This window comes from Bacillus cereus group sp. BfR-BA-01330 (assembly GCF_022663885.1).
Classification (GTDB): Bacteria; Bacillota; Bacilli; order Bacillales; family Bacillaceae_G; genus Bacillus_A; species Bacillus_A cereus.
Map to the genome: position 1 here is coordinate 461,373 of NZ_JAKUGK010000004.1, position 57,671 is coordinate 519,043.

Consider the following 57,671-nt stretch of genomic DNA (forward strand, 5'->3'; position numbering starts at 1 on the left):
TCTTTATAAAAGGAGTGGTAAAATGTCTGGTGGCATCGAAGTATTTATTGTCCTGCTCTTTGCAATTGCTCTGTTTAGCATCCTAAACTTTTTAGCCATTTCCTTATCTGGACATAGTTTTAAAAAAAGAATCGTGGCAGGTTTCATATTTTTACTACTGACTCCCATTATCTTTTTGACTATCACAACATTTGCTTCTATATTCGATAAAGCAGGATTTGGCGCAGGTACGTTAGCCTTTATGATCGCAAGCGTATATATATTAAATGGAATAGTGCTTCTGCTTTCCTCTTTATTTATGCTCAAAAAAGACATAACATAGGCTATGGTACTAGCATGAATCTGACTTTACACTAGATTCATGCTTATTTAATTTCTCCTAAATTTTTATATGAAATTAAATAATTCTTTAAAAAAATTTAAACTTTATTTATTATAATATCCCTATCGTATTCGCACGTTTATTCAAATTTAAAAGAAAGGAGCACAAAATGAAAAAGGTTCTACTTACAATTCCTATACTAATCATTCTACTTAGTGGATGCAACAATAACGATATATACGGTTCTTGGGAAGTCGTTGACAATAAAAATGGTGAATGCCCTGTATATTATAAATTTGAAACAGTTGTCAAAAAAGAAAATAAAGAGGAAATTGTGCAAAATTTAGTAGAAATGCAAACAACAAAGAATAAAGACGATTTATATAAAGGCTCATTTGTCAAAAATTCTAATGTATATCACATTGATTATGGTAATTCATTTACATCGGACCAAACTTTAAAAGTTGCCGACGGTACACTAAATGTATACTTTTTGACAGCCGAAAAATTATGCACATATAAAAAGAAATGATTACATTTCAGAGGAGACGCAGAAAATATTTTCTGCGTTATTTCACTTTAGAAATCAGCCACAAAAATAGCCCTTGTTTTCGTATTCTTTTTCATTCAAAACATGAGAAATATACTTAATAAAAACTAGAGAATACCTTAAATTATATAAAATGAATCCTATAATAGACATTTCAATTAACACATCTACGCTATTTACATCGATACTTTTCAAAATAGGCTAATCCTTCCTCTAAATTTGTCAATCATTTTAATTTTCATAAAAAAATGATAAAATATAAACATGTGTTTTCAGAATAATTAAAAATGCAGAATGAAAGCACTGTTTTAGGAGGGGTTTTGATGACTTACACGTTAGCAACTAGAATGAAAGCATTCCAATCTTCTATATTTAGTGAATTAGGAGCCTATAAAAAAGAAAAAATTGCAGCAGGTCATAACATGATTGATTTGAGCATCGGAAATCCTGATATGCCGCCCGCTGATTTTGTAAGAGAAACAATGGTACATACAGCGAGTGAGAAAGAGAGCTACGGGTATACATTATCAGGTATTCAAGAATTTCACGAAGCTGTAACTGAATATTACAACAACACTCATAACGTGTTATTAAATGCGGATAAAGAAGTTTTATTATTAATGGGTTCACAAGACGGGCTCGTTCATTTACCTATGGTTTATGCAAATCCAGGTGATATTATATTAGTTCCTGATCCAGGATATACAGCTTATGAAACAGGTATTCAAATGGCTGGTGCAACATCTTACTACATGCCTTTAAAGAAAGAGAATGATTTCTTACCAGACTTAGAAGTCATCCCTGAAGAAATTGCCGATCAAGCGAAGATGATGATTTTAAACTTCCCAGGGAATCCCGTTCCAGCAATGGCTCATGAAGATTTCTTTAAAGAAGTAATCGCATTCGCGAAAAAGCATAATATTATCGTTGTCCATGATTTTGCTTATGCTGAATTTTATTTCGATGGTAATAAGCCAATTAGCTTCCTCTCTGTACCTGGTGCTAAAGAAGTTGGTGTAGAAATCAATTCTTTGTCAAAAAGTTATAGTTTAGCAGGTAGCCGTATTGGATATATGATTGGAAACGAAGAAATTGTTCGTGCACTTACTCAATTTAAATCTAATACCGATTACGGTGTATTTTTACCAATTCAAAAAGCGGCATCTGCAGCACTAAGAAATGGCGCTGCATTTTGTGAGAAAAACCGCAATATTTATCAAGAACGGAGAGATACTTTAGTCGATGGATTCCGAACATTTGGCTGGAATGTCGATAAGCCAGCTGGTAGTATGTTTGTCTGGGCAGAAATTCCACAAGGATGGACTTCTCTAGACTTCGCTTATGCATTAATGGATCGTGCGAATGTCGTTGTTACACCTGGTCATGCATTTGGACCTCACGGAGAAGGCTTCGTACGTATTGCACTCGTTCAAGATAAAGAAGTGTTGCAACAAGTTGTTGAAAACATTAGAAATAGCGGCATTTTCGTCCTTGAAAAAGTAAATGAATTAGTTAAAAATTAATTCCGGCTCCCCTGCTTAACTTTAGCAGGGGTATTATTAATTGGAGGTACTTTCATATGCATATTAAAGACACACTTCCCCATCGTTATCCATTTTTAATGATTGATAAAGTAACAAATGTAAAACAAGATGAATTCGTTACAGGATATAAACTCATTACAAATAACGAATGGTTTATAAATGATAGTCACAAACATATGCCTCATATGTTAATTGTAGAAGCACTTGCTCAGCTTAGTGCATTTGTACATACAAGTGATTCTGAAGGACTAGGATTCCTCTCCTCTTTAGATGGAGTTGAATTCCACGGAAAAGCATATCCCGGTGATAAACTTGATTTACATTATGAGCTAACGCGCAATCGCCGAGGTTTTGTTCTTGGTAAAGGTATTGCAACTGTAAACGACCAGCCTATTGTAACTATTGAAAAACTATTAATATATCAAGCAGATTAAAGTGTTCCTTATATCAGTTGGAAATATCTATTCTCAACCGATTAAGTAAATAGGAAAACATATTACGTAGTTAGGAGCAGGAAAATGGAACGTACTATCGGTATCGATGCTGGAGGCACATTAACGAAAATAGCTTATTTTAACAAAAAAAAGCTATTAACTTTTGAAAAATTTTATTCGCATGAACAACATAAAATAATAGATTGGATTAAAAACAACAATGGCATAAAACAAATATGTATTACGGGTGGTAAATCGAAACTATTACAGCAACTGCTTACAGGTTCATATAAAATAATAGAGCTAAGCGAATTTGAAGCTACTCTTGCAGGTGTCCAATTCATATTAAAAGAAGAACAACATACTATAAACAATTTTATTTTAACCAATATCGGTACAGGTACTTCTATCCATTATGTTTATAATGAACAATATATTCGCGCTGGTGGAACCGGAGTTGGCGGTGGGACTATTATGGGACTCTCAAAATTGTTAACAAATATAGATCATTTTGAAGATATAATACCTCTAACAAAAGTAGGATCTAGAAAAGAACTAGATATTACGGTTGGAGATATTTATGGTGGTATTCTTTCCCCTATCGATAATAACTTAACTGCTAGTAACTTCGGAAAAGCAGCCATTACAGAATCAAATAATAGTAGCTCCGATATACTAGCTACTGTACAAGGACTTGTCGGTGAAGTCGTTACTGCATTAAGCCTTCAATTCGCTGAAACAAAAAACATTGAACATATTATTTATATTGGTTCGACTTTATGTAATAACGTACAACTTCAACATATTATTAGTAGCTACACCGAATATCAAAATAAAACACCAATCTTTTTACAAGATGGTGGTAATAGCGGTGCAATTGGTGCATTACTTCATGCTACGAAATAAAAAGCTGACTTTTGTCAGCTTTTTAGAAATGGCACTTCAAATTCAATAATTGATTCCCCGTTCTCTCCAATTCGCTCCACGCTTATTCTATCAATCACACAATTTAACTTCCCATGAAAACTAGGAATCTCCTTCACTACTTCAGCAGCTAATTCGGCACTTTCTTTTCTTCCGACTGTTACATGCGGGATGTACGGAATGTCTTCTTTCAAAAATTGTAATAAAGGTCCTGTATATAGAATATTATGTAGTTCCTCTATTTGTTCTTTCCCCTTTTCAACTCGTAAAAACAAATATTCTCTTTCACTTGTAATTTGATTCGTAAATTCAATTTCTATATTCTGTATCGGTTTTGATACATTTATAATATGTAATTTCAGCTCATCATTTGAAATCGAACTTTCAAATGGGAATACAATTGTAATATGCGGTGAAATTAATCCAAATAAAGGATCATGTTTTTGCCTAATGTCCTCGATTTCGCTAATGAACATGTTGTTTAGAAAAAGTAAAATTGTACGCATTTTTATCCCCTCAACTTTTCCTCATTATAATATGTATCATATTCTATGACAGCCTGCCCTTCAACAACTTGTTTTGCTTACCTGTAAAAATAAAAAAACTTCTCAAATGAGAAGTTTTCATATAGCATGATTATTATTTTCCCGCCAAACTTTCCTAAACTTTATATAACAGGCAATTCTCCAAGGAAAAATATACGATACTGCAACAACGTAAAATAATAAACCAATCGTTTGTTGATCTAAATCAACGATAAATTGTCTTGAACCATATCTTAAAAAGACAAGTGCAATAAAAGTAATTAAAAAAGCTGCACTTTTTTTCGTATAAATATTCCCATCATCTCTTCGTTCATAATTTGTTAATACTATAAGCGGTACAGCAAAAAGTACACCAATGAATACCGCTATAATTACTTGTAATATAGCTGGATGTACGGGACCTAAAAACCATACAATACCTGGTGTTAAAAATAGTAATGGCCATAAAATACGTTTTCCCGATCCCTTTATTGGCTTATGCATGGAGCGATAACGACGCCAAAATATCAGTAGTGCAATGCATAAAAAGACGGTTATTAGTGAGGACGTGTCTCCCATATATTTTCCTTCTCCCTAAAAGAATAATCTATCACTATTTTAAACTGTTCGTTCAAATGATACTTTACGAATAAATATACTACTAGTTATGATATAAAGAATTGTTAATCCAATTGAAATAACAATAAAATAAGGGATATCTATTAAAGATACATCATTTGTAAATAACAATCCTTTTATCCCTACTTCTCCATACAGCACACTATTTGTTGAAAGGAAAAGCGACCCACCAATCATGAGACCAATCCATTGAAATCTTTGCTTAAAAATTACTACTACTTGAAAGAAACATGCTATCGTAACATAAAATAAAAATTGTAAAATAAACTGTTGTATTAATTGCTCTCCAAAGTTAACATTTACTAAGTTATATTTTATATCTTGTAAAAACAGTATTTGAAGGAATGAAAACAATGCGGATTGCAACACAATATAGCAAATCGCTCCGATAAAATATTGTATTCTCGTTATACCAAATGAAACTGCTAAACGAAATAAATCATCTTGAACAATGAAAACACTCCCTACTATAAAAATCATAATTGCAATTGAAGGATTATTGATAATTTCGGGTAAATAACCAACTTTCGCTTCATTTAAATGAGCAGCATATAAAGCTCCTTTTATTAATAAAGCTACAATCCAAAATATTAAAATTGCTTTATAATGAAAATTTATATGTAACCTCAATTGTTTCATTAACATCGTCATTCCACTTCACCACCAGTCATGTGAATAAATAGTTTTTGTAATGTAATTCTATCAATTACTAAACCTTCTTTTTCAAGAGAGTAACAATCTTCATTAGAAAGCCCTTCCCATATAACAGCAATACCTTTATTCCCATAAATTTCTTTATTTATAACTTTTTTATTAATCAAGAACTCCTCCACTTTACCTTTTTGCCCTGAAATAATATGACCTTGTTGCAATAAATCTTCCACTGTTGATTGAACAACAAGTGCACCTTCTTTTATGATAATTACTTCTTCAATAACATGGGTTACTTCTTCTACCAGATGTGTTGATAATATAATTGTTCTGGGATACTCCCCGTAATCTTCTAGTAGTAAACTATAAAATAACTCACGATGTGCTGCGTCTAATCCTGTAGTTGGTTCATCAAAAATAGTAATTGTCGCTCTGCTTGCTAACCCTTTAATAATTCCTACAACTGTTTGCATGCCATGAGATAGTTTATGGTATTTCTCTGTTATATTAAGCTGAAATTTACCCGCCAGTTCTTCAGCAAACTTCTGATCCCAATTTTTATAAAACATGTTACATATCTTAAAAATTTCTTTTACGCTATAACTTAAATGAGACTCTTCTTTTACTCTAACGAAACAAATATTTTGCATCGCTTTACTATTTTCAAAAACATCTTCACCAAATATTGATACACTTCCACTACTTGAAGTAATTTGTCCTGCTAGTAAATTTAATAAAGTCGTTTTCCCTGCTCCGTTCCTTCCAAGCAAACCATATATTTTATTCTCTTCCAATGAAATCGTTACTTCATTTACAGCTATTTTCTTTTTATACTTTTTCGTTACATCTTTCGTTTCAAGTGCAATCATCCCTCTTTCCCCTCCTTCGTAATTTTTTGAATCATATCCATCAATTCATCTTTTGATATTTCTAGTACTTTCGCTTCTTCCCACACTTTAGGTAAATATTCAGTCATAAAAGTATTTTGTCTTTTTTTTAGTACAACTTCTTTTGCCCCTTTTGCAACAAACATCCCGATCCCTCTCTTTTTATATAAAATCCCCTCATCCACTAATACATTCACCCCTTTAGCTGCGGTAGCCGGATTTATTTGTAACATCTTCGCAAATTGATTTGTCGATGGAACTTGTTCTTCTTCAAGCAATATGTCTTTTAAAATATCAGATTCAATCGTTTCTGCAATTTGTATGTATATTAATTTATTTTGTTCTAGAGTCGGCTTCACATTTTCACCACCTTAGGTTCATAGGTTCATTACTTATGTAATTAACCATATCACATAGAATTATTTTTTTCCATAAATTTCTTTTACAAAAAAGAGAGTCATTCAATTAAGAATGTCTCTCTTTCTAAAAATTCGAAGTTTCAACTCTTGTTCTCAAATTCTTTTCATTTATACCATTTTGACAAAAATTAAACTGTTGTCCCTCAATACATTTTGTACGATCTACTACTTGCCCTAAATGATAGCTTGTATGCTCAACCAAATGTAATAGACTTTGAAGATCAATATGCCTTTTTTCTTCCCAGACCTGTATATATGCTTTGCCCCACTCATCAAATATTTCTTCAACAGTTTTTAACAAAGCTTCAGAGCTTATTTGTTTCACTGGAAAATATTCTTCAATTCCATTTTCAAAAACTATATTTGGATCCTTATAACGCCTTGTATTTCTCTGTAAATGTTCACAAATATGTAGTACGATTCCACCAATTGAATTAACAGAGGTCTCTTGTTTCCACAAATCTTCTTCACTAACGAGCCTAATTGCCTGTACTAACTTAGGTAAATAATGATCCTGCATTCTATGATAAGAAATTTTGTATACTAACTCCATCTTCTCCCCTCCATTATTTCAACTGGTTCACTTGATATTTAGCGAATAAAGATTTCCGAAAATCTTTATCTTCCACAAGCATTTTAATTTTTTCTTCATTGCCGTTAAAGAACTTTATAACTTTATTTTTATCCCATATATCTTTTTCTTTTGGAAAATCATCGAATTCCCTATGCAAAATTGATAACATTTCTTCCCTCGTTATCTTAAAGTTTTTATTTTCTATTTGAAACTCATAAGCTTTTGCGTTTGGTACTAAAATTACTAGATAGGTAGCATTAAAGAGAAAATTCTTCTTCATCGTATCTTTCTCATCAAACCAATACGTCTCAATCATTTCTTCTGTAAGAGCTCCACTCTCTTTTGCACCATAGTTCACTTTTATATTTTCATTTTCTAAACTTATACTTTGAACTGTTCCACCACCGGGTAAATGATTAATAATTGCAACCACATCTGAATTATTACCAACGTATGTCCCAGTATATTTCTTAAAATCATCTGACCTAACATCATATATATCTTTTATTCTTTCCCCGTTAGAACAAGCCGTAATGAATAAAAAAATTGTTAGCATAACGATTATGTTATGATGCATATATTTCATTTAGCATCCCCCATTTTTATCGATATTTCGTTAATTACAATATTTACTTTCAAATCCCTTTTTAAATATACGCATTTTAATCAAAATTAAAAATTTTCATTTTTTATGTTTACAATTATCCATTAATTGTATATACTTACTAACGTAAGAAAAAAATTCTAAAAGGAGGTCGAAGGAAATGATGAAATTACAATTACATGCATTAACTTTAGCGTTAACTGCACCTGTGTTTTCTGGACAATTAAATATGAATTCGACCACCCTAATGGAGAATTGAAAATCGTACTTTATTTCATTTAATTCATAAATTCGCCACAGGAGGTCGTATACTTTCCTGTGGCTTTTTCACGCCCAGCCATAGGAGAACTGTATCTTCCTGTGGTTTTTTTGCGCGATTTTTTAGTCTCTTACATTATTTTTCTAAGAAAGGAGCAACATTCAATGACTATTAGCGTATTGTTTTTAAGTATTACGATTCAAAGAAATACAATTTCCAAAGATGAAATTCTTCATAATGAGCAAATTGAAAAAGCTATGAATGATGTTAAGGAGCGCCAAGCACTTTACTGTGATCACCTGTAATTCCTTTTTGAAAGGAGGAATTCATTTATGACTTTTCATATTTTCTTTTTTACGACTGTGCTTCAAAAACATACTTTATCTGAAACTGAAATCAATCGTAAACAACAGTTAAAACAACTGACTGATAAAATAACTGACATTAAAAGTTCATACTACACTCAAATGTATTAAAAATATATTTTAAAGGGGTCATATATTCATGAAATTTAAAGCATTCTTTTTAACAATCACCATTCAAAAACGTAAGCTTTCACAGAAAGAGATTTTACGTGAACAACACATCCAAAGCATTATGGACGAAGTAAAAGAGCGCCAATCTTCTTATTACACTCGTCTTTTCTAAATCACTTATAAAGGGGTAATTATTTTATGAAATTTAAAGTATTCTTTTTAACCATTACCATTCAAAAAAATAAATTTTCCGAGTCTGAAATGCTTCATGAGCGACAAATTAATCAGGCTATGGATTCTGTAAAAGAAAGACAAAGTCATTACTGTAGTCACCTATAATTTCTTATTACACTCGTTTTTTCTAAATCATTTATAAAGGGGCAATTATTTTATGAAATTTAAAGTATTCTTTTTAACCATTACCATTCAAAAAAATAAATTTTCTGAGTCTGAAATGCTTCATGAACGTCAAATTAATCAGGCTATGAATTCTGTAAAAGAAAGACAAAGTCATTACTGTAGTCATCTGTAATTCCAATTCAAAAGGAGGAATTCACATATGAAGTTTCACCTTTTCTTTTTAACGATTACGATTCAAAAAGAAACAATATCTCAAAATGAATTAAAACAAGAAAGACAATATAAACAAGTTATTGATGAAATTCGAGATCGTAGAAGCAAGTACTACACTCACCTTTAATCGTTTAACTATATAGAATTGAAAGGAGTCGATTATGATGTTGATAGCACGCTGTAAGGAAATAATTTGGATAGTTCAGAGGGATTCCACATAGTTTTATAGAGCTTATATCACACAAGTTTATCAATGAATTTGATGTATAAAAAATATATAATAAAATCAAATCAACCCACTTTTAATTATTTATAAACAAAAGATACACCACTTAAAAAGCGGTGTATCTTCCTCAGTTTTTACTATTTTCGGTTACTTCTCTTCGTCTTAAACAATCTCACTAAGTTCGAAACAACTGTTTTTGTTACTGCATAAACTGGTACTGCTAAAATCATTCCGATAATTCCCGCAAAGTTACCTACCCCTAAAATTAAAATAATAATTGTTAGTGGATGAATATTTAATTTCGAGCTCATAATACGTGGTGAAATAATATTACTTTCAAACTGTTGTACAATTGTTACGATAATAATTACGTATAAGGCTTGCATCGGAGATACGAACAGTCCTACAATAACAGCTGGTGCTGCCCCGATAAATGGACCTAAGTTAGGAATGATGTTTGTAAATGCTGCGATAATTCCTAAAACGAAAGCGTACGGTAAATCAATAATTAAATAACCGATAAAAGTAAACGCACCTACAAATATACAAACGAGCGCTTGCCCTTGAATATATGCAGATAATGTTTCGTTCGTTTCCTTAATGATACGAAGCCCCTCTTCACGGTAAGACTCTGGTAATAAACTTACCGCTTTTCCTGGAAAGGCATGTCCATCTTTAAACATGTAAAATAAAATGAACGGTACAGTAAATACAACTAATGCAACGTTCGTGATAATACCAAATAAAGCCGTTGCACTCGACGTAATTGTATTTGGTATATCTTTTAAGTATTCAATCGCATTTTTTTCAATTGTTTCAATGGAAACGTAGTTTTGTGTAGATAACCATTCAAACAACCTATGATGTGATAATTCTTGTATGTATACTTTTCCCTCTTTTATGTAGCCTGGCATATTTTTTACTAAGTCCATTAGCTGTTGTGAAATCGTAGGAACAACTACTCCAACGCCAACCGCAGTTAATGTTATGATAAAAAGATATAACAGCAATATCGCTAAATTTCTAGGTACTTTTTTATTCTCCAAAAAGATTAATACAGGATTAAATATGAAGTATAAAAAAAGCGCGATTAAGATTGGGAAAAATAATGTTGATATGAAGATACCAATCGGTTGAAATAAAAATGATATTTTTGTGCAAATAAATATGATTCCTACAACCATTAGCACTTCTAATGTCCAAAAGTGCACTTTTGATTTCAAAAAAATGGCCTCCTTTAAACTAGCACTTCTCTTCATTGTACCAAAATAAGTATGAATTTCACATAATATTTTCCTTTACAATATTCCAAAATACCAATAAATACACTACAATGAGATTACATACAAATTTGCAGGTAAAGGTGATAAAAATGACACAATGCATCATTTGCAGAAAAGATACGAAAGAACTTAGTGAACAATATGTCATTCCAGAAATATTATGTGGATATTATTTCACAAACTCAATTTGTGATACTTGTCATGAACAAATGACAACAAATATTGATCGTCCTTTAATTAGGCATAAATTGAGTCAATTTAAGATTGAACAAATGAAAAGACAAATTGATTCCCCACTCTATACGAATGAGCACGGTGAGGAACTTGCGGCTGCTGAGACTGATGTTGTCGAAGTAAGCGACGAAATTCTTTATTCTAATGCATTAATTATGAAACTATGTAAAAAGCACGATATTTCCTTACATAATGAAATTTGGAAAGAGGAACGTGTAACGAAAGTAGCGAGTTCTATTCAACGTGAATTACTATTAGATAACCGTAAATATAAAATGAGTATATTAAAAATGGCTTATACATTCGCTGTACAAGCAGTTGATGGCTACTTTGAAGATCAAGATGCAATTGATATTTCTACCATTCTCTCAAATGCAGATTTCGTGGAACTAAAAGAAAAAAGCATTGTACGTGATTTAAGCAAAAGTTCTTTATGGAATACGCTAAATACAAGTAGTGAAAATCATTACTTTATTTTACTTAGCGATAAAGACGGTCTGTTTTGCTTCATTCGCTTGTTTGACATCTTTGATGTTGTCATTCATTTATCAGAAAAAAGATTTGACCTTCCATCACCCATTGTCGGTGTAAATAATGTGAATACACAGAAATTTTATGTCCAAAGTTTAAAACAGTATATGGATGGGCTGTTCAAAGAAAAAGCACCTACTATATAATAGATACCAGAACATACGGTCTCCTTTCTTGATGAAAAGACACTGTGTTATAATGAGTATGAAAAGAACAATACAATCACATAAACCAATTATAAATTGTATATAAATAAAAAAGACTAGTGTGCGGCTACACACTAGTCCACGTAACTTAGCAGATTGGATTGTTCATTTATCCTATTTGTTTCTTACAAACAAAACAACCCACATTCTATAGGCATAGGTGGGTTGTTATTTTTTGAGCTTGTCTATTAAAACGACGACGAACGTTAACAATGCAACGAGAAACAGTCCACCCTGCAGTAGCAACGCTATTTCACTCACGTATTATCACCCCCCTCCTACTCGGAGAAGTGATAATTGAACAACCAACCGCACCTTAAGTTACCCTTTGATTTTACCATATTTTCTAATAATTTACGATGAAAACCCGCAAGCGAATAACTTGCGGATTTTTTATACCCTATTAACAGGCAGTAAACAAAATGAAGCAATAAATAAGTGAAACTTTATTTCTCACTATTTTTTTAATGCATATGCATCAGCAATCATTTCACCAACAATTTTATTTTCTTCTTTCTTCTTGTCTTTCAATAATGGGAATAACAATTCTGCCACTTCATACGCTTCTTCTAAATGCGGATATCCTGATAAAACAAACGTATCAATTCCTAACGATTCATATTCTTTTATCCTTTCTGCTACTGTATGCGGATCGCCTACAAGTGCAGTACCTGCCCCACCTCTTACAAGTCCGATTCCAGCCCATAAATTAGGGCTTATCTCTAACGACTCTCTCGTACCTTTATTTAAATGTGTCATCCGTTTTTGACCAACCGAATCATATCTTGCAAATGTCTTTTGAGCAAGCTCAATTGTTTCATTATCCACATATTGAATTAAATGTTCGGCCTCTTCCCATGCTTCTTCTTCTGTCTCTCTTACAATTACGTGTAATCTAATGCCAAATCGGACTGTACGCCCCTTCTCTTCTGCAAGTTTTCTTACTTCTTCTACTTTTTCTTTTACTTGCTCTGGCGGCTCTCCCCACGTTAAATATACATCACTATGTTCAGCTGCTACTTCTTTTCCAGCAGCTGATGATCCTCCGAAATATATAGGAGGATATGGCGTTTGAACTGGTGGGAATACAACTTTACTATCTGTAACTTGAATATGTTTTCCTTCTAAAGAGATCGTTTCACCTTGCAATGTCGATTTCCAAACTTTTAAAAATTCATCCGCTGCTTCATACCTTTCATCATGATCAAGATATAATCCATCTCCTTGTAGTTCAACTGGATCTCCTCCAGCTACTACATTAATAAGCAGTCTCCCATCTGAAATTCTATCAAATGTAGATGCCATCCTCGCTGCAACTGTAGGGGACATTAGTCCTGGTCTTACTGCTACTAAAAATTTTAGTTTTTCTGTTTCAGCAGCAAGAGCTGAAGCTAACACCCAAGGGTCTTCACATCCTTGACCAGTTGGAAGTAAAACACCCGTATATCCTAAATAATCAGCTGCCGCAGCAACTTGCTTATAATAACCATATTCAGCTGCTCTTCCTCGTTTTGTCGTTCCTAAATATCGACCATCTCCATAAGCCGGAATAAACCATAATAATTCCATGCCTTTACACACCCCTTATTTATTTTGAATCGTATACTAACACATTCTATATAAATTACCCCTAATAATTTATATGTTAATTCCCAGTCTCACCTTTAAAATTATCTCGCCATCTTAAAAACTTCGCTTCTAGTAAACGTACTAGAGAGTCAGAAAACTTCCCAACAAATGCAAAGATAATTATGCCGACAAATACGATATCTGTATTTGAAAATTGCCTTGCATCCATAATCATATAACCAATACCTTCTGTAGATCCCATAAGTTCTGCTACTACTAAACTCACCCATGCAACACCTAACGATAACCTTGCTCCTAGTAAAAGATTAGGCAATGCAGATGGTAAAATGAGTTTCGTAATTAGTTTTCTTTTGCTAAACTCTAACACTCTCGCAACATCAAATAACTTTGAATCCACACCTCTAATACCTAAAAATGCGTTTACGTATAAAGGAAAAAATGCACCATCTGCAATTAATAACACTTTCGATGTTTCACCAAAACCGAACCATAATACGAAAAGTGGCGCAACAGCTAGATGAGGTACAGTTCTTAACATTTGCACAGGTGGATCTAAATATTGCTCACTTCTCGTTGAAAATCCAACAATCGTTCCTAAAATGATTCCTAAGCCCCCACCAATAAAGAAACCAGCCGCAGCCCTGAATACACTAATACTTAAATGGCCGAATAACTCTCCTGTTTTAATAAGCTCTTGGAAAGCTAGAAAAATATCTAATGGTGTTGGTAAAACTGTTTTAGAAACAAGACCGAATACGCCAGCTAACTGCCAAATTATTAATATAATAACCGGTATAGTAATCGCCCTTACTAAAACTTTTACATTTAACTTTCGCACATTCTTAACTCTGTTTTTCTCAATCGTTATACTCGCTGGTTTAATAACAGCTTTCGTATTTTCCACTTTACAAAACCTCTTTTCACTTCGCTTTCAATGCTTTTTCTACGAAAGAATTATCTACAACTTTTTCCGCCTTAATTTCTTTCTTTATAGAACCGAGCTTATATTGAAAATCCGCTGTCTTTTGTTGTTCTGCTATTATTTCCTTCGTTACCGGAACTAAAATTGGTTTGTCGTGATTAAACACTTCTTTTACGATCTCCGCATCTATCTTTTTTACAGAAGTATATACTTTTATTGCTTCATCTAAGTTAGCATCTTGCCATACACGTGCTTTCTCATAAACTTTGAGGAATTTCTCAACTAATTCTGGATGTTCTTTCGCAAATTTTGTTCTCGTAATTAAAAATTCTGGTGAAGAGACATTTAATGTTTCACCGTCTGCAATCACCTTCGCACCTTTATTTAACGTATGTAATGATATGAAAGGGTCCCAAATCGCCCATGCATCTACTGATCCTGATTCGAATGCAGGCTGCGCTTCATCTGGTTGTAATTGAATGACATTTACCTCTTTTGCATCAATCCCTTCTTTATCAAGTGCTCGATACAATAAATTAAAGGCACTACTTCCTTTTGCTACTGCAATTTTTTTACCTTTTAACTCTTTTACACTCGCAATCTTGCTATCTTTTTGAACGAGAATTCCAGTTCCTTTTCTCGCATAACTTGTATTGGCGATTTCGGTAAATCCAATACCTGCTGCTTGCGCTGAAATGACTGGAGAATTCCCTACTTCACCAAAGTCTAATCGGTTTGATGCGATTGCTTCAAAATAAGGAGGTCCACTTTGGAACTCTGTCCATTTCACTTTAACTCCTTCTTTTTTAAACTCCTCTTCAAACCACCCCTTTTTCTTTGCTAGTAATAGCGGGCTTAACCCTTGCTGTATACCAATTTGTATTGTTACATCTTCTTTCTTACTACTTGCTGTACTTTTTTCACATCCTAATAAACATACTGATATAGCTAAAGCAAAAGAAAGAATTTTTAATTTTTTATACATATAAAATCACCCTTTTCCTATATACTTGTTTGAATCAACCCTCCATATTCAAACTGCTGTAATACTTTCGTTCGAAGTTGTTGGAACGATTGAGAAGTTTTATTTCGCGGATAAGGCAAATTATTTTCAATCACTTTATGTATTTTCCCTGGTTTTGCACTCATAATGATGATTCGGTTTGAAAGATATATCGCTTCGTCTATATCATGTGTAACGAATATCATTGTTGTTTTCTTCTGCTCCCAAATATTTAGCAATACTTCTTGTAAATGACTTCGAGTAAAAGCATCCAGCGCTCCAAAAGGTTCATCAAGTAATAATACATTTGGATCTCTTAATAACGCTCTCGCTATCGCAACACGTTGTGACATCCCGCCTGAAATTTCTTTCGGATACGATTTTTCAAAGCCATCTAACCGAACGATTTCAACCCATTCTCTCACCTTATCTTTCACATACTTATCTTTTAACGACAAATCTGCCGCTATATTTTCTTCAACTGTTAACCATGGAAAAAGCCTATGTTCTTGAAAAATAAAACCTTGTTTCTTGCTCGTTTTTAAGATAGGCTCCCCGTCAATAACAACTTCACCTTCAAAATCATTATCTAGACCTGCAACAATTTTTAGTAATGTACTTTTTCCGCACCCACTCGGACCAATTACTGTAACAAAATCCCCTTCCTCTAATTGAAAATTAATATTCTCTAGCACTTGAACCGTACCAGTTTGTTTCAAAAAATATTTTGATACCCCATCAATTGAAACAGTCATTTCTTCCCCTCCTTAAAATGATTCATATAAATGAACAGATTCAGTATTTGTGCAATAAAAAAACCAAAGGCATTTTATCTGTTGATAAAATGCCTTTGGTTTCTCCAATCAGCAATACGTTATGGAATTAAGTACATATTATACAAATATTTCCGATAAGTCAACTAGGTTTTATTAAAACATACATATGATTTGTTTGAACATTTTACTTTTGTTTATTTAAACGATATCGTTTACTTACTATTTTTTCTGATCTTTAATCCACTGTAACCAATAAGAAAACTCACACGCTAAATGCATTTGATGGGATTTAATTAGACTATTAGGACAAAGGGCTGGGAACTCAACAACTAGACTTACTTCTATCCCTGTATCAGTATCTTTAAATTGATGTCGAACTCCACCAATAGTAGTACCATCTTTCATACGTGCAACACCTGTTGATTGGTATTGATAAGATTTATCTCTCGGTGTTTTCAATCCGGTTTCGTCACCAAAAACAATGAAAAATTGAACTGGAAACGGAGAATTACCAGTAGTTTCGATAACCTCTAATTCATTTTCCCCAAAGGGTCTTAGTACATAGTGATCAGGACAAGCAGATAAATTCACTTTGTTATTTTCACGTGATTGTTCAAGCATCAAACTATCAATTCCATGTATAGCTACTTCTGCTGTAATCCCGTCTAAATAAATACTAGTTTTTGAAAATTTTCGTCTATCGCCAGATAAAAGAGTACAGATACGCATACCTAATGCACTTAATCTAAGTTTTGATTTCAACTTTTCGTACATTTCATTGTATGTATATCGCAACTTTATTTCCGTTAGCTGTTTTATCATGACGTCTGTATCATTTATTTCAAGCTCTTTATGTCCTAATGTATATAATACTTTTTTTATCCGTTCTCTTTTCCATTTTATAAGTTGCTCTTGTGAGATATTATTTCCATCGATAATAATTTTCATAAACTTTCTCCTTCCTTTTGATTGTATCGTAGTGTAGTTAATACTAAATTAACCATTTCATGTTTTGTATCTAGATTCAACTTTACTTCTGAATGAGCAATACTGTTAAGACCGTATAAAATAAATCCAGAAGCTAATAATGAGTTATCAGTATAAAAAATCCCTGTTTTCACTCCCTCTTCAATTACTTGTCTAATGAACGGTTGCATACGTGCGAATAATTTCTGTTCCAGTTGAAAATGTTGTTCCGTCTGAAACGAACTCACATTTTTATAGGGTGCTAACTTTTCAATAAATGTCCAAAATATATCTAGTGAATCTTTCATCTTTTGCATGACAGACCGTTCATTTGAAACAAGTATTTCTTCAATTAACTCCATATTTTTCACAATACAGTCATTTAAAACTTCATCAACAAAATTCTCTTTAGACTTGAAGTAATAATAAAATAAGCCCGTTGCTACACCTGCATGATTCACAACATCTTTTATGCCAAATCCTTTCATACCATTTTTCATATATAGTTCAAAACCAATATCCATTAACTCTTGGCGTCTTACATCTGGTTCTTTTGATATTCTTTTCATACGTCATCTCCTACAATGTTTTCACCACGACTGAATCTAATTCAATCATAAACGACTGAACTTGATTCAGTCAATATTATTTCATAAATTTAAAATCGATTTAATAACTAAGCGACGAAATTTCTACAAAAAAAGAGTAATCTCAAGAGATATGCTACTAACCTTAGATTTATCAAAAAAGTTAGATCATATAACTTGAGACTACTCATTCCCATTCAAAATATTTATGTAATTAAATTTTATTTCCTCTGCACTCTGGCTGTCTCCAAAACTATTGGTGGCAGCTCTTTTGGAATGATTTCTTTTAATCCATAAAGAGCTTTCTTCACATAACCACCTTCGAAATTTCCTAATGGTTCTGGTAATTCATCCTCATCCAATATGAAGTATTCTCCATTTGGAAGTACCATAATATCGATGATTAAATCTTCAAAGGAAACCACTTCATCTTTTATTTGTGTGTTTTTTACGATATTAAAATAGGAACCTAAATACTTTCCTTTTATATCTCTCCATACGTATAAATTGTACGGACGATCTTTCCAGTAATATGCGATTGTATAACTCCCTTTTGGGATTGTTAACTTAGTATCATTTGCAGTCATTGTAAATGAATACTGCACCTCGTGAAATAAAACGATACTTTGTGATTGCTTTTCAAGTAATAAGCAATTGTGATCTACTATTGTTGAGTTATACCGGATTTTTCTTTCTATAATTTCAATTTTCGATGTAAGTAACTTATTCATTATTTTGTTTCCCCTTATGCTAGTTCTATCCTCAATTATATCCATTTATGTAGTAATAAAGAAGTGTATAGTTTTTTATATAATGATTTATACAAGTACATAATAAAAACTCCTTCTTATTTAGAAAGAGTTTTTCACTATCCATGTTTCATATTTTTTCACTTCTAACGGAAGCTCATTTGTTTTTATGCAACTAACAGTACTATTACTCATGTTTTAACTTTTCCTTAACCGCATCATAAAATTTTCGTTCTTCATCAACATTTAAGTAAACACGACTTACTGTTTTAGAAAAGCCGTATAACAACTGCGCTTTCACTGACTCTTTTAATGTTATTTCAAAAGTAGCAGGTTCTTTTATGAACTCCATAACAGTTGCATCCAATACCTGTCTCCCTTCTTTTGCCGTTAGCAATTCACCCTTGTAGAACGCAATATTATCAATTTGTGTAAATGGCACAACAATTTTCTTTCCTAATCCGATTTGAATGATTACTTGTTCTTCTGTTACGACAAGTGGATTTTTGCGCATCGCTTGTATTTCAGCTATAAAATAAATCATCGCGTATACATTTAAAATAAGTAAAATCCATGCTATTACTGGATTCCACTGATGTAGTAAATAATGAAAACCAATGCTTTCAATTGCTGTTGCATGAATAATCATGATATACACACCTATAGCACCAGTCTTTTTATGATATGAGTATACAGATTTACCTGTTGGTACTTTTTCACGCCACGATAAAAACGCATAATAGATTAACTTACACTCTGTTAGAATGACATCTATTAACTTACCTCTTTTCATAGTAGCGTCAAACGCTGCATCAATTGCATAAGAAAAGGAATAATTTTCTCTTCTATATTCTTTATATTTTTTTATTATTTTAGGAAGCACTCTAACAATTTTATAGAGAAGGAATAATTCTAGACCTACAAATGCAATTTCAGCCGCAACAATAATATAAGAGATGAATGAAAAAGCTTGTAAATAATCACTTGGAATAATAAATCTTGCAAAAATATAACCAGCTATTACAACAGGAACTATATATGTTAACGAGTATCTTTTTCGAATAATGAAGAAATACGTGATGATTGGAATGACAAACATGCAATCTAATAATGACCCAAGCACAACTTCTTTCGGCGCAACTGGTACAATTGGAAGGGCATACAATAAATAGTTTGATAGCATAATTAAAGAGACGAGTCCAATCCAAATACCTTTTCGCCTTCGTGATAGTGTAACCTTCATACGTTCACTCCTTTATTTAAAAACCTCATTTAAATGGTCTTTATAAAATGAAATGGCACGTTCAAATTCTTTTACTTCCTCTACTTTCACGACAGTTTCAAGTAATAATTTCATCGCTGATTCGTGATCGTTTACGTTATATTTTGCTAATGATAAAAATACTTTCATCGGAGCATTCTCTGGAAATTTTTTCACCCCAGCTTCTAATACTGTAATTGCCTTTTCATATTCCCCTATACAACGATATGTACTTCCTAAACCAATATAAGCACCGCAAAGCGATTCGCCATCAAGTCCATTTGCGATTGCCTGCTCATAATACGGAACTGCTTCTGTTTCTAGCCCCATTACATCATGTATCCACGCACATTGATACAGTACTTCTGCATCCTTTGTAAAGTTTGTTAATCCTATAAGCATCTCTTTAGACTGCGCATATTTCTTTTCATTTCTAAGTTTAATAGCTTGCTTTAATAAATGTTCCATAGAATCCACTCCTCACCAATTATTCTGTGTATAGCTCTTGATTGGTATACGCTTCACATTCGTGTAAAAGTAAAATTCCCACCAATTAAAGTTTCGCTTACTTATTACTATGCGGATTCATTCTCATCTAAAAACTTAATTTTAAAAAGCAGTGACACGATTACATAATACCTCTAAGCTTTTGACAATTTCTTTCGCTGTTTCATCTTTCCCATTACACAACTTCCCTTTACCATCCTGTCCAATTACATAATGCACAGCCCCGCGCGAATATAAAGAATGTGGTGAATTCGCAATCATTACATTCGCCCTTGCTTCTTTCATTCTATTTTTTGCTCTTTCAAACAGTTCTTCTTCATTTAAATCACTTTCAAGTTTAAAACCAACAAGTACTGTTTCTGGGTCCCATTCTTTTATTTGTTTTAATACCTTTGGAGCCTTTTGAAAGTGAATAATCGGTGCTATATCACTTGAAATTTTTCCGTTCATATTAAGAACATTACCATCTTGATCACAAATTTTCTCTACAATCCAATCTGATCCAGCCGCTGCCATAATGACTGCATCAACCTTTTCATGTGATATGATACTTTTCATTTTATCTTGTAAATCAACGATTCCTTCAAATGGATGTAATTCTAACCCTCTATGTACATCACTCGGTTTCTCCGCAAAATAACCGTGTAAATATATAACATGTGCCCCTTTAGCTAGAAGTTCTTCTGCGATTATCCTTCCGATTGTACCTTTGGCCATATTCGTATGCCCGCGTACTTGATCCCATTTTTCTAGACAACCACCGCTCGTAATTAATACCTTTTTCCCCTTCATTGTAACCATCCCTTACTAATTTTTCTTACGAAACCATTCTGTTCCAAAGTCAACTATATCACGCTGTTTCATTAGACGACACGTTGCATTCCCTATCTTCCCATTTTTTACAGTTCCTTTTCGCTCAAACTCCACACCAATTTCTACAAACTTCTCAGATTCGTAATCCATTTCAACAAACTCTTTCCACACTCTTTCACCGTTTTCTATAATAGGTGCTCCTACTTGTATTAACTCACATGCACCAGAACGCACCTCGGATAAATGAACAGACGTATTGGAATCATATCCAACACCAATTAATAATACGTACCCGTCTAAATCATATATTTTTCTTAATGGAGATTCTTCTCCAAAGCTCATTGATAACGAATGGTTCATTGTTATTCCTACTGCATGTTTTCCCCATGCAGCAAAACTTCCTAACGGATGATTACTACGTACTACATTCGGATATGTACGAAAACATTCAACTATTTCACCCATTCCCCTTGTTGGGGTTATACGTGAATCAAATGCTGGGACGTTATCTCGGATAATTTGCCACCAGTCTTCCGGTACAGGTGGTCTTGACCAATGTTTCGGATCGGACAAATCCGAAGATTGCGTTGGCATTATTATCGTTCCTTCTTCCGTAACAACTTTCATTAATGCTTCTACTACAGCAACGGCACCACCAGATATCCACCCGATAGAACTTAGTGATGAATGAACGATAATTGTCATTCCTTTTTCGACTCCTAATGCTTTTAAATCTTTTGTTATTGTTTCGATTGTATTTGGAAATTGTGTACTTGCTACTATTTCATTCATTTTCATATTGGTTCCCCCACTAGCCACGTAAATTTAAACTTTTATATAAATATATTATCATATTTTTCTTAATTTTTAACTTAATCATATTCATTACTACAAAAATATGTATATTATTATACTGAAGCCTCAAAACTCTATTAAAATCGTAGATAATGATGAGCGAGAGTTTTTTTGAAATGAAGAAAAATGTAAATCCTATTTTTTCAAACTATACTCCATATGCATATTTTATACTATTTTTCCATGTAACAATGAAGTCTTTCTATCCCTGGATATTTTTCTCCTAAACTTTTAACTTGAAAACCAATTCTTTTATAAAATTCTACCGCCCCATCGTCTGTCTCCGCTTCTATATAAGTCAATTGATATATCCTTACCACTTCTTTAATCATTTGCAGTGCAATTCCTTTTTGACGATAATCTGGAGCCACTGCTATATGACATATGCGTGCTTTAGTTTCTCCGATTATTTCAATACCTAGACAAGCTTTTTCTTCATATTTGTACAAAGTCCCTTTATTACTTTGATAAAATATTACTGCCTTCTTTAAGCTTATTTCATTTGGACCGACGGCATATTGTAGCACATTTAATATTGAATCTTTCTCAATTTGTTTAACACACTGTAAATTCATACTTTCATCCCTTTCTATGAAAAAAGACTAGCTCTTAATAAAAAGAGCTAATCTCATTACGCCGTTATTTTTTCTTCTTTTTTTACAACGACAGCCACATAACTATGAAGTATCATTCCAATAATAACGAGACTCATACCAATCCAAGATAATGATGATGGGATTGGTGCAGATAACCAGATCAACTCTCCTACTAGCGCAAATAAAACTTCACCAGACTGCGTCGCTTCCACTGTTGCTAATTTTTGCGGATCATCTTTCACAAGATCTGTTGCAAAGAAAAATAATACTGTCGCGATTAACCCAGAGCTAACTGCTACAATAAAACATTGAAAAACTTGGCTACTTGACGGTAATCCGCCTGTTGATACTTCGTAACCAGATAATAAAAACCAAAATGGTAAACTTGCTAATGTCATACCGAGTACTCGCTGAAATACATCTAATTCCCCTTTACAAACTTGCATCATTTTTCTATTTCCAAGAGGATACGCAAATGCTGCAATAAGTACAGGAACTACACATAAAACGGTTTCACGAATACCTAATGAAGAAGCATGTTCTACTTGCATGAGAACGACACCGAATAAAATAATGCCCGACATTACTAATTCCTTCATCGGAAGTTTTTTATGTAGTGGATCCACCGCAAAAAATGGTGTTAACAAAATCCCTGCAACGATTGTAATTTGCCATGTTGATGCAACGAGCCAACCTGGTCCGAACGCTCCAGCAAAACTAAGCGGTGCATAAAAGAGACCAAATCCAACGATACTCCACACTAACCATTCTTTCGGATTGTTTTTCATATATTGAAAGAGTTGCTTTAAGTTCCCTCTATACATAACAATAAGTAATAGCATTGGAACCATAAAATAATACCGTAATGATGCACTCCAAATCCAGCTTCCACCTTCTAAGTCCATTGCCCTGTTCAAAACAAAAGTAAAGGCAAAGAAAAATGATGCCAGTATTCCTATAACAATTGCTTTCATTGTAAAACCCCTTGTATTTAATTTTTTATCTCTATGACCTATATTTTAGTATACGCGATGAAAAATCTACATTCAAACTTACATTTCACTTTAGGATGATGAAGGAATTGTAGTAGATTTACATGGGAATAAAGTGCATTGGTATGAAATCGAGGCCATTACATATCAAAATTTTCAAGGGTCAAAATCTACTTTAATCTCGACCCACTATACTCACCATGAAAATATACGCATCCGCTATAAAAGATGGCTACCAACTATTGCACATTCAATTTACTGGTTTTCTATTGAGAAACCAAAAGATTATCATAAAAATTTAATGATAGCTTGGGAAGAAAAGCGAACGAATAAAAACAAACGCCTCCTTTAATTATTATTTAGGGGCGTTCGTTCATTCAAAAATTAAAGAATATGTAGTTTATATTCTCTGTATAATTTCCTCAATCGACTTATATGAGCTTGATGATACCGATTATGATCTGCTATATGCCATATTCCCCATCTTATTGTCGCAGTTTCGCCTTTTTCATACAAAACTTCCCGCGTTAAATCAGTTTCTGTTAGTTTCATACATTCTTCATAAAACAATTTTTGCACTGCTTCATAATCTTGCATTAACTCTTGCAATGTGTTTTTTCTTAAACTTGGTAATTCTCCTACTTCATTTAACATAGGACCATATTTATTTTCAAATGCTGGCGGAACATCTTCTCCCTTGAAACGATACACCCAATGTAAATCAACAACTGCTAAATGCTGAAGTAACTGCCCAATACTATTTTCATTATTTTCAGACCCTTTATAGGATAGTTCGTTCTCTTCAGTACCTTCGACTAACCTTTGCAATCTATTAAACGTATCAGCAACCGTCGCATACAAAATCGCTACTTGAGGGTCCATTTTTCTTTCTAAATGGAGATCTTTCATACAAAACTTCCTCTCTTAAAAGAACAACACCATATGTTCATCATCACTATACACACCATTCATTTTTATAGCCCTTTTTTCAATTCCGTATGTTTTAAATCCCATTGATTCATATAATCGTTTGGCTGGTTCGTTCGTTGACACAACCCCTAAATTCAATTGCTCTAGCTTCATCTCTTTTGCCCTTTCAATTGCTTTACGTATTAAATCACGTGCAAGACCACTTCTTCGATTTTCAGTATCTACATACATTGCAACGATATGTCCTTTATGCTTATATGCGTCTTTTTCTTCTGTTAATAAAGTAACAACCCCAACTAAACGATTTTCATTATTAAAAGCACCAAATGTAAAACTACTGTTGGATGAAAGATTACTAGCAACTCGTTCAAGAGGGTTTTCTTGACGTACTGCTTCTTCATAAGTCGTTATAAATGCTTCTGGATTTACTTGTAGTGCTTGTAAACGCAACTCCCAATATTTTTTTGCATCCGCTTTTGTAAGTAATCGAATCATTTTATTTTCCCCTTTTTAATTTACATAATATTTTTATAGGTTATTAATTTTTGATTCATACTCTTCTTTTAATATACTGTAACGATAGCGATGAATGAACTTTCCCTGTCTCAATCGATCATTTCTCATTAACCCTTCGCATACAAATCCGGCACTTTCATAACTCTTTTTAGCTTTTGTATTATCTTCATCTACACGTAACCAAATTTTCTCCAATTCAAACTGAGAAAAACCTATTTGTAACATGCTGTTTAGAGCTGCCATTCCAAATCCTTTACCCCAATAGTCTTTATTTCCAATCGCAATTCCTAGTTCAGCATTTTTATTTGTTTTATCAAAATTTTTAAGGTCTACCCATCCAATATGTATACCTGTCTCAGTAACCATTGCCCTTTGTTCATAACCATTTTTTCGGCTTATACAAGCTTCAACCCAGTTTCTCGTATCTCCACGAGTGAACGGAGGATATTGATCTGGTAAAACTAAATGCTTTGTTACATCTCTATCTAATGACCATTGATAGCGATCTTCTACATCATCTAGTGTCAATTCTCTTAATTGAACATATGGTACATTCATTTTTTTCTCCTCTCTTTATTTACCAATAGAAAATCCTTCGAACACTCTTCCACCATACTGTTCTAACGTCTTTTCTATAAAATGAATTAATTCATTTTTCCCTCCCGTTTTATAAAAATGATCAAAAGCGGCTACAAATTTGTTTGCATATTGCTCATCATATCTTTTTAGCACTCTAATAAACCATTTTGAACTCCCAAGCCACTTACCATTTACTCTTAATACATATTCATGTACTAAATCGGCTAATAAATTAGCGATAAACAATTCTTCTTCTCTTTTTGTTGCACCAATAAAGTCATCTAAAGTATCCGTAATAAAATATCGCTTCTGCTTAATCGTTTCTTCGGTCCATTTAGCTGGTCCTTTATGTAGTAAATCATTCGCTTCTTTTTTTAATTTCTCAACAATTTCCTGTTCCCCTTTTAAGGCAATCCCTTCTGAAACTAATTGTGGTAACGACGGCCTCCCTCGATCACAATCCATTTTGAAAAAGGTTTTATATGTTTCGAAATTATGAACAAACACCTCAACAGGCCATCCATTACTATAGAAAGATTCTCTATAGCAAGAAGTTAAACTTTGATCGACTATTACAATGTCAAGGTCAGATGTTTTCGTCGCTTCTCCTCGTGCAACGCTTCCGCCGAGTAAAGCTACATCACAATTCGGAAATTGTAATGTAATTATGTTTTGTGCTGCTTCAATTGGTTTCATAACCGATCCTCTTTTCTTATTTCACTTTCTTTTTTTCAGCTCTTTCTCTCGCTTTTTTTATATAGCTTTCTGCATCTGGTGTTTTACATGATGTTGCACCATGATCAACCTCTATTTTTCCAATTTCACTTGCAATTTCAATCGCTTGTCGCTCTAAGTCTTCATTACGAATTCCTATTGCGATTAAAGCACTATTCATCGCTTCTTTTTTTCTATTTTTTTCATTATGTATATTTTCTTTAATCTCTTCTAAGTACGGAGAGAAGAAATCATCATGTAACGTTTTATTTTTAATCGCTATATTTGCTAATAAAGACCAGCCAGCTCTTCCAATCCATTCATCATTAGACTTTATCCACTCTTCCATTCTTTCTATTGCAATTGGCGAAGTACATATAGATGTCATCAGAACATCCATTAAACAGTAATAATCAACATCCTGAATCCAACTATTAAGCTGTTCTGTCGTTATTTTTTTCGGGTCTAAAATATAAGTTGCTAATGTCATTGCGTCCATATTTTTCGTTTCCCACAATTCAACTGCTAAATCGTGATCTTTTTTTATCTTCTTTTTTAACAATTTTAAATTCGCAAAACTAACTCCAAATAACGGCTCTTTCGCTCCCTGGTTTTTATACGTTTTTCGATTTTGTTCTGTTCCATATTCCTCTAGTTGCTGCATTACTTCCTCAAGTAACATATACCCACCTCTTTATCTTTTATGTTAACTGTATATATGTATGTACGATATATTCTACATTACTTTTTGTTTTTCCTATATTTATTTTTAAAATACGGTATGTGAAATTTCTAAACATTGCACAGCTATACCATCAAAAAACTGTACATGTTAAACATACAGTTTTTTGATGGTATCAATTTTGCGTAGAATAAGATATAAACTACGAAAGAACTTTTAATAAGATGTGTATTTCCAACATGTTTAGAAAACGCTTCAAAATGGTTTACTATCTTACTTTTATACCTCCTTCATAAATTATGTTTACTACATTTGTTCTTAGCCAAAATACTTTCTACATTTTAATAACTCTCTCAATAAAAATTTCTTATATAAAAATCCCTACAAACACTGTAGGGATTTATGTCTAAATCATTTTGTTACACTCTATTTCATATGAAAATAGTTTTCTTATTCAGATGCATTCATAAGCACAATTCTCCAACCGTCTGGATCCTCTATTGTGGTTCCTTTCTCTATCCAATACGGGTTTTCAGGTTCTACCTCATGATAGCCCATATTACTTAATCGATTCACTATCTTTTCAATTTCATCTTTAATAGGCATATAAAAAACTAGTAAATTATCTTTTGTCGGTGCCGGACATGGACTTCCATTAACATGTGTAGTAAACTCCAAATGATACTCTTCATCTGGTAAGCCAAACATAACCCCATCATATCCTTCATGATTGTGAAATTCCCCTATACGTTTTAAACCTAATCCTGTTTCATAAAAACTTATCACTTCTTCAAATTTATCTGTTGGTCTTGCAATTCTAAATTGAACCCAATTCTTCATGCAAATCTCCTCCTTTTCATTTTCCAAAGCTTTATAGTAATTAGTATAGGTTACATATATTCCCTTTAACATCCCTCATTAGTGTGAACTTCCTAAGTTGAAAGACCTATTAGTTAATAAACAATAGGACTTTAGTATAAAATTCATATAAAATTAGTTATATAAATATAGAGATGAATTACAAGCTATTACGTATGAAATAGTTCTCCTTGCAGGGCCTTTATATACCGATCAGCAGATCTTTGTACAGCTTTATTCGCATCTTCCACCACACCATGAAATGCATTATATAGTCGACTAAATTGGATATCTTTTACCTTCTCTGCCATATCTCTAACTTTATTCGCTGGTAATGGAATGAGATTGGGATAACTATACATAAAACTTACCCATTTTCGATCCGAAACTACTTGTATAATATCACCTGATAACAAAATACCTTTCCCTTCATTACCGTCTTTCCAATGTATAACAGTTCCACCCTTAAAATGGCCTCCTAAGCGATGCAATGTAAGTTCTTCCGATAATATCAGATGCTCCCCAGACCAAAATTTAATTTGCTTACTCGGACGAACCACCCACTCTTTATCATCTTCATGAATATAAATAGGTACATTGAATGTTTCCGCCCATTTAACTTGTGTAGAGTAATAATGTGGATGAGAAAGTGCTATTGCTTGAATACCACCTAAATCATATATACGTTGTATCGTTTTATCATCTAAATAACTAATGCAATCCCACATAACATTTAGAGTTTTACTTTGTATTAAAAATGCTGTTTGTCCAATCGCAAATTTAGGTTTAGTAGTAATGCTATACAAACCGCTTTCTTCTTTTATTATTTCGTTTTTGTATAAATTGCTATTTTGCATCGTTTCTAATGTTGTCCATGACTGCCCAATTGGATTAACATATTGTCTTTCCTCATTACAAATTTTACAGCGAGAAGGTGCTTCTTCATTTTCGGGATACTGTACTCCACATGTAGTGCAAATATAATTATCCATATTCCCACTCCTTTTTTCATGTAATTGTTTCTTTACCAATATTTTAATAAAAAACAAAAATATTCGAATCAATAATTGGAACGAAAACGAAGTGATACGAAAGTATGATTTGGTGATTGAAAGTTTAAATTCATCCTATTTTTCAAAACTGCAATTGATATAAAATCTTGCATACTTTTGAGTAAACTTTTTTACACTTGTAAAAAAGTTTTTTTGCATTTCCCTACCTATAATTGCTAATATAGTAGAGTAGAACTTTTATAGAGAGAAGGAAAATTATGCACAATGGAATTCGAATGACAACTTTAGTAAAAAGGGCTATGTTAGTTTGTGCGGGGGTATTATTCACATACGAAGTAGCTTTTGGATCAGTACATACTGCTCTAGCTAGTACAGAGGATGAAGCAAAATCTGTTCAACTTGTAAGTGAGATTCAAACATCTCTTGCTCCGAAAGAAGCTCCAAAACATTATAACGGGCAAGTTAGAAAAGTCGCTTATTTAACATTTGATGACGGTCCTGGAAAATACACAGCTGAGCTTTTAGATATGTTAAAGAAAGAAAATGCAAAAGCAACATTCTTCCTAATTGGTTCAAACGTAAAAGCTTTCCCTGATCTTGTAAAACGCGAAGATGCTGAAGGTCACTACGTTGGGATGCACAGTATGACTCATAACTACAAGAAACTTTACACTGAAGGTCATTACGTAGATGAAATGAAGGAAGACCAAGGCTTAATCGCTGGTGTTTTAGGTAAATCACCAGTATTAACTCGTCCATCTTACGGCTCTATGCCAGGATTAAACGAAGCTCTTCGCAACAAAGTTGTAGAAAATGGCTTAAAAGTTTGGGATTGGACAATTGATTCTTTAGACTGGAAATATAACAAAATGCAAGTTGATGCTGCATCTGCTAAAATTGTAGAAAACGTGTTACATGGTGCTACAAATCCAACAGAAGTTATCCTTATGCATGATATTCATCCACAATCAGTAAAAGCAGTTCCTGGAATTATTAAAGGACTGAAAGAAAAAGGATATGAATTAGAAGCATATAATGAGAACGAACACTTCCCATTAAACTTCTGGCATGATAATCGTATGTAATGAAAAGACTTGATTTCCTTTAGCTGGGAATCAAGTCTTTTTATCATTTTGGGAATTACTCCTCGTATATTCGACTCAAACTCCCCCTTCTCTAATATCAATAAAAATTCAAAATCACATGTTATACTATAATTTAGTTTAAATAAGTAGGTGCCATATGATCGTATATACAGTACAAACCGAAGAAGCATGGAAACAATTTAAGAAACTTGGTTATTTAGAAGGTAATAAAGAATTCATCGATCCAGACGATGTATATTCATATGACTGGATGGTGCGCGTCGCTAAAACAAGATTGCCTCATTACGAAGGTAACTATCCTATTTGGGTCTGGGAAGCAAATAATTACCCAAATCGAAATCATAAAGCTTGGGGTAGAACAAATTCAAAAATGGTAATTTTAACACTAGATGTACCGAGAGAATGGGTACTATGGAGCTATTTTGACTATTGGTGCTGTGCTATGACTGATGGATCAACATATTTACATACAAAAAATAAGTGTACTTTAGATGAATGGTATACATATATGGATAAAGAATACGGGATAACATTTGATTTCGACTATTTATTATCTCATCCTGATTGGTGTCTAGGTAAAGAGGATTCGTTAGAAAAACAAGGTGTTATCGGCAAAATACCCCTTTCCTTCGTGAAAAAAGTAAGACGTTTTCGTGCTAAGACAGATAAGTCTATTAGTAAAATCCGAAGTGATAACTGGGATAATAGAAAAGAAAACCGCATTAAAAAGATGAATCGAAAATTAAGAAAGCGAAACGATAAACAAAAAAGAATACAAAAGCGACTTATACGAAATTAAAACATATATCAAAATACAGTAAGAAATTATGGATTGAATATACAAATTCAATCCTATTTTTTATATTATCAACACTTTAGCACATATTACTCTTAAGGAGTGATATGTATATGGATTTTCTTTCAGCCGAATATTTGTCCGCCCTACTTGCCATCATTGTAATTGATTTAGTGTTAGCCGGTGATAATGCCATTGTAATTGGATTAGCAGCAAGAAGATTACCGAAAGTTCAGCAAAAGAAAGTTATTATATGGGGAACTATCGGGGCAATCGCGATTAGAGCCCTCGCTACCTTAGTTGTTGTTTGGTTGTTAAAAATACCAGGGCTACTTCTAATTGGTGGTGTACTCCTTATATGGATTGCTTATAAATTAATTGCTGAAGGCAAAGATCATGATATTAAGGCCGAAGAAGGATTTTGGTCTGCTATTAAAACCATTATTATTGCTGATGCGTTAATGGGCATCGATAATGTACTCGCTGTTGCAGGAGCTGCCCATGGTAACTTTTCTTTAGTAATCATCGGATTATTAGTGTCTATTCCAGTAGTCGTATGGGGCAGTACATTGATTTTAAAATGGGTAGATCGTTTTCCTGTCATCATTACGATTGGAGCAGCCGTTTTAGCTTATACTGCCGCGAAAATGATTGTAGATGAGAAATGGTTCGCTGGATTTTTCGAAAGTAACCCTTTGGTTAAATGGGCATTTATCATTATTATCATCATCGGCGTAGTTTTCTTCGGAAAGGCTAAACAAAAAGCAACAGCTGGTTCTGTCTCATAATGATGGTATATTTACAAATAAAAGGCGCTATTCATATGAATAGCGCCTTTTATTATTTATTTAGCTTCCCCTTCCGGAGTCGTTTTTACCTTCGTTTTGTTTTTATCGCGGTTGTTATAGTTATACTTCGAACGATCTACTGGAGTGAATCCTTCCGGTGTGTAGAATCGTAATAAGTCACCATTCACGACTTGGTCAGAGTATTTTAGTGAGTTTTGAACCATTTGTTCATTTTTCTTTATTTCATCTGTAAATTCTACAGGTTTTCCAGTAGTTGTATCATAGTATTTGCCGTTTAGTGCAGTAACTGTTGGGCTTACGTAGTTACCGTTACGGAACGCAACGACTTGTTTATGATCTGGTGATAATAAATCAGAACCGAATTGAACATAATTCTTTGTATCTGTACCTAGTAAGTGTAATAGCGTTGGAAGAACGTCAATTTCACCACCGTATTGATGTTGTACGCCACCTTTCACTCCTGGTACACGAACGATTAATGGTACACGTTGTAACTGTGCATTTTCAAATGAGTTCATTTCTTTACCCATTACTTTTGACATTGCTGCGTTATGATTATCTGAAATACCGTAATGGTCTCCGTACATAACAATAATTGAGTTATCATATAAACCAGATTGTTTCAAGTAATCGATGAAGCCTTTTACAGATTCATCTAAATAGCGTGCTGTTTGGAAGTACGTATCTACTGATGAATCACCTGTTGTTGCTGGTTCAATCGTTGCTTCTGCCTTATCGATTGGATAAGGGAAATGGTTCGATAACGTAATAAACTTCGTATAGAACGGTTGTTTCAACGTTTGTAATAACGGAATAGATTCATTAAAGAACGGTTTATCTTTTAACCCGTAGTTTACTACGTCTTTTTCATTCATATCGTAGTATGACGCATCAAAGAATTTATTAAAACCAAATGATTTATAAATATCGTCACGGTTCCAAAATGTTTTGTAGTTACCGTGGAATACTGCTGATGTGTATCCTTGTTGTCCTAAAATAGCTGGTGCTGATTGATACGTATTATGAGATTTCGTTGTAAAGACAGAACCTTGCGGTAAACCAAACATTGAATTCTCTAACATAAACTCCGCATCAGATGTTTTCCCTTGTCCTGTTTGATGGAAGAAGTTATCAAAATAAAGTGTATTCGCATCTTTTGTAAATGAGTTTAAGAACGGTGTAACTTCTTGACCATTTAATTTGTAATCAATTAAGAAGTTTTGGAATGACTCTAAATGAATGTAAATTACGTTCATTCCCTTTCCTTTACCGAAATACTCAGGATTTGGACTTGCATAAGTTGATGTTAAATAATTTCGTACTTCTGTCATATTATCGCCATCAGCTAATGCTCGTTCTGTCGATGCTTTCGCACTTTGAATTCCATCATAAATTGTGTAGTTGTATGCACCTAAATATTTCACAATATAATTACGGTCAAACGTTCTTGTTAATAATTCAGGACGGTCAGACTCTGCAAGACCTAAGTTAACACTGAATAATAAAATACCTGCTACAAATACTAGAGATAATTTATGCTTCGCAACACGAATTGGTTTTGGATTTGCAAATTTTGTTGCGACTAACACAATTAATATAATCGTGTCTAAGAAGTATAATGGATCATAAAGATGTAGCAACGCAAGAATACTACCACCTAAATCTCCAAAGTTATTCGTTTGTGTTAATGTCGGGAACGTAATAAAGTCACTGAAAAAGCGATAGTATACTACGTTTGCGTATAAAAGAATCGACAATAACAAATTAATGATAATTAACCAAATATAAGATCGTTTCCCTTTTGCAAATAATGCAAGTCCTAAAAATAGAACTGCTGAACTAAGCGGGTTAAAAAACAGCAAGAATTTTTGAATTGTGTTTGAAATTCCTAAATTGAATTCCGTTACATAAGCTGCATATGTTTTGAGCCACAATAAAATAACGGCAAACAGAAAGAATCCAAAATGATTGCTTAACACACTTTTGCTCTTTAATAAGAACTGTTTCATTTCTCCACCTCTTTTGATCATCCAAGGCTTATTTTTTTATAAGTCTGTCTCTCTATTCAAATTTTCTTCTTCAAATAGATTATCTTTATTTAACTATATGAAGAATATTAGTAATTATAATTTGAAGCTAGTATTTATTCAACTATTTCTTTCTAGACATTTTGACCTTGGTTTCTATTTAACAAAATAAATTTGTAACATTTCCTGTTTTCTCCCAAGATTCATCCACTAATTATGACACCCCATACTATATACCTTTATAAACTCATTCGCAAACTATTCTATCTCCAAATTTGGTACATATTTCACATGACAAAATAATACGATTTGATTATATTACTCCACTTACATTTCCCTTCTTCAACTAACTCTTTAAATCTTAAAGTCATTACATCCCTTCATACATGAAAAAATTCTCCTGTTCATTAATATTATATTTGAATAATTATTCATTTGACCGACCAGCGATGTTACGTTTTCTCGACAAAAAAACTCGCTCTAAAAAGAGCGAGTTTTTTCATTATATATTATTGACCTTTGTACATTGCATCTACTTGTTTTTGAAGTTCCTCATTTTCTAAGAACTCATCATAAGTAGCCTCTTTATCGATTACACCGTTTGGTGTTACTTCGATAATGCGGTTTGCAATTGTTTGCACGAACTGATGGTCATGAGATGTGAATAAGATTGTACCTTTGAATGCAATTAAACCGTTGTTTAATGCTGTGATTGACTCAAGGTCTAAGTGGTTCGTTGGATCGTCAAGTGTGATTACGTTCGCACCACTTAACATCATTTTAGATAACATACAACGAACTTTTTCGCCTCCAGATAATACAGAAACGTTCTTTTTAACTTCTTCACCTGAGAATAACATACGGCCTAAGAAACCACGTAAGAAGCTTTCAGACTCATCTTGTGGAGAAAATTGACGTAACCATTCAACTAAGTTGTAATCACTATTCTCAAAGTACTTAGAGTTATCTCTTGGGAAGTAAGACTGAGAGGTTGTAACACCCCATTTGAATGAACCACTATCAGGCTCCATTTCACCCATAAGAATTTTAAATAATGTTGTCATCGCAATATCGTTACGGCCGATAAATGCAACTTTATCACCTTTATTTAAAGTGAAGTACACATTATCTAACACTTTTTCACCATCAATTGTTTTAGAAAGACCTTCAACAGTTAATAAGTCATTTCCTACTTCACGCTCAGGTGTGAAACCAACGAATGGGTAACGACGTGATGACGGTCTAATATCATCTAATGTAATTTTGTCTAATAATTTTTTACGAGAAGTTGCTTGTTTCGCTTTAGAAGCGTTTGAACTAAAGCGTGCAATGAAGTTTTGTAACTCTTTTACTTTCTCTTCTTTTTTCTTATTAGCATCTTGTGTTAATTTTAAAGCTAATTGGCTTGACTCATACCAGAAGTCATAGTTACCAACATAAAGTTGAATTTTACCGAAATCAAGGTCAGCCATGTGCGTACATACTTTATTTAAGAAGTGACGGTCATGGGATACTACGATAACTGTGTTTTCAAAGTTCATTAAGAAGTTTTCTAACCATTGGATCGCTTTTAAGTCCAAGTGGTTAGTAGGCTCATCTAATAATAGAATGTCAGGTTGACCGAATAAAGCTTGAGCAAGTAATACTTTTACTTTCTCTGCACCAGTTAATTCTGACAATTTCTTATCATGAAGATCTTCACCAATACCTAAACCTTTAAGAAGGATTGCAGCTTCTGACTCAGCTTCCCAACCGTTAAGCTCAGCGAACTCACCTTCAAGTTCAGCAGCACGCATACCATCTTCATCACTAAAGTCTTCTTTCATGTAAATAGCATTTTTCTCTTGCATTACTTTGTAAAGTTGCGTGTGACCCATAATTACTGTTTCTAATACTGGGAACTCTTCATATTCGAAGTGGTTCTGTTTTAATACTGCTAGACGCTCACCTGGCGTAATATGTATGTCACCTGTTGATGGTTCAATTTCTCCAGATAAAATCTTTAGAAATGTAGATTTACCAGCACCGTTTGCTCCGATTAAACCGTAGCAGTTACCTGGCGTGAATTTTATGTTAACATCTTCAAATAATTTGCGATCCGCGAAACGCAAACTAACGTTACTTACTGTAATCATTTGTGTCCTCCTACTAATACCGCTTATTTCAGCGTTTTCTCACCGATTGTCTTAAAAAATCGCATATTACGACTCAATTATTGTAGACTATAGCTATTATATAGTAGAAGCTGGATGAATAGCAACGGTTGATTGCTATTCCTTTCTTTCCAAACTCGAATAAAACCTTTGTTTTTAATTAGATTAAAGTTACATACACGTTTTAAAGAGGATTCATTTTGAAAAAACATTTATAATTGGAGCATTATGTTTATCAATTGAAATAACACAATAATTTGTATGCATTTCGCATTATAAATAGCAAACTAAAACGCTCAGAAAATATTCTGAGCGTTTTCATTTCCTTCTCCAACTAAAGCACCAGGTAGTGTAAAAAGCTATTTCACCATTTGTATTGTTAACTTATCTTTTAACATTGACCTATATGAGTCAATTTCATATTTTGTATTATTGATTTTTTCTTTTTTCATTTTTAACATATCGAATATTTCTAACTCTAAATTCCTTCTAGCTTCAAGAACTTTTATCGCTCCTTCTACCCCTGAATGGTTATGTTCTTTCCCATAGCCTTGGTTCGTGTAATAGTCGACAATTCCTGTGGACCATTCTGGATTTCTTTCTTTTAATGCCTTCCTAAATGAAAATTCAAGATCATCTTGTTCTACATAAAATAACATTGGATTTAAATTCTCTATGATTTTTGCAACTTTCATTACATAATTTATTATTTTTTCTTTTTGTTCACCGTATTTAATCATCCCAATTGTTAATGGATTTTGTATGAAACAACATTCAAAAATATAAACCTTATTATCTTCTAGAGCAATTTCAGCAAAGTCATTCCATTTGTCAGCAATTAATTCAACATTTTTATCGAATGGCAATTCATATATATCGTTTTTAAAAATATCATTACATAATTCGTCCGAAAACTGGTCACCAAACTCATTTTTTATCTTTCTGTATGGTAATAAATAATTGCTTCCTTTTTTTAAAACTCTTTTAAGAAGCACTTCTTTAAAATCTCCACTGTTAGATACTAATCTATCGAATTCAAATTTATTAAAACAAGATACACCATCATAGTCGGCGGGGTGATTCAAATTCCCCTCTAAAAATAGTTCAACTTCAATTTTATTTTGGCTTAGAATTTCATTTATTAGCTTTGCAGTGGTCGATTTTCCAAATCCAGGTAAACCTTCTACTATTATTAGTTTTGTATTCATATTTATAAATCCCTTCCTTCAAAGTATTTAACCAAGATTTAAAAAATTACTTACTCCACTGCAATCACTCCTTCAAAATACGATATTCAACATTTCCTTTGAAAAATCCTTCTTAAAGTAACCTGACCGTTAGTTTAAGAACATTTTTTTCACAATCTCTATCATTATTTTAACATAAATTTCCATTTACCTTTTAAAAAAAGATAGTCCACCATTATTTGAGTGAACTATCTAAAGTAAATTATATCTTTTAAATCAAATACTTTGTCAGTAATCCCCAATCGTTGCGCTGGTGTTTTTACTGTTTTCTTTTTCTCTTCCTTTGCAATTTAACTAGATAAAAGTACTTAAACAATGCAATAACAATTAAAAAAGGGATTCTAAATCATATGTGATTTACATCCCTAATTTGTGTGTTATTTTATATGTTCTCTCCCATAACTGAAACAGTTACTTTTAAAAGGGGATTCTTTTATTTTCTTTCACTTAATTTCTTTGCATAATTCTTCATTTTACTCGTTAAACCTATTAAAGCAGGTAACAATATTGGCATCACAATGATAGCTAATAGTAACAACGCAACGCCAACTACGGATGCTACTTGTATAAGCGTTAATACACCTGAAGGGACTAATGCAGCAAATGTACCACCTAAAATAAGTGCCGCTGATAATACGACTCCTCCGATATGACGAGAAGCAGTTACAATTTTCGTCGCTGGGTCCCCTTCTAACTCATTGTATCTCATCATTACAAAAATACTATAATCCACTCCTAAAGCGACAATCATTATGAAACTAAAGAATGGAACATTCCAGCTTAATGAATCTACATGTAAAATATGCGTACTAATTTGTTCACTTATCCCTAATGATGCAAAGTAAGCTAATAGTAACGATCCAATAATAAAGATGGTGTTTAATAATGAACGTGTAATCACAATTAATACAATCGCGATTCCAATTAACATAATTGTAGCTGTACGTAAGAAATCTTGCCCAGTTACTTCTTTTAAATCAACGTTTCTAGCTGTCGTTCCTCCGATTGCTGTTTTCGCATGATTTAATTCCGACCCCTTCAAAGTACCCTCTATTGTGTTATTGATTTCTTGAATAATTGGCATCGCTTCTTTTGAATACGGATTTACGTCTAAAATGATTGTCATTTTAGCAGTCTTTCTATCATGTGACATGTACGTATTCAAAGCTTTTTGGAAATCTTCTCCCTCCAAAACTTCTTTTGGAATATAGAATTTCTCAGAGCTTTTTGATTCGTTCAGTTCTCCTAAATATTTCTGAGCATCCCCTAGGCCATTACTTACCTTTTCAAGGCCTTCTGTACTTTTAGTTAGTCCGGATTGTAATTGACCCATCTGTTCTTGCAAGTCTTTCAGTCCGGTTAATAGCTGACCTTGCCCATCGTTTATTTTCGTTAATCCGGTTTGTAACTCAGATGACTTGTTCGCAATTTGTTTTGAACCTGAAGCACCTTCATTTAATCCATTTTTAAGATCAGCTGCTCCTTTTTGTAACTTAGTAACTCCATTGTTCATTTCTTTTAAGCCATTATCCACTTTCAATAACGATTGATTCGCTTCTTTAAATGATCCCATCGCCGCATTATGCTGCGCTTTCAATTTATTTAATTCATTTGAAAGCCCACCTAATTGCTTTTGAGCCTCTTTAGCAATTCCTATCGTCTGCAGAATGTTAGGATCATTTGCTAATTCTGGTTTCGTTTGAATGAAATTGGTCATTAACATTTCAATTTGTTCATAACCTTTCTTCGCACCGTCAATCGCTTGAGAAATACTTCCGAAGTATTGATCGTAAGAACTTAAACCTTTTTCTAACTGTGTATAGCCAGCATGAAGTTGTGAAGTTGCTTGAGATAATACACTTATATTTTCATTTACTGAAGTTAACCCACTCTCAATTTGCCGCGCACCTTGTGCTCCGTCATTTATGCCATTGGATAGTTGATTTAAAGCTGTTCCTAATGCTGATACACCACTTTTCGCTTCATTTGTTCCATCAATTAACTTTTGAACGTTCGCAAGACTATTTGAGTCCTTATTACCCATCTTATCTTTCGCAGTAGTTAATCCATCATTAATTTCCTTTATACCACCATTGGCATCTCCTAAACCTGTATTTAGTTCACCCGCTTGTTTATTTATATATAGTTCTTTAATCCTATCACCAGTTGGACGTGTCGGTGAATATACTTCTGAAACACCTTTTACTTTCAAAATCTTATCAGTTAGTTCATCTAAAGTTTGAAGCGAACTCGCCTCATCTAACTTGTTATTCGATTGAATGACTAACGTACTTGGTGAAGAAAAACCAGGTGGAAAATGTTCTTCTATTACGTTAATCCCCATTTTCGACTCATATTTATTGTCTACTTCAAATAAATCGTTGTAATTAAGTGTATTAGAATACTTTAATATGAAAGGAATTGATATCACGAATACAATAATTAAAGCTACAAATGGTCTCACTACTGAGTTTTTCGCAAAGAATCCCCATAGACGACTGTCTTCATGACCTTTAAATGTTTTAACGGGATAAAACATCCCTTTTCCTAAAAGCACCATAAAAAACGGATTTAACGTAGTTAATACTAGTAATAAAACTGCGACACCAATTGCTACCGCTGAAGTAGATTGATATAGTTTAAAACTCGCTAAAGCAAGAGATGCAAAACCAATTAGTACTGCTATCCCGCTATATAAAACGGTTTTCCCTGCCGATTTAAATGTTTCTTTCGTAGCCAAAAATGCGTTTTCTTGTTTACTTAATTCTTCTTTAAATCTCGTAAATAATAAAATGTTATAGTCTGTTCCAACCCCAAACAGGACAACAACGACAAACACTTGTGTAAAGTTAGAAAATGGAAAATTAAATTGATCTACTAAATGAGCAATAATCCCCATTGAAACTAAATATGATACCCCAACAGTAAGAAGAGAAACAATTGGAACAATAGGTGAACGGAATACAATGATTAATATTACAAGAATGAAAATGATTGAAATAACTTCAGTCTTTTTCACTCCCTCTTGAGAAGATGTAAGGAAATCTCCTGCTATTAAATCACTTCCTGTTAAGTACGTTGTTACCCCTTTCGTTTTCACTTTATTATGAAGGTTATTTGTAACTTTCGATATTTCACCATGCTTTTTATCTATCGATATTTGCGTTAAAATAGTCGTATTATCTTTAGAAACTAATTGTTTCTCTAATTCTTTATTATCTAAATGTGAAACAACTTCTTTAATTCCTAATTGTTCTTTTTCATTTTGCAAAGCGTTGATTGTTTTTATTATTTCCTCTTTTTGCTCAGTCGTTAAAGCTGTTTTACTGTCACTATTAAAAACAACTATAATGTCATACTTTTCTGTCCCGTCTTTATCCATTTCTTTTATCATTTTGTCAGCAATACTACTTTGTTCTGTATTAGGAATCGTAATGTGCCCTTTTTCTTTCACTAATTTATCCATATTAGGCATCGTTACGATCATTGTAATGGTAATAACTATCCATAATAGAAAAGATAAACTTCTCCAATTTTTCAGCTTGCTCATTTGCATCATCTCCCGCGATTAAAATTTACGTTAGTTACGGAATGAATATTCATTCCTATTATTCTATTACATTATTTTGTAAACTCTATTAAACTAGTCTTTCCGGAATGAATATTCATTCCTTTAGTTGCACAAATACCCTCTCCTACTCTCATTTTTTAATTCTATTTAGGAATGAATATTCATTCCTGTCCTTATAAAGCTATAGAATCAAATGATTCTAATAGCGTTCCAAGAGCTTTCTTCCAATTCTTTTACTAACTCTTTCGAGTATTCTAATTGCCCTGTTGCAATTACTTTCGTTAATTTTTCTAACGGTTGATATACAATAATAATTAAAGCAACTGGAGGCAATGGACGAAGCAAACCTTTTGCGATTCCATCTTCAATAATATTCATAAAGAAGCCTATAAAATCGTCAAATATTTTCTTACTCTGCTCATCAAGAAAATAACTATCACAGTGAGAATTTGTAAATAAAAAAGCATCCACATTGTTTCTCGCAAATTCAAATAAACGGTTATACGTATGACTAAACTGTTCACGAATATTTGCTTCAACAGGAAAATCCGTTTTTATCATTTCAGAAAGCTGTAACATACTTTTTGAAAATAATGAGTTAACAAGCGCCTCTTTATTTTCAAAATAGCGATAAATAGTACCCGCACCGACATTTGCTTTTTCAGCGATCATTGGAATTGTCGTACCATCGTAACCACGCTCTGCAAAAAGTTGCATCGCAGCATCAAAAATATCCTCTTGTTTGTTTTTAGCCATTTTTTCCACCTCTATTTTCAGGAATGAAAATTCATTCCGTTTTTAATTATAAATTACAGGGAATAAAAGTCAAGTGCGTGACAACGTATAGTTGCGATTCTATTCTCTTGTATGTGAATAAAATTATATCAGCGATTTTCAGGATATATCAACTTACCGACAAAAATTAATACAATGAGATGGAGCTATCCCAAAATTTTGTTCGAAACAACTCCATCTTATATGCAAATTAAAAGAAATCATAAATAAACGGCTTGCGCACTGGTACTACATTCTCAAATGCCCGTATTTCCTCTTCGCTTCCGCTAATTAATTCTAATTCATTTAGTTCTAATGGGCGTTTGTATCCAAGCAGTATTGTAGATAGTGCATTTATATCTAGCTTGATCCCTTTATCCATTGGTTCTTCTATAATTGCTATTTCATAATTTGCAAGTCTCACCGATACATTATTCCACGGTGCAAATGAATCTGTAATATGTAAAATGACTTCTTGTTGTACATTGTTCCAGTTTAACTCATACTGTTTTAAGAACTGCTCTACATCTACAATTCTTCCCATAAAATATGGTTTTATTTCTGTTTTCACACGTGGTTCTTGCAATGTATATAACAACTGTTCGTTTTCACTTACTGTCATTTCAAGCTCTTTAATCATAGAATCATGCTGGCAAATAAAATTCCATAGACCATTTCGTGCTTCATTATGCAGTGGAACAAATTCATCTACTGTCATTTTATAGTTTTCTATTTTATATAACATATAGCCGGCTGCACTTTTATTTTCATCGTAATAAATTGCTAATGTTAAATCCTCATAAACAGCTTGTAACCACCATTTTTCATTGCGAACTAGCATACCAGAAAAATGTTCTGCAAATGTTTCATAAAGCTTCTCGACCTCTTCTGGGTGATTTTCTTTATTGAAACGTTTCACAGTACCATTCACTTGTTTTTTCATAACTAAATCACTCTTTGTCAAATGACATACGAGAAGATTCGCACAAAGTTCCCAGCCGTATTTACGGTAAAATGTAACAGCAAATGGGTGTAACATAGAGACTGTAAAGCCATCTTTTTTCATTGTTTGAAGTGAATGTTGAAGTAGCTCTTTTACATACCCACTTCTTCTGTACTCTGGATACGTCGCTACTCCTGCAACGCCACCCATTTTAAATTTTTCTTTACCTATGTAAATATGAAACGGGATGAGGTGTAGTTTTGCAGCTAAGTCCTCACCTTCCATAATACCGTATACTTCATGACTTTCCTTCATCTTTGTAAGTTGCTGCTGTAATCGTTCCTCATCTACTTTATATTGAAAAGCGTATTCTGATAAACGTAATGCTTCTCTGAACTTATCTTCTTTTAATTGTATGACATTCATATAATTCTCCTCCATTCCCTGTTTGAATTGTATCATAATTCTTACTATTATAGTTCGGTAAGTGAAACTACAAGGACGTTTTAACAAAAAAAGCAGATACATCACGTATCTGCTTTCCATCCTTTTTATTTAGCTAATTTTTGAAGTTCGTCAAAGAATGTAGGATATGATACACCTACTGCTTCTGCATCTTCAATAATTGTTTTTCCTTCTGCCAGGCAACCAGCAATTGCAAGCATCATTCCGATACGGTGATCACCATAACTATTTACTGTATTGCCTTTTAGAGCTGATTTTCCGTAAATGATCATACCGTCATCAGTTGCTTCTATGCGAGCTCCTAGTTTCGTTAATTCAGCAACGACTGTATCAATACGGTTTGTTTCTTTTACTTTTAATTCGTGTGCATCTTTAATTACTGTAATTCCTTCTGCTTGCGTTGCCGCTAATGCGATTACAGGAATCTCATCGATTAATCTAGGGATAATATCTCCGCCAATTTCAATTCCTTTTAATGAAGATGTTTCGATTGTAATATTTGCAGCTGGTTCCGATGCCCCTTCGTTAATTGGCTCTACAGTGAACGTAGCACCCATTTTTTCTAAAACATCAATAATACCGGTACGGGTTGGATTCATCCCTACATTTTGTAATACTAGTTTACTATTTGGGATGATTGCACCTGCTACTAAGAAAAATGCTGCTGATGATACGTCACCTGGCACTTGAATGTCTGTTGCTGTTAATTTTTGTCCACCTGACAGCTTCACTGTTTTCCCTTCGCGAGTTACTTTAACACCAAATGCTTCAAGCATTCTTTCCGTATGGTCGCGGGAAATATGTGGTTCTGTAACAGCTGTTACACCTTCTGCACGAAGACCTGCAAGTAAAATAGCTGACTTTACTTGTGCACTTGCAACAGGAGAAATATATTCAATTGCTTTTAAATCTCCACCACGTATTGTTAACGGTGTAAATGTTCCTTCTTCTCGGCCGTCTATGTTTGCGCCCATTTGCTTTAATGGGTTTGTTACACGCTTCATCGGTCTTTTTGCGATAGATTCATCACCTTGTACGCAAGAGAAAAATGGTGTGTTAGCTAGTATACCTGACATTAATCGGATTGTTGTACCAGAATTACCAACATCTAATACAGCTTTCGGTTCTTGTAAACCTTCTAATCCTTTACCAACTACAGTAACCTCATCACCGTTTTGCGTAATTTCTACTCCCATTTCTTTAAAACATGAAATCGTACTTAAACAGTCTGCACCGGGCAAGAAACCTTTAATTGTTGTTTTCCCTTCTGCAATAGAACCGAACATAACAGCACGGTGTGAAATGGATTTATCACCTGGGATTGTAATATTGCCATTCAATCCGTTATTAACAGGTTGTATTGTTCTTTCTTTCACGTTTTTCACCTTCTCATTTAAATTGTTTCATAAGTTTGGTATTCTTCTTCTCCAAGCGCTAGCTTTGCTTTCATACGATCTTCTTCCCTTTGGAAGCTAATACGTAATACCCCAAGCAGTCCTTCACGCGCTTCTAATATTTGCAAGTTCGTAATACTAATTTCCTCGCGCGCTAAAATACTCGTAATATGAGCCAATGCCCCCACCTTATCTAATACATCGACGTATAAGTCGTGATAGGCAGGAATTGCCCCTCTCTTTCTTACTGGTAAAGAATCACGGTATTCTTTCGCATCTGCAAAATAGTTTTGAATCTCGCCTGCATCTCCGGTAGAAACTGTTTTATATAAATCTTCCATTTCAGAGATCCACTCTTTTAATAATACCATTAAATGCTCTCGATTTTGCTTTACAATATCACTCCACATTTTCGGACTACTAGATGCGATACGTGTAATGTCTTTAAACCCTCCAGCAGCTAGCTGATGAATGAGCGGATTATCTCCTGCATGTTTCTCTACTTGCTTCACTAAACCTGCTGCGATAAGGTGCGGGAAATGACTAACGATCCCTGTTACATAATCATGTTCTTCTGTATTTAAAACAAGGAAATGTGATCCCGTTCCTTTTAACCAATCTTTTAACTCTTCCACATGTTCATTTAGCACATGATGCATCGGTGTTAAAATGTAAAATGCATTTTCAAATAAATGCGCTTTTGCACTTTCAACTCCCGTTTTATGAGAACCTGCCATTGGATGTCCACCAATGAAAGATACTTCCTTTGAAAATAAAGTTTCTGCTTCATTCATAATCGTGCCTTTTGTACTACCAACATCAGTCACTATAACATCTTCTCGTAAACGGAATGACGCAAGTTTGTGTAATAGCTTCTTCGTTTCTTCAACTGGAGAAGCAAAAACAATTAAATGTGCCTCTTCACATGCATGCTGTAAATCAACTGCTATTTCATCTACTACATGTAATTCTTTTGCACGCTCTACTTGTTCTTGAAATATATCATAACCTGTTATCGTTACATCGTGCTCTTTCTTAATTGCTAATGCGAGAGAGCCTCCGATTAAACCAGTTCCAATTAATACTACCTTTTTACGCATTTTCCTCATCTCGAGACTTTCTTTTTTTATTTTCAAAGTGTTGTTGTAACACTGAAATCACCCCTTCATTTTGCTCTCTTGTTCCGACTGTAATACGGATACCATTCGGGAACGGACGAATAATAAATCCTGCTTGTGCACAAGCTTCATAAATCTCTCCAGCATTCTCAACTGGCAAGAAGATGAAATTTGTTTGCGATGGATAAAATGGAATATCATTTTCCCTACAAAAGCTCTCGTATTGTTGTAATCCTTCTGTATTCACACGAACTATTTCTTCAATAAACTCGTCATCACCAAAAGCAATCGTCGCTGCTTTTTGCGCTAATGAAGATACGTTAAATGGCAAACGAACGACATTTAATTTTTCGATTAACTCTTCCTGTCCAACCGCATATCCAACGCGGAAAGAAGCTAATCCGTACGCTTTAGAAAATGTTCTAAGTACAAGAATATTTTTATGTTTTTCTAAAAGCGGTAATGTCTCTGGGAAATCTTTTGCTGTTACGTATTCATAGTACGCTTCATCAATGACAATTAACGTATTTTCACTAATACCTTCAATGAATTGAGTCAATTTTCGGTCATTCACATATGTGCCTGTTGGATTGTTCGGGTTACAAATCCATACAATTTTTGTATCGTTATCTACTACTGAAGAAATTTCTTCTAAGTCGTATACACCGTTATTTAACGCAACTTCCTTCACTTCGCAACCTTCTATAACTGCATGATGACGGTACTGCGGGAATGTTGCACCTGCTGTTACAATGTTATCTCCCGCTCGTAATACGGCGCGGCTTATTATTTGAATGATTTCATCTAAACCACTACCACAAAGTACTTGTTCCATTTGCACATGCAACTTATCTGCAATTGTTTGACGGAGCGTTGTAGCACCTCCGTCAGGATATAAAGCATGTTCCAACCAAGAGTTTTGCAACTCTTCTAAAACTCTTGGTGAACAACCAAATGGATTTTCATTCGATGCTAATTTCACAAACGAATGATCTCCGTACACTTCTTTCATTTGTTCTGGTGATTTACCTGGTTTATATGGTTGTAATGATGATAGTTGATCTTTTACTTGCAAGTTAAACCCACCTTTTTATTAAAATTCTTTTGCGTAGTTATTGTGTTGCATAATGTTTTGTTTTAATAATTCCATACGATCTTTTCCGAATTGTTCGACTAGTGCATCTGCAAGTTCCCATGCCACAACAGATTCAGCTACTACACCCGCCGCTGGTACTGCGCAACTATCAGATCTTTCAATACTCGCTTGGAATGCTTCTTTCGTATCAATATCAACGCTTGCTAACGGTTTGTATAAAGTAGGAATTGGCTTCATCACGCCCCTTACGATAATTGGCATACCTGTTGTCATACCGCCTTCTAAACCACCGGCATTATTCGTTTTTCTCGTGTATCCTTTTTCTTCATCCCACAGAATTTCATCATGCACTTTGCTTCCTGGTTGTCGTGCCGCTTCAAAACCTACGCCGATTTCAGCACCTTTAAATGCATTTATACTCATAATTGCACCAGCAAGTTTTGCATCTAATTTACGATCGTAATGAACGTAACTACCAACTCCAATTGGCATACCTTCTGCAATGACTTCCACAATGCCACCGATTGAATCTCCACTACTTTTTGCGTTGTCAATCGCATTCATCATTTCTTGCTCTACTTCTTTATCTAAACATCGAACTGGTGAGTTTTCAGTAATTGTTTGAATTTCTTCAATCGATAAGTTTGAAATATGTTTTGCTTTTACTCCACCAATTTCAAGAACATGCCCTGCAATTTCCACGCCTAATTCGCTTAAAATTTGTTTTGCAACTGCACCAGCAGCTACACGAACTGTCGTTTCTCTTGCAGATGACCGCTCTAATACGTTTCTTATATCACGATGACCATATTTAATTGCTCCATTTAAATCTGCATGTCCGGGACGTGGTTTTGTAATTGTACGTTTCATGTCTTTACTTTCTTTTTCCGAAATTGGCTCTGCACCCATTACTTTCGTCCAATGTTTGAAATCATCATTTTTTACAATTAACGTAATCGGTGATCCAAGTGTCATCCCGTGACGAACACCACTTACAATTTCAACTGTATCTGTTTCAATTTGCATACGTCTTCCGCGTCCATGACCTTTTTGTCTTCTTAATAATTCTTTATTAATATGTTCCGCCGTAAGTGTCAAACCTGCTGGTACACCTTCTAAAATAACTGTTAACTGCGGTCCATGTGATTCTCCAGCTGTAATGTATCTCATTTCTCTTGCTCCTTTACTATTTTTTTGTACAAAAAAGTCCCTACTGAGCGCTCAGTAGGGACGATGTTTATCGCGGTACCACCCTAGTTGTAGACTTCTTTCGTCTACCTCTCTTCTTCTTTAACGATCGTTTGACCGTCTTACCCTCCAAAAGTTGTCGGGAAAGATGCTCCAAGGCTGTAATTCATGCTTACCTTTGTACTGATTCACACCGACCATCAGCTCTCTTTAACAGTGAGATAAGCACTACTGTTTCCTCTTCAACGCATATATGATATGGAATTAAGATAATTTATTTTTGAAACCTTTTAACTCATCCATGAATCTATGGAATTCTGGAATGTCCATTTGTTGTGCAGAATCTGATAATGCAACTGCTGGATCTGGATGAACTTCAGCCATTACTGCATCTGCGCCAATTGCAAGTGCCGCTTTCGCTGTTGGTAATAATAAATCTCTGCGTCCAGTTGAATGTGTTACATCAACGATAACTGGTAAATGTGTTTCTTTCTTTAAAATTGGTACTGCAGAAATGTCTAATGTGTTACGTGTTGCTCTTTCGTATGTGCGGATACCGCGCTCACAAAGAATAATTTGATCGTTACCTTGCGCAATGATGTATTCCGCTGCGTTAATGAACTCATCAATTGTTGCTGCTAATCCACGTTTTAATAATACTGGTTTGTTAACTTTACCTACAGCTCGTAATAAATCGAAGTTTTGCATGTTACGTGCGCCAACTTGAATTACATCAACGTAGTCTAATGCCATTTCAACATCGTTCGGATTTAAAATTTCACTAATAATTGCTAAGTCAAACTCGTCTGCTACTTGACGTAAAATTTGAAGTCCTTCTACTCCCAAACCTTGGAAATCATATGGAGAAGTTCTCGGTTTGAATGCACCACCGCGCATTAATTTTAAGCCTTGGTCTTTCATCGCTTGCCCTACTTGACGAACTTGTTCTAAACTTTCTACTGCACAAGGTCCCATGATGAACGTTTGTGTTCCGTTTCCAATCAATTCACCTTTTACATCAACGATTGTATTTTCTTGTTTCTTTTTACGTGATACTAGTAACGCTTTACGGTTATCATCTTCTTGTAACTCTAAGCTTGCTTTGAAAATCGTTTTGAAAATATGTTGAACTGTTGATGTTTCGAATGGTCCTTCGTTATGCTCTGCAATCATATCAAGTACTTCACGCTCACGTACTGGATCAAAGCGTTTCGTACCTTGTACTTGCTTTTGCTCTCCAATTTTTTGAACAATTTCACCACGTTTGTTTAAAAGGTGTAATAGTTGTAAGTTAATTTCATCTACCTGTTTACGTAATTGATCTAATTCATGATTTGCCATTTGGAAATCCTCCTCTAATGTTTTAAAAGTATAGTAAGAGAATAAAAAATTCTCTATTTTCTGAACTGACTAATTATACAAATTCATAGTGGAATCGATACCTCTTCTTATTTTAAACTGATAATTCTTACAAAGACATGAACTACTAGTTAAAAACCCACTTTTTTGTACAAAAAAGCCCTACTGATCCAATCAGTAGGGACGATATTTATCGCGGTACCACCCTAGTTGTAGACTTCTTTCGTCTACCTCTCTTCATTGTTAACGATCATCTGACCGTCTTTCCCTTCATAAAGACAATACTATCTTTACTACGAAAAAGATGCTCCAGGACTGTAATTCGCTCTTGTTTATGTACTGGTTTGCACCAACCACCAGCTCTCTGTTACAGGGAAACAACAACTACTGCTTTTCCTTTCAATGCATGACTATTTAATTTTCAAGTTGAACCACTAAAATACAAAAAGTCCCTACTGAATAAATCAGTAGGGACGATATTTATCGCGGTACCACCCTAGTTGTAGACTAACTTTCCGTCTACCTCTCTTCACTGTTAACGATCAATTGACCGCTTTTTCCTCATAAAGACAAACTATCTTTATTACGAAAAAGATGCTCCAAGACTGTAATTCATGATTATCCCTGTACTGGTTCACACCAACCACCAGCTCTCTGTTACAGTAAGACTAACCACTACTGTGATCTCTTCATTGCACTTTGTTTATTCAAATGTTTTTGAAATTGAATAAGTATGATTCGTATTATAGAACGCTTTTCAAAACACTGTCAACAACTTTTTATATATTTTTTAAAATTCCACTTTCGTCCTATAATTCTTTTTGTAAATCACCCATTACAATTCCTATGCGAATTATTTCATTTTCTAGTAAATGTAAAACATATTCCTCTACTTCATACTGAACTAATAATTCTTTTATTTTTATGATTTCTTTTTCAAATAAAACGGCTTCGTGACATGTTTGTAGTAAAATAAAAAACACATTTGCAAATATTTCTTTATGCGCTTTCATACTTTCTTTTTTATGAAGCATTTCAATCAATAACTGCTTCATTTCCTCACCTGCACATTTACCATGTACACTTGAAAATGCACGAGACATAATACATAATCCTTTTTCTAATATTTCATCCATGTATAAAATAATACGTAAAAGCATTACATATTCTCTTGCAGTTATCTCACCCATTTTTGGTCGTTCTCGCAAAAATACACTGAGCCAAGCTGTCCAAAATTTTTGTTGTTCTTTTACACTTAATGTTTTGACGTAATAGCATAAAAACTGCATAAACTTAATTTTATTTTCTTCATTTTCTAGTATGAGTAACGGGTATAACCAATCTGTTTTTTGCTCCCAATATAGTACACATTTAATAAATACAAAGCTAAGCCATTTCAAGAAAGCTTCTCTCGTATGCGGATGTAATACTTCCAAATGTTCTATCGCATACTTAATAAATCGCTTCATTTCTGTAAATAAAGGTAGATTTATTTGCGTGTAACATAAGCCGGCCCATGCATATTCCGTAATCTCATTTTGTTTTTTTAAATCTAAGTATGGTAACAAATATTTTCGGCACCATTGTTTTTCAATATGATATAGGAATGTAATATCTGCTATTAAACGAGCAAACATAAAGTTTGTTCGTTCCGAATTAACTCTTACTTGTTCTTCAAATAAAAATAAATATTCATATACATTACGATCGTATAAATGATCATATGATAACAACTTTAATAATACAGCCGTCATTTTTCCAACTGGATGCTGAATTGATTCATTATAAAAATCTTGTTTCCCAAGCTTAAAGTCTGTATCACTCTTCATAACTTGAGGAAACACTGAAAAAGCAAATCGTTTTACAACACGTATACTATTCTCTTCTAACTCTTCTAGTCGATTACTAATTTCATATAGAAAACTACTAATTAACCAATGAAAAGCAGTATTTCTAATAAATTTCTGCAATAGCGGAATAATTTTTTGGATTTGCTCATTCGTCAATCCCCGATTATTTCGCCATTCTCTAATACAAACAAACCATACTTCATTACTTATTTCTTGCACTCCTACTAATTGGTATGCAAATGAAATACTCCACTCTGTGTTTAATTTACATGCTTTTGATAACATCTCTAAAAAATGGCGTTGTTCAAAAACACCATCTTGCGAAAATTGCTGAACTTGCTTCATAATTTCAACATCTTTCAGCTGCAATAATCCGTCAGCAGTTACATTACAAGTAATGCTTTCTGCTGTATCCTCTTTCTTTTGTACACTGTATCGTTCAGAATGAAAATGAGGATGCTTTTGCTTCATTAACTCATACCCATTTGCCGTAGATGGGCTATTCGAATCACACTTGAATAATAAGTCTAATACGAGACATGCATCAAATACCCTCTCTTCTGTAAGATGCTTTATTACAGTTCGAGTGACTTCTTCTTTTGTTTTTTCTAAACAATGTGCATAATGCCTTTTTAAAAGTTGAAAAACTTCGTGTTTATAAGTGAAATCTAAAAGAAGTCCTTCATGTAACAACCATTTCATTTTGTCATCTACACGAACAAAAATATTTTTATTCATCGCATCAATTGCAATTCGCTTTTGAAGTACACTATTTGCTTCTATCATTTCTGTAATATAATAATCCGCTTTTTTCTCATTGTTTTCGCATAAATAAGTTAGACACTCTTTTACAATTCGTATTAAAAATGCAAGGTCATTTTGATGAAACTCTTTCTCTACATTTTCCTTATTTCTTTTTTTCAGTGCCGTTTGTCTTAACGACAACATTCTCAATTTTTCTAATCCAATCATCATAATTGGAACAGCATAATAAGCGATATATGGCCTCATCTTTTCGTTCCAAATTTGCTCCACATGAGAAAATGTAGATACTGGTAAGCGACTCGATTCCTCGAGTTCTATTGATTCTTGCGTATCATTTCCCCATTTCCTTACACGTTTCAACTTCAGTTTTCCGTCTAAAATAAAAGTTAGTAACAATAAGGCAATTTCTTTATGCTCAGGAAAAGAACATTTTTGCAGTAACTTAGAAATCTTTTCTATAGAGCTACTATCTTTTTCAGCTGTTTCTAATAAAAGGAGTGTCCACCTTGCAAACAACAACGGGTCCATCTTACTCTTCGTTTCGTTTAAGTAGTTACAAATTGTTCTCCATAATAACGGTGATATTTTAGAATAGTTTTTATAAATTAATTGAAATAATTCTTTCTGATGACTAAAAAGAAATTGTTCCACTAACCATTCTGCAAGTAATTCATCTACTTCATTATAGTTTGGCGTAAGCATAAACAAATTTTGTAATTTACCTTCTGCTTCTAACCATTCGACCCATTCATAATCATGAGCAAATTCCACAAAGTAACGTACTGTTTCAATTTTTTTAATTGATTGCTTTATGTATGATAATTGTTCCTGTTCTACTGACGGGGGAACCGTTACAATATCCCGAATACGCATTCTTTTCGTAATATAATTATCACCCATTAATTCAGCCCAGCGTTTTACCGCTTTTACAAGGGATTGATGATTATTCACCTTATTCGGATACACAATTGGTCTTATCCCTAAATGTTCCCAGTGGTATGTATTTTCTCCTTGTGCGACAAAAGCAAATCGTCTTGTACTTGGCGGTAAACCAGTTGCTAAATATTTCATTACTGGGTCATTATGACTATATCCAACGAATAAAACGGTGTAATTTGAGAATAGATCAACTAAAAACCTTCTCGCCCACCCTTCCGTTAAGTAAGCCCTTCCAAAATCACCATCTGTTAAAATTAAAGCCTCTTTCTCCTGTTCTACATTACCATGTATGTAAGCAAGACCTTTAAAAGCTCTCCCAGTCGGTAAAGCTGGAGCGTAATAAACATTGATATCTCTATTTATTTCTTTAATTGCAGTTGTAAAATGTTGATCAAAATTTGTTGTTACAATGCGGATATCTGTATCTAAAGGAAATAACCTTGGAATTGCATAATGCAATGGATTCGGTTTTGATTTCTCTATATGAACGAGATCTCTTGCGACTTGATGTACATCTTTTGTTTTCGCAATTTTGCCAAGATAATAATCATGTGGCTCTGTTATTTCACGTTTTTCGACATATAACGTTTTTGCAATTTCATCAACTAAATCATCAAAATTCGGTAAGTTTGATTTCCCTTTCATAGAAACTCCCGCTCCAACAAATAACACTAACTTTCCTTGCTCAAGGTGATCAATTAACTCATCTGGAATTTCTACTTCTGAAGTAATCCACATCTTGGATTCCCCCTTACCTAAAAATGTCATACACTCTCATTTTACTATAACATTTTTTCATTGTTTTTATAATATTTAGACTAAATTCCGAACATGAAAAAGTTTTATGTAAATAAATCCGTTACAATGTATGAACTCCAGAATTTATTGAAAAACTATGTATAAATCGGAGGTGTAAATTTTGAATGATTTCACAGTAGTGCTTATCAAGTTTATATCGTGCATTATCGCATTTAGCATTGGGCTTGCTTTATTTTTCCCTGCAACGTTTGTTCAAATTATTTCATTCAGTCTCTTTGTTACAATCGTATCCTACATGTTCGTTGATAAAATTATTTTAAATCGAATTGGCAATACTGGTGCCATTATGTCGGATTTCTTATTAACATATTTAAGCGTATGGATTTTCGGTAATATTTTATTAGACAACTATATGCAAATTGCATGGGGCAGTATCCTTTCTGCCATCGTCTTCACTTTATCTGAAGTAATCGTTCATCGCTTCTCTAACTCTCATACAAGGCACAACAATGATAACATTCGTATTAATCGCCGCTTTGCATATGGTACAGAGTTTGCTGAAGAACAAAATATATTGGATAAAGATAAGAAAAAGTAACGTTTTAATGCAGGAGCGCCCTTTTTAATTATGTGGTGCTCCTTTTTTGTATTTTTTCATTATGGTACGTGAAATTATATAAGTGATTATTTCAAAATACCGACTTACTAACAATATTTGACGCTATTTTTTCTAATAAAAAGCTGCCTCTTATTTAGAGGCAACCACTTTTAAGTCTTTTACTGCAACAACATCCGCAAACGCTCCCAATACTGCGTTATGATGTTTCATAATATCTTCAGCACGTAACACTTCTGTATTAAATGTACTATGCGCATCACTCACTAACGTTACTTTATACCCTTCACTACATGCTCTGCGCGTTGTCGTATCTACACAATACTCTGTTTGCATTCCCGAAAGAATAACGTGTTCAATTCCTTTCTCTTGTAACACTTCGCTTAAGTTTGTATTATGGAATGAATCTGGAGTCGTCTTTTCAACTATATTATCTCCTTCTTGCGGAGCGATGGCCGCATGGATTCGCCATCCATCCGTACCTTTTTCTAACGGATGGTCTTTAGGACCGTTATGTTGGATATAAATAACTGGAATATCATTTGAACGACATTCCCTAATAAGCTCTTGCAATGTTTGTAAAAACTTCCCCCCATTATGTACTGGCATTCCAGCTGTATACATACCCGCTTGCACATCAATTACGATTAATGCTTTTTTCATTTCACACATCCCCCTTTATTTGTATAAGCCATTATTATTGTTTATATTCCATCATCCAACAATCTTCTAATTTCCCCTCATGCAACTCATGTTCCTTTAAAATCTTTACTTTTTTAAATCCACTTTTTTCATAACACTTTATTGCTCGTTCATTATTTACTTTCGGATCCATTGCAATTGCTTCTGCTCCCATTTCACCCATAATATATGTAATTGCTGCCTGAACGAGTTTTGTTCCAATTCCCTTTCCCCAATAGGCTGGTTCACCGATAAATTGGTCCATACCCCATACATTTTGTGATTCTTTATAGCCATATAACGCTTTCCACTCTGAATCCACTGGGTACATTTGTATGTAACCAATCGGAATGGTATCAAATTCTATTAAACATCTTTTTTCATTACTGTTTGGACTATGTATAAAATGATCAAGCACCTTTTCTACAGATTGCGGATTATCTCGTCCTTCGTAATACCGCAGGACTGCTGGGTCCGTTAACCATTTAGAAATGATAGATGCATCATCTTCCATTACGTATCTAATCAATAAACCTTCTTTTTGAAAAAGCATATTATACCTCTATTATTTCTTTATATTTTTTCTTGCTGTTACATCTTTCATTGCACCTACTAATGCATATGGTAGTAATGTAATCGCAAAAAATGCTGTAAATACGTTAAGTTGCGGGATTGTATAGAGTGTGAACCATTCAGTGAAAAATTGAGAATTTAATATTCTATTAAAAAACTCTCCGCCTGGCCTAAAGTTTGGCGCCCACGCAGTGATTTCACACAAAATAAAGTGAAACTTTAATCAGTGGGGGTTTTGTTCATCCCCCACTGATTATTAGTTGAACCAATCGGGCTTTTACGGGCAGTTGATCCCCCCACCTAACTTCTTCGCTTTCGCTGAATTTTGAGGTGGGGGTCTTACTGCCCTTTAATGCGGGGTAAACAGTAACTGAACAATAAAAAATGCCCCTAGATAACGAAACCAAGTCCGTTTCCATATAGGTTGTGCATTTTTTAATATATCTCCCATCTTACCCCCTCCTTAAATATCCATCATATTAATTATACACTTTCCTCACTTTATTTGTTAAAATTTTCTATATAATTAATGCTGTTGGGGGGAAATACATTATGTCTAATCCTATACTTACATCCACTTTAATCATTCTTAGAGGAAACTCCGCAAGTGGTAAAACAACGATTGCAAAACAACTACAAGAACATTTCGGACAAGGAACACTTTTAGTATCACAGGATGTTGTACGTAGAGATATGCTTAGAGTACACGACACAATGGGTAATTTATCACATGATTTACTATTTGAAATTACGAAGTACGGAAAAGGAAAATGTGAATTTGTTATTTTAGAAGGTATATTGAACAGTCATAGGTATGGTGAGATGTTAAAAGAATTAATTCGTTATTTTGATGAAAATGCATTTGCATATTACTTTGATTTATCATTAGAGGAAACTATTAGACGACATAACACAAGGGACAAACGATATGAATTTGGTGAAGATTCCCTCCAAAAATGGTATAATCCGCACGATACAATTGAGGTTGCCAGAGAAACTATTTTTACAGATAACTTTACGCAAAAAGATATATTTGATGCGATTCTTAATGATGTTGCGATACAAAAACAAGACTAATATAATATGTTAGTCTTGTTATGTACTTTGTGTTTCCGTTTTTATAATTGAACAATCTTTACATAAATAATAGTATATATTCATTTCCCCAAACTGGAAATCAACTACTGAAATAAGTTCACGTTCCTCGATATCTTGTGTAATTGTAGCAACATACTTCATCTCTTTAGAACAAGTTGGACACGCCAAATGCTCTGGAAGATCCGCATATAATGGTGCCCCTAATAATCTACATACATATTCAGAACCGAACAAGTCAAAAGCTTCCCAGTAACTATCTTCATCTGTAGGTATATCTTCATTTTTCATATTTATAAGCTTTACCGTTGTTTTTGGTAATGAAACTGGTAACTTATCTTCCTCTTCCATTATCCATTCTTCTGTATTTTGCTGCTTTATGATTTGAACTGTTTTACCTCCATCACTTAACTGAAAATATTGCGGTTCCCACACCATCGCACAGTTCAAGCATGAAACGAATGGTAAAATATTTAGTTCATTACTTTTAAGTTCAGCAAGTCTCCCATCTTTTAAATCAAAACAGAGAATTTGATGCATCTTCTCACCGCATAACTTACATACTGGCAAATTACAATCTTGACCGCCAAAGTAATGATTATATGAACCTCTTCCTTCAATTACTCTATACCCTTTCCGCTCATTACAATGTGCGCCATATAATTCTATTGTCATATTCTATCCTCGCCTTTTATAAGAATGATTCACAAAATGATAATAATTAAGACTAAAAAACATCGTCTTCCTGAATAGTTTCCATAATAAATTCTTTTAAACTCGGAGATATTTCTTCCATTTCGTCATCCGCGTGATACCAAATATATATTTTATCATCCATTTTTCCATTATTTATTTTAAAGCACAATTTATCCCCTGAACCATCGTCACCAATTATGATAAGGTTTTCTGGCATATACTCATCTCTCATGTCAACATTTTGTCTAACTATATCATCCCAAGTTTTCGTTACATTTCTATTATCTTTAATCGGATATAGTATCCATTCCCCTATTTCAGCATTATTAACTAATTTAATAAGATCCCTATATTGATTTGGGAAAGCAGCACCTAACTTTTCTTCAGTTTCTTTTATTTGCAACTCTAATACACCTTGTTTCTTTGTTTCAATATATTCTCTTACTTCTTTCATGAAATACACCTATCCTTTGAACTTAATTACACTATTATGATTGAAAGTGTTTAGTAAACAATTTGATCCAATTTATACATTTCATTATACGTTAATCCTTCGTTTTCAACATACTACTCTACTCTTCTCTACTTCCTTATCTCATTCTTAATAGTTTTATTTTCTAAACATCATACAATTTTTATGTTTTGTTACAGGTTTAGTAATAAGCCCTTTAAAAATCCTATTATCCTTCTACTAAAAAAATAAAAGCCAGCCTCAATAAAGAGAACTGACTTCTATTTGGATCATTATAGTTACTATAAAATTTTCACTTTAACAGTTTGTCTTCCCCAATTCATAGCTTTACTTTTTGAACCCATTAAAACATCAATACGATTACCTTTAATTGCACTTCCAGTATCACCAGCGATCGCTTCTCCATAGCC

At 33.6% G+C, this 57,671-nt stretch carries 63 protein-coding genes, 2 pseudogenes and 3 other annotated features (1 of these 68 only partly in view); of the genes and pseudogenes, 17 read left to right on the forward strand and 48 right to left on the reverse strand.

Features of this window, described 5'->3' with window-relative positions:
- The first annotated feature begins 22 nt into the window (after positions 1-22).
- The 5 genes from MR112_RS14405 to coaW all read left to right on the forward strand — a co-directional run bounded on the left by MR112_RS14405 (position 23) and on the right by coaW (position 3,756).
- On the forward strand, positions 23-322 hold the full coding sequence (locus tag MR112_RS14405; protein ID WP_078187059.1) for a hypothetical protein: 300 nt from the start codon (positions 23-25) through the stop codon (positions 320-322).
- 169 nt (positions 323-491) lie between these two features.
- A complete protein-coding gene (locus tag MR112_RS14410; protein ID WP_063245536.1) occupies positions 492-854 on the forward strand; it encodes a hypothetical protein in 363 nt (120 codons plus the stop codon).
- 341 nt (positions 855-1,195) lie between these two features.
- Positions 1,196-2,395 (forward strand): LL-diaminopimelate aminotransferase, encoded by a 1,200-nt coding sequence (locus tag MR112_RS14415; protein WP_000222697.1) that lies wholly within the window; start codon positions 1,196-1,198, stop codon positions 2,393-2,395.
- Positions 2,396-2,451: 56 nt separating this feature from the next.
- Positions 2,452-2,850 (forward strand): 3-hydroxyacyl-ACP dehydratase FabZ family protein, encoded by a 399-nt coding sequence (locus MR112_RS14420; protein WP_000547649.1) that lies wholly within the window; start codon positions 2,452-2,454, stop codon positions 2,848-2,850.
- 84 nt (positions 2,851-2,934) lie between these two features.
- Positions 2,935-3,756 (forward strand): type II pantothenate kinase, encoded by an 822-nt coding sequence (gene coaW / locus MR112_RS14425; protein WP_000442501.1) that lies wholly within the window; start codon positions 2,935-2,937, stop codon positions 3,754-3,756.
- Positions 3,757-3,770: 14 nt separating this feature from the next.
- Here the strand turns inward: coaW and MR112_RS14430 are convergent, their stop codons facing one another.
- The 7 genes from MR112_RS14430 to MR112_RS14460 form a co-directional block, all read right to left on the reverse strand.
- Positions 3,771-4,280 carry a 2'-5' RNA ligase family protein gene (locus tag MR112_RS14430; RefSeq protein ID WP_001259199.1) on the reverse strand — a complete coding sequence of 170 codons (510 nt, stop codon included), beginning with the start codon at positions 4,278-4,280 and terminating at the stop codon, positions 3,771-3,773.
- A 117-nt stretch (positions 4,281-4,397) separates the two neighbouring features.
- Complete coding sequence (locus MR112_RS14435) at positions 4,398-4,877, reverse strand: CcdC family protein (RefSeq protein ID WP_000502963.1); 480 nt, start codon at positions 4,875-4,877, stop codon at positions 4,398-4,400.
- A 39-nt stretch (positions 4,878-4,916) separates the two neighbouring features.
- Positions 4,917-5,588 carry a DUF4052 domain-containing protein gene (locus MR112_RS14440; protein ID WP_000178200.1) on the reverse strand — a complete coding sequence of 224 codons (672 nt, stop codon included), beginning with the start codon at positions 5,586-5,588 and terminating at the stop codon, positions 4,917-4,919.
- Positions 5,585-6,457, reverse strand: a complete 873-nt coding sequence (locus tag MR112_RS14445; protein WP_000560923.1) for an ABC transporter ATP-binding protein — start codon at positions 6,455-6,457, stop codon at positions 5,585-5,587. Before MR112_RS14445 ends, MR112_RS14440 begins: the two co-directional genes overlap by 4 nt.
- A complete protein-coding gene (locus MR112_RS14450; RefSeq protein WP_000805185.1) occupies positions 6,454-6,834 on the reverse strand; it encodes a GntR family transcriptional regulator in 381 nt (126 codons plus the stop codon). Before MR112_RS14450 ends, MR112_RS14445 begins: the two co-directional genes overlap by 4 nt.
- Before the next feature lie 124 nt (positions 6,835-6,958).
- Positions 6,959-7,447 carry a DinB family protein gene (locus MR112_RS14455; protein WP_000424643.1) on the reverse strand — a complete coding sequence of 163 codons (489 nt, stop codon included), beginning with the start codon at positions 7,445-7,447 and terminating at the stop codon, positions 6,959-6,961.
- Between the two features lie 13 nt (positions 7,448-7,460).
- The gene (locus MR112_RS14460) at positions 7,461-8,054 is read right to left on the reverse strand and encodes a DUF4825 domain-containing protein (RefSeq protein ID WP_063245537.1); all 594 of its coding nucleotides are present in this window, start codon (positions 8,052-8,054) and stop codon (positions 7,461-7,463) included.
- Between the two features lie 441 nt (positions 8,055-8,495).
- Between MR112_RS14460 and MR112_RS14465 the strand changes: the two genes are divergently transcribed.
- From MR112_RS14465 to MR112_RS14490, 6 genes are read left to right on the forward strand one after another with little or no spacing between them, the layout of a single operon-like run.
- Positions 8,496-8,636, forward strand: coding sequence for a YrzI family small protein (locus MR112_RS14465; RefSeq protein WP_000156193.1), 141 nt, complete (start codon positions 8,496-8,498; stop codon positions 8,634-8,636).
- A gap of 27 nt (positions 8,637-8,663) precedes the next feature.
- Positions 8,664-8,807, forward strand: a complete 144-nt coding sequence (locus tag MR112_RS14470) for a YrzI family small protein (RefSeq protein ID WP_000142712.1) — start codon at positions 8,664-8,666, stop codon at positions 8,805-8,807.
- Positions 8,808-8,835: 28 nt separating this feature from the next.
- Complete coding sequence (locus MR112_RS14475; protein ID WP_000668965.1) at positions 8,836-8,979, forward strand: YrzI family small protein; 144 nt, start codon at positions 8,836-8,838, stop codon at positions 8,977-8,979.
- A gap of 26 nt (positions 8,980-9,005) precedes the next feature.
- Complete coding sequence (locus MR112_RS14480) at positions 9,006-9,146, forward strand: YrzI family small protein (protein ID WP_000669805.1); 141 nt, start codon at positions 9,006-9,008, stop codon at positions 9,144-9,146.
- Positions 9,147-9,198: 52 nt separating this feature from the next.
- The gene (locus tag MR112_RS14485; RefSeq protein ID WP_000669806.1) at positions 9,199-9,339 is read left to right on the forward strand and encodes a YrzI family small protein; all 141 of its coding nucleotides are present in this window, start codon (positions 9,199-9,201) and stop codon (positions 9,337-9,339) included.
- Positions 9,340-9,366: 27 nt separating this feature from the next.
- Positions 9,367-9,507 carry a YrzI family small protein gene (locus tag MR112_RS14490; RefSeq protein ID WP_000668497.1) on the forward strand — a complete coding sequence of 47 codons (141 nt, stop codon included), beginning with the start codon at positions 9,367-9,369 and terminating at the stop codon, positions 9,505-9,507.
- Between the two features lie 236 nt (positions 9,508-9,743).
- On the opposite strand, the gene MR112_RS14495 is transcribed toward MR112_RS14490, so the two are convergent.
- Positions 9,744-10,829, reverse strand: a complete 1,086-nt coding sequence (locus tag MR112_RS14495) for an AI-2E family transporter (protein WP_000837892.1) — start codon at positions 10,827-10,829, stop codon at positions 9,744-9,746.
- A gap of 149 nt (positions 10,830-10,978) precedes the next feature.
- On the opposite strand from MR112_RS14495, the gene MR112_RS14500 reads away from it, so the two are divergent.
- Positions 10,979-11,800, forward strand: a complete 822-nt coding sequence (locus MR112_RS14500) for an HNH endonuclease (protein WP_242245064.1) — start codon at positions 10,979-10,981, stop codon at positions 11,798-11,800.
- 228 nt (positions 11,801-12,028) lie between these two features.
- Here the strand turns inward: MR112_RS14500 and MR112_RS14505 are convergent, their stop codons facing one another.
- From MR112_RS14505 to MR112_RS14605, 21 genes and pseudogenes are all read right to left on the reverse strand, one after another.
- Positions 12,029-12,121, reverse strand: a complete 93-nt coding sequence (locus tag MR112_RS14505) for a putative holin-like toxin (protein WP_001289320.1) — start codon at positions 12,119-12,121, stop codon at positions 12,029-12,031.
- Between the two features lie 195 nt (positions 12,122-12,316).
- Positions 12,317-13,429, reverse strand: a complete 1,113-nt coding sequence (ssuD, locus tag MR112_RS14510; protein WP_078186511.1) for an FMNH2-dependent alkanesulfonate monooxygenase — start codon at positions 13,427-13,429, stop codon at positions 12,317-12,319.
- Between the two features lie 76 nt (positions 13,430-13,505).
- Complete coding sequence (locus tag MR112_RS14515; protein ID WP_048538286.1) at positions 13,506-14,354, reverse strand: ABC transporter permease; 849 nt, start codon at positions 14,352-14,354, stop codon at positions 13,506-13,508.
- A 16-nt stretch (positions 14,355-14,370) separates the two neighbouring features.
- Entirely contained in the window at positions 14,371-15,357 is a 987-nt protein-coding gene (locus MR112_RS14520; RefSeq protein WP_242245065.1) for an aliphatic sulfonate ABC transporter substrate-binding protein, read from the reverse strand.
- A 17-nt stretch (positions 15,358-15,374) separates the two neighbouring features.
- On the reverse strand, positions 15,375-16,130 hold the full coding sequence (locus MR112_RS14525) for an ABC transporter ATP-binding protein (RefSeq protein ID WP_000218576.1): 756 nt from the start codon (positions 16,128-16,130) through the stop codon (positions 15,375-15,377).
- A gap of 240 nt (positions 16,131-16,370) precedes the next feature.
- Positions 16,371-17,099: a hypothetical protein gene (locus MR112_RS14530; RefSeq protein ID WP_000691336.1), complete on the reverse strand. Its 729-nt coding sequence runs from the start codon at positions 17,097-17,099 to the stop codon at positions 16,371-16,373.
- Positions 17,096-17,686: a TetR/AcrR family transcriptional regulator gene (locus MR112_RS14535; RefSeq protein ID WP_063245541.1), complete on the reverse strand. Its 591-nt coding sequence runs from the start codon at positions 17,684-17,686 to the stop codon at positions 17,096-17,098. The genes MR112_RS14530 and MR112_RS14535 overlap by 4 nt, the downstream gene beginning before the upstream one ends.
- Before the next feature lie 239 nt (positions 17,687-17,925).
- On the reverse strand, positions 17,926-18,435 hold the full coding sequence (locus MR112_RS14540; protein ID WP_063245542.1) for a ribonuclease FAU-1 family protein: 510 nt from the start codon (positions 18,433-18,435) through the stop codon (positions 17,926-17,928).
- Positions 18,436-18,640: 205 nt separating this feature from the next.
- Entirely contained in the window at positions 18,641-19,696 is a 1,056-nt protein-coding gene (locus tag MR112_RS14545; protein WP_063245543.1) for a hypothetical protein, read from the reverse strand.
- A gap of 12 nt (positions 19,697-19,708) precedes the next feature.
- Positions 19,709-20,182: a tetratricopeptide repeat protein gene (locus MR112_RS14550; protein WP_000400636.1), complete on the reverse strand. Its 474-nt coding sequence runs from the start codon at positions 20,180-20,182 to the stop codon at positions 19,709-19,711.
- A 141-nt stretch (positions 20,183-20,323) separates the two neighbouring features.
- Positions 20,324-21,013 (reverse strand): phosphopantothenoylcysteine decarboxylase domain-containing protein, encoded by a 690-nt coding sequence (locus tag MR112_RS14555; protein WP_000676726.1) that lies wholly within the window; start codon positions 21,011-21,013, stop codon positions 20,324-20,326.
- A 15-nt stretch (positions 21,014-21,028) separates the two neighbouring features.
- Positions 21,029-21,832, reverse strand: coding sequence for an AAC(3) family N-acetyltransferase (locus tag MR112_RS14560; RefSeq protein WP_000783347.1), 804 nt, complete (start codon positions 21,830-21,832; stop codon positions 21,029-21,031).
- A 230-nt stretch (positions 21,833-22,062) separates the two neighbouring features.
- A complete protein-coding gene (locus MR112_RS14565; RefSeq protein ID WP_001053116.1) occupies positions 22,063-22,464 on the reverse strand; it encodes a GNAT family N-acetyltransferase in 402 nt (133 codons plus the stop codon).
- 56 nt (positions 22,465-22,520) lie between these two features.
- Positions 22,521-23,459: a DMT family transporter gene (locus MR112_RS14570; protein WP_000644594.1), complete on the reverse strand. Its 939-nt coding sequence runs from the start codon at positions 23,457-23,459 to the stop codon at positions 22,521-22,523.
- 402 nt (positions 23,460-23,861) lie between these two features.
- Positions 23,862-24,386, reverse strand: coding sequence for a DinB family protein (locus MR112_RS14575; RefSeq protein WP_000653845.1), 525 nt, complete (start codon positions 24,384-24,386; stop codon positions 23,862-23,864).
- A 15-nt stretch (positions 24,387-24,401) separates the two neighbouring features.
- Positions 24,402-24,902, reverse strand: a complete 501-nt coding sequence (locus tag MR112_RS14580; protein WP_000620314.1) for a GNAT family N-acetyltransferase — start codon at positions 24,900-24,902, stop codon at positions 24,402-24,404.
- 33 nt (positions 24,903-24,935) lie between these two features.
- On the reverse strand, positions 24,936-25,481 hold the full coding sequence (locus MR112_RS14585; RefSeq protein ID WP_227900838.1) for a GNAT family N-acetyltransferase: 546 nt from the start codon (positions 25,479-25,481) through the stop codon (positions 24,936-24,938).
- Positions 25,438-26,198 (reverse strand): annotated as a pseudogene (locus MR112_RS14590) (nucleotidyltransferase domain-containing protein). Before MR112_RS14590 ends, MR112_RS14585 begins: the two are co-directional and overlap by 44 nt.
- A gap of 16 nt (positions 26,199-26,214) precedes the next feature.
- A complete protein-coding gene (locus MR112_RS14595) occupies positions 26,215-26,898 on the reverse strand; it encodes a DNA alkylation repair protein (protein ID WP_242245066.1) in 684 nt (227 codons plus the stop codon).
- Between the two features lie 450 nt (positions 26,899-27,348).
- A complete protein-coding gene (locus MR112_RS14600) occupies positions 27,349-27,738 on the reverse strand; it encodes a VOC family protein (protein ID WP_000800667.1) in 390 nt (129 codons plus the stop codon).
- 188 nt (positions 27,739-27,926) lie between these two features.
- A complete protein-coding gene (locus MR112_RS14605; RefSeq protein ID WP_000371021.1) occupies positions 27,927-28,748 on the reverse strand; it encodes an MBL fold metallo-hydrolase in 822 nt (273 codons plus the stop codon).
- A 278-nt stretch (positions 28,749-29,026) separates the two neighbouring features.
- Here MR112_RS14605 and MR112_RS14610 point away from each other — a divergent pair, with 278 nt between their 5' ends.
- The 3 genes from MR112_RS14610 (at position 29,027) to MR112_RS14620 (ending at position 31,459) form a co-directional block, all read left to right on the forward strand.
- Positions 29,027-29,854, forward strand: coding sequence for a peptidoglycan-N-acetylglucosamine deacetylase (locus tag MR112_RS14610; RefSeq protein WP_000551452.1), 828 nt, complete (start codon positions 29,027-29,029; stop codon positions 29,852-29,854).
- A 157-nt stretch (positions 29,855-30,011) separates the two neighbouring features.
- Positions 30,012-30,674, forward strand: coding sequence for a DUF3841 domain-containing protein (locus MR112_RS14615; RefSeq protein WP_242245067.1), 663 nt, complete (start codon positions 30,012-30,014; stop codon positions 30,672-30,674).
- Positions 30,675-30,784: 110 nt separating this feature from the next.
- Positions 30,785-31,459, forward strand: a complete 675-nt coding sequence (locus tag MR112_RS14620; RefSeq protein ID WP_227900839.1) for a TerC family protein — start codon at positions 30,785-30,787, stop codon at positions 31,457-31,459.
- A gap of 56 nt (positions 31,460-31,515) precedes the next feature.
- Here MR112_RS14620 and ltaS read toward each other — a convergent pair whose 3' ends face one another.
- From ltaS to MR112_RS14680, 12 genes are all read right to left on the reverse strand, one after another.
- Positions 31,516-33,489 (reverse strand): lipoteichoic acid synthase, encoded by a 1,974-nt coding sequence (gene ltaS, locus MR112_RS14625; RefSeq protein ID WP_000808770.1) that lies wholly within the window; start codon positions 33,487-33,489, stop codon positions 31,516-31,518.
- 527 nt (positions 33,490-34,016) lie between these two features.
- Entirely contained in the window at positions 34,017-35,642 is a 1,626-nt protein-coding gene (locus MR112_RS14630; protein ID WP_000633864.1) for an ABC-F family ATP-binding cassette domain-containing protein, read from the reverse strand.
- Between the two features lie 377 nt (positions 35,643-36,019).
- Positions 36,020-36,868, reverse strand: a complete 849-nt coding sequence (locus tag MR112_RS14635) for a P-loop NTPase family protein (protein ID WP_001093195.1) — start codon at positions 36,866-36,868, stop codon at positions 36,020-36,022.
- Between the two features lie 472 nt (positions 36,869-37,340).
- Complete coding sequence (locus tag MR112_RS14640) at positions 37,341-40,457, reverse strand: MMPL family transporter (RefSeq protein ID WP_227900840.1); 3,117 nt, start codon at positions 40,455-40,457, stop codon at positions 37,341-37,343.
- 210 nt (positions 40,458-40,667) lie between these two features.
- Positions 40,668-41,234 (reverse strand): TetR/AcrR family transcriptional regulator, encoded by a 567-nt coding sequence (locus tag MR112_RS14645; protein WP_001107309.1) that lies wholly within the window; start codon positions 41,232-41,234, stop codon positions 40,668-40,670.
- A 229-nt stretch (positions 41,235-41,463) separates the two neighbouring features.
- Positions 41,464-42,621: a GNAT family N-acetyltransferase gene (locus MR112_RS14650; protein WP_001100928.1), complete on the reverse strand. Its 1,158-nt coding sequence runs from the start codon at positions 42,619-42,621 to the stop codon at positions 41,464-41,466.
- Positions 42,622-42,746: 125 nt separating this feature from the next.
- Entirely contained in the window at positions 42,747-44,036 is a 1,290-nt protein-coding gene (aroA, locus tag MR112_RS14655; protein ID WP_000664632.1) for a 3-phosphoshikimate 1-carboxyvinyltransferase, read from the reverse strand.
- Between the two features lie 17 nt (positions 44,037-44,053).
- A complete protein-coding gene (tyrA, locus tag MR112_RS14660) occupies positions 44,054-45,154 on the reverse strand; it encodes a prephenate dehydrogenase (RefSeq protein ID WP_001228136.1) in 1,101 nt (366 codons plus the stop codon).
- Positions 45,147-46,247, reverse strand: a complete 1,101-nt coding sequence (hisC, locus tag MR112_RS14665; RefSeq protein WP_242245068.1) for a histidinol-phosphate transaminase — start codon at positions 46,245-46,247, stop codon at positions 45,147-45,149. Before hisC ends, tyrA begins: the two co-directional genes overlap by 8 nt.
- A gap of 18 nt (positions 46,248-46,265) precedes the next feature.
- Positions 46,266-47,438: a chorismate synthase gene (aroC, locus tag MR112_RS14670; RefSeq protein WP_001269424.1), complete on the reverse strand. Its 1,173-nt coding sequence runs from the start codon at positions 47,436-47,438 to the stop codon at positions 46,266-46,268.
- Between the two features lie 53 nt (positions 47,439-47,491).
- Positions 47,492-47,711 (reverse strand) — a binding site (T-box leader).
- Between the two features lie 9 nt (positions 47,712-47,720).
- Positions 47,721-48,797, reverse strand: coding sequence for a bifunctional 3-deoxy-7-phosphoheptulonate synthase/chorismate mutase (locus MR112_RS14675; RefSeq protein ID WP_001273575.1), 1,077 nt, complete (start codon positions 48,795-48,797; stop codon positions 47,721-47,723).
- A gap of 194 nt (positions 48,798-48,991) precedes the next feature.
- Positions 48,992-49,227 (reverse strand) — a binding site (T-box leader).
- Positions 49,228-49,281: 54 nt separating this feature from the next.
- Positions 49,282-49,517, reverse strand: a binding site (T-box leader).
- A gap of 107 nt (positions 49,518-49,624) precedes the next feature.
- Complete coding sequence (locus MR112_RS14680; protein ID WP_242245070.1) at positions 49,625-53,107, reverse strand: DUF4020 domain-containing protein; 3,483 nt, start codon at positions 53,105-53,107, stop codon at positions 49,625-49,627.
- Between the two features lie 181 nt (positions 53,108-53,288).
- Between MR112_RS14680 and MR112_RS14685 the strand changes: the two genes are divergently transcribed.
- Positions 53,289-53,726 carry a YndM family protein gene (locus MR112_RS14685; protein ID WP_000997702.1) on the forward strand — a complete coding sequence of 146 codons (438 nt, stop codon included), beginning with the start codon at positions 53,289-53,291 and terminating at the stop codon, positions 53,724-53,726.
- A 150-nt stretch (positions 53,727-53,876) separates the two neighbouring features.
- Here MR112_RS14685 and MR112_RS14690 read toward each other — a convergent pair whose 3' ends face one another.
- The 4 genes and pseudogenes from MR112_RS14690 to MR112_RS14705 form a co-directional block, all read right to left on the reverse strand.
- Positions 53,877-54,407 carry a cysteine hydrolase family protein gene (locus MR112_RS14690; RefSeq protein ID WP_227900842.1) on the reverse strand — a complete coding sequence of 177 codons (531 nt, stop codon included), beginning with the start codon at positions 54,405-54,407 and terminating at the stop codon, positions 53,877-53,879.
- Between the two features lie 34 nt (positions 54,408-54,441).
- A complete protein-coding gene (locus MR112_RS14695) occupies positions 54,442-54,978 on the reverse strand; it encodes a GNAT family N-acetyltransferase (protein WP_000898772.1) in 537 nt (178 codons plus the stop codon).
- Positions 54,979-54,990: 12 nt separating this feature from the next.
- Positions 54,991-55,209: pseudogene (locus MR112_RS14700) on the reverse strand (YfzA family protein); the annotation flags it as partial.
- Between the two features lie 138 nt (positions 55,210-55,347).
- Complete coding sequence (locus tag MR112_RS14705) at positions 55,348-55,449, reverse strand: YfzA family protein (RefSeq protein WP_000502345.1); 102 nt, start codon at positions 55,447-55,449, stop codon at positions 55,348-55,350.
- A gap of 101 nt (positions 55,450-55,550) precedes the next feature.
- Between MR112_RS14705 and MR112_RS14710 the strand changes: the two genes are divergently transcribed.
- Positions 55,551-56,075: a kinase gene (locus tag MR112_RS14710; RefSeq protein ID WP_000070148.1), complete on the forward strand. Its 525-nt coding sequence runs from the start codon at positions 55,551-55,553 to the stop codon at positions 56,073-56,075.
- A gap of 18 nt (positions 56,076-56,093) precedes the next feature.
- Here the strand turns inward: MR112_RS14710 and MR112_RS14715 are convergent, their stop codons facing one another.
- From MR112_RS14715 to entB, 3 genes are all read right to left on the reverse strand, one after another.
- Positions 56,094-56,768 (reverse strand): hypothetical protein, encoded by a 675-nt coding sequence (locus tag MR112_RS14715; protein WP_000151352.1) that lies wholly within the window; start codon positions 56,766-56,768, stop codon positions 56,094-56,096.
- Positions 56,769-56,820: 52 nt separating this feature from the next.
- Complete coding sequence (locus tag MR112_RS14720) at positions 56,821-57,243, reverse strand: SMI1/KNR4 family protein (RefSeq protein WP_000665937.1); 423 nt, start codon at positions 57,241-57,243, stop codon at positions 56,821-56,823.
- A gap of 299 nt (positions 57,244-57,542) precedes the next feature.
- Positions 57,543-57,671, reverse strand: partial view of a cell wall-binding protein EntB gene (gene entB, locus MR112_RS14725; protein ID WP_242245073.1) — the 3' end only. It continues 1,329 nt past the right edge of the window; only the last 129 of its 1,458 coding nucleotides appear in the window; its start codon lies beyond the right edge, outside the window; it ends in the stop codon at positions 57,543-57,545.

What these genes read in the sequence shown, in the direction of transcription:
- MR112_RS14405 (WP_078187059.1), top strand. Translation starts at nt 23, where the DNA reads ATGTCTGGTGGCATCGAAGTATTTATTGTCCTGCTCTTTGCAATTGCT.
- MR112_RS14410 (WP_063245536.1), top strand. Translation starts at nt 492, where the DNA reads ATGAAAAAGGTTCTACTTACAATTCCTATACTAATCATTCTACTTAGT.
- MR112_RS14415 (WP_000222697.1), top strand. Translation starts at nt 1,196, where the DNA reads ATGACTTACACGTTAGCAACTAGAATGAAAGCATTCCAATCTTCTATA.
- MR112_RS14420 (WP_000547649.1), top strand. Translation starts at nt 2,452, where the DNA reads ATGCATATTAAAGACACACTTCCCCATCGTTATCCATTTTTAATGATT.
- coaW (WP_000442501.1), top strand. Translation starts at nt 2,935, where the DNA reads ATGGAACGTACTATCGGTATCGATGCTGGAGGCACATTAACGAAAATA.
- MR112_RS14430 (WP_001259199.1), bottom strand. Translation starts at nt 4,280, where the DNA reads ATGCGTACAATTTTACTTTTTCTAAACAACATGTTCATTAGCGAAATC.
- MR112_RS14435 (WP_000502963.1), bottom strand. Translation starts at nt 4,877, where the DNA reads ATGGGAGACACGTCCTCACTAATAACCGTCTTTTTATGCATTGCACTA.
- MR112_RS14440 (WP_000178200.1), bottom strand. Translation starts at nt 5,588, where the DNA reads ATGACGATGTTAATGAAACAATTGAGGTTACATATAAATTTTCATTAT.
- MR112_RS14445 (WP_000560923.1), bottom strand. Translation starts at nt 6,457, where the DNA reads ATGATTGCACTTGAAACGAAAGATGTAACGAAAAAGTATAAAAAGAAA.
- MR112_RS14455 (WP_000424643.1), bottom strand. Translation starts at nt 7,447, where the DNA reads ATGGAGTTAGTATACAAAATTTCTTATCATAGAATGCAGGATCATTAT.
- MR112_RS14460 (WP_063245537.1), bottom strand. Translation starts at nt 8,054, where the DNA reads ATGAAATATATGCATCATAACATAATCGTTATGCTAACAATTTTTTTA.
- MR112_RS14465 (WP_000156193.1), top strand. Translation starts at nt 8,496, where the DNA reads ATGACTATTAGCGTATTGTTTTTAAGTATTACGATTCAAAGAAATACA.
- MR112_RS14470 (WP_000142712.1), top strand. Translation starts at nt 8,664, where the DNA reads ATGACTTTTCATATTTTCTTTTTTACGACTGTGCTTCAAAAACATACT.
- MR112_RS14475 (WP_000668965.1), top strand. Translation starts at nt 8,836, where the DNA reads ATGAAATTTAAAGCATTCTTTTTAACAATCACCATTCAAAAACGTAAG.
- MR112_RS14480 (WP_000669805.1), top strand. Translation starts at nt 9,006, where the DNA reads ATGAAATTTAAAGTATTCTTTTTAACCATTACCATTCAAAAAAATAAA.
- MR112_RS14485 (WP_000669806.1), top strand. Translation starts at nt 9,199, where the DNA reads ATGAAATTTAAAGTATTCTTTTTAACCATTACCATTCAAAAAAATAAA.
- MR112_RS14490 (WP_000668497.1), top strand. Translation starts at nt 9,367, where the DNA reads ATGAAGTTTCACCTTTTCTTTTTAACGATTACGATTCAAAAAGAAACA.
- MR112_RS14500 (WP_242245064.1), top strand. Translation starts at nt 10,979, where the DNA reads ATGACACAATGCATCATTTGCAGAAAAGATACGAAAGAACTTAGTGAA.
- ssuD (WP_078186511.1), bottom strand. Translation starts at nt 13,429, where the DNA reads ATGGAATTATTATGGTTTATTCCGGCTTATGGAGATGGTCGATATTTA.
- MR112_RS14520 (WP_242245065.1), bottom strand. Translation starts at nt 15,357, where the DNA reads ATGTATAAAAAATTAAAAATTCTTTCTTTTGCTTTAGCTATATCAGTA.
- MR112_RS14525 (WP_000218576.1), bottom strand. Translation starts at nt 16,130, where the DNA reads ATGACTGTTTCAATTGATGGGGTATCAAAATATTTTTTGAAACAAACT.
- MR112_RS14530 (WP_000691336.1), bottom strand. Translation starts at nt 17,099, where the DNA reads ATGAAAATTATTATCGATGGAAATAATATCTCACAAGAGCAACTTATA.
- MR112_RS14535 (WP_063245541.1), bottom strand. Translation starts at nt 17,686, where the DNA reads ATGAAAAGAATATCAAAAGAACCAGATGTAAGACGCCAAGAGTTAATG.
- MR112_RS14540 (WP_063245542.1), bottom strand. Translation starts at nt 18,435, where the DNA reads ATGAATAAGTTACTTACATCGAAAATTGAAATTATAGAAAGAAAAATC.
- MR112_RS14545 (WP_063245543.1), bottom strand. Translation starts at nt 19,696, where the DNA reads ATGAAGGTTACACTATCACGAAGGCGAAAAGGTATTTGGATTGGACTC.
- MR112_RS14550 (WP_000400636.1), bottom strand. Translation starts at nt 20,182, where the DNA reads ATGGAACATTTATTAAAGCAAGCTATTAAACTTAGAAATGAAAAGAAA.
- MR112_RS14555 (WP_000676726.1), bottom strand. Translation starts at nt 21,013, where the DNA reads ATGAAGGGGAAAAAGGTATTAATTACGAGCGGTGGTTGTCTAGAAAAA.
- MR112_RS14560 (WP_000783347.1), bottom strand. Translation starts at nt 21,832, where the DNA reads ATGAAAATGAATGAAATAGTAGCAAGTACACAATTTCCAAATACAATC.
- MR112_RS14565 (WP_001053116.1), bottom strand. Translation starts at nt 22,464, where the DNA reads ATGAATTTACAGTGTGTTAAACAAATTGAGAAAGATTCAATATTAAAT.
- MR112_RS14570 (WP_000644594.1), bottom strand. Translation starts at nt 23,459, where the DNA reads ATGAAAGCAATTGTTATAGGAATACTGGCATCATTTTTCTTTGCCTTT.
- MR112_RS14575 (WP_000653845.1), bottom strand. Translation starts at nt 24,386, where the DNA reads ATGAAAGATCTCCATTTAGAAAGAAAAATGGACCCTCAAGTAGCGATT.
- MR112_RS14580 (WP_000620314.1), bottom strand. Translation starts at nt 24,902, where the DNA reads ATGATTCGATTACTTACAAAAGCGGATGCAAAAAAATATTGGGAGTTG.
- MR112_RS14585 (WP_227900838.1), bottom strand. Translation starts at nt 25,481, where the DNA reads ATGAATGTACCATATGTTCAATTAAGAGAATTGACACTAGATGATGTA.
- MR112_RS14595 (WP_242245066.1), bottom strand. Translation starts at nt 26,898, where the DNA reads ATGTTACTTGAGGAAGTAATGCAGCAACTAGAGGAATATGGAACAGAA.
- MR112_RS14600 (WP_000800667.1), bottom strand. Translation starts at nt 27,738, where the DNA reads ATGAAGAATTGGGTTCAATTTAGAATTGCAAGACCAACAGATAAATTT.
- MR112_RS14605 (WP_000371021.1), bottom strand. Translation starts at nt 28,748, where the DNA reads ATGGATAATTATATTTGCACTACATGTGGAGTACAGTATCCCGAAAAT.
- MR112_RS14610 (WP_000551452.1), top strand. Translation starts at nt 29,027, where the DNA reads ATGCACAATGGAATTCGAATGACAACTTTAGTAAAAAGGGCTATGTTA.
- MR112_RS14615 (WP_242245067.1), top strand. Translation starts at nt 30,012, where the DNA reads ATGATCGTATATACAGTACAAACCGAAGAAGCATGGAAACAATTTAAG.
- MR112_RS14620 (WP_227900839.1), top strand. Translation starts at nt 30,785, where the DNA reads ATGGATTTTCTTTCAGCCGAATATTTGTCCGCCCTACTTGCCATCATT.
- ltaS (WP_000808770.1), bottom strand. Translation starts at nt 33,489, where the DNA reads ATGAAACAGTTCTTATTAAAGAGCAAAAGTGTGTTAAGCAATCATTTT.
- MR112_RS14630 (WP_000633864.1), bottom strand. Translation starts at nt 35,642, where the DNA reads ATGATTACAGTAAGTAACGTTAGTTTGCGTTTCGCGGATCGCAAATTA.
- MR112_RS14635 (WP_001093195.1), bottom strand. Translation starts at nt 36,868, where the DNA reads ATGAATACAAAACTAATAATAGTAGAAGGTTTACCTGGATTTGGAAAA.
- MR112_RS14640 (WP_227900840.1), bottom strand. Translation starts at nt 40,457, where the DNA reads ATGAGCAAGCTGAAAAATTGGAGAAGTTTATCTTTTCTATTATGGATA.
- MR112_RS14645 (WP_001107309.1), bottom strand. Translation starts at nt 41,234, where the DNA reads ATGGCTAAAAACAAACAAGAGGATATTTTTGATGCTGCGATGCAACTT.
- MR112_RS14650 (WP_001100928.1), bottom strand. Translation starts at nt 42,621, where the DNA reads ATGAATGTCATACAATTAAAAGAAGATAAGTTCAGAGAAGCATTACGT.
- tyrA (WP_001228136.1), bottom strand. Translation starts at nt 45,154, where the DNA reads ATGCGTAAAAAGGTAGTATTAATTGGAACTGGTTTAATCGGAGGCTCT.
- aroC (WP_001269424.1), bottom strand. Translation starts at nt 47,438, where the DNA reads ATGAGATACATTACAGCTGGAGAATCACATGGACCGCAGTTAACAGTT.
- MR112_RS14675 (WP_001273575.1), bottom strand. Translation starts at nt 48,797, where the DNA reads ATGGCAAATCATGAATTAGATCAATTACGTAAACAGGTAGATGAAATT.
- MR112_RS14680 (WP_242245070.1), bottom strand. Translation starts at nt 53,107, where the DNA reads ATGTGGATTACTTCAGAAGTAGAAATTCCAGATGAGTTAATTGATCAC.
- MR112_RS14690 (WP_227900842.1), bottom strand. Translation starts at nt 54,407, where the DNA reads ATGAAAAAAGCATTAATCGTAATTGATGTGCAAGCGGGTATGTATACA.
- MR112_RS14695 (WP_000898772.1), bottom strand. Translation starts at nt 54,978, where the DNA reads ATGCTTTTTCAAAAAGAAGGTTTATTGATTAGATACGTAATGGAAGAT.
- MR112_RS14705 (WP_000502345.1), bottom strand. Translation starts at nt 55,449, where the DNA reads ATGGGAGATATATTAAAAAATGCACAACCTATATGGAAACGGACTTGG.
- MR112_RS14710 (WP_000070148.1), top strand. Translation starts at nt 55,551, where the DNA reads ATGTCTAATCCTATACTTACATCCACTTTAATCATTCTTAGAGGAAAC.
- MR112_RS14715 (WP_000151352.1), bottom strand. Translation starts at nt 56,768, where the DNA reads ATGACAATAGAATTATATGGCGCACATTGTAATGAGCGGAAAGGGTAT.
- MR112_RS14720 (WP_000665937.1), bottom strand. Translation starts at nt 57,243, where the DNA reads ATGAAAGAAGTAAGAGAATATATTGAAACAAAGAAACAAGGTGTATTA.